The organism is Streptomyces xiaopingdaonensis, assembly GCF_000262345.1.
Classification (GTDB): Bacteria; Actinomycetota; Actinomycetes; order Streptomycetales; family Streptomycetaceae; genus Streptomyces; species Streptomyces xiaopingdaonensis.
In genome coordinates, this window is record NZ_AJTQ01000222.1 from 1 (window position 1) to 54,463 (window position 54,463).

Here is a 54,463-nt window from a genome sequence, read left to right on the forward strand (position 1 = left end):
TGCTGCGCCTGGTGGCGCGGGAGGTCAGCGGGTGGTGCGCGGGAGCCGACGGCGGAGGCCGGCGAAGTGGTGCGCGCGGCAGCAGTCGACGGGCTCGCGCGTCGCCGCGGCGTCGGCTGCGGCGCGGAAGGCGGAGGGCGCGCACCGGTTCCGGAGGGCGCGCGAGGTGTCCGACGGCGCGTGGAGCGGCGCGGTCCGCCGGCGGGGCGCCGGGTGGGGAGCGCGAGTCGGCTCGGGCGGGTACGGCCGGGCGGTTTCGACCATGCGCACGACCGTTCCAAGCCGCCGCGTCCTGGTCAACGGCCGGGCGTTGCAGGCGTATGCCAGTCGTGCGAAGCACACGCGCCGGCCGATCCGCCGGGTTGTGCGGCGGATCGGCCGGCGCGCGCCGCGTACGCCCCCGTCAGCGGAGGTGCGGCAGCGTCGGTTGGGTGAGATCGGGCGCGCCGGGATCGGCTTGCGCGCCGGGACGCCCGGCGGTGCCGAGGTGCGGGCCGTCCAACAGCCTTGCCTGCGCGGACGGTTGGGGTGGGTCGTCGCCCGGGCCCGGGAGGGGCGGGCCGTCGGAGTGCGCCTCGGATGCAGGGGGCTCCATCGGTCCTTCGGCGATGCCCGCGAGCATCATCGGTCGGCGGAAGCCGGCGAGCTCCAGCAAGTGCGTGAGCGCGTCGCGGAGTTCGGGCGTGTAGAGCGCGCGTTCCTCGTCCGTCATGGCGAGGTCGACGGACTGGTCGCGCCTGGCGAACGCCGCGTTGACGCCGCTCAGGATCTTCAACAGCAGGTCGAAGGAGGGCGGGTCGAGCCGCTCGGCGAGCTGCCGCAGATACACCTGGGCGCGGTAGTGCGTGTCGGTGGTGCCACGACTCGTCCGGTCTGCCCGCTGGGTCGGGTCTTCTTCCGGAGGCATGGGCGGAATGATGGCGTATCTGCCGGGTCCCTGTGCACTGAATAGCAAAATATTCAACAATGTGAGGGGTCCTTTGTCCACTCCTCGATCGTGCGTGATCGGTCGTTGTCTCCACTCTTCCCAGGCGAGGGCGTCGGCCCCGCGCCGACGCGGGGCCGCCGCGGTGCGGCAGCCGCGGTGACAACTCCTCGTACCGATGGCGCAGTCGGCCACCCGGCGGCTGCGGTGGGCGCGTACGCACCGCGGCGTCAGCGCCCCGCTAGCGCGGCATGCCGTCCCCCGGCGCGAGCAGGGCGCCGAGCGCCTCGTCCAGCGCCGGTCCGTAGCTCTCGCTGCCGCTCGGCACCGCGCGCAACGTCTCGTCGAGCCACGCGCGCACGGGTGCGGCCGGCGCCTCCATGAGCGCTTCCCCGTCGGGCGAGGCGAGCGAGAGGAAGACGTGCGCACCGCCGCCCGCCGGCCACAGCCGCACGTCGCCGCGGCCGCTCGGGCGCTCGACGCCGTCGATGAGCAGGTCCCGCGCGAACGTCCAGTGGACGGGGGTGCCCGAGCCGATGTGGAAGGCCGCGTGGACCGCGTACGGGTCGTCGGGGTGGTAGGTGAGCCGTGCCGGGACCTGGACACTGCGGTCCTCCGACAGCACCAGACGGAGCTGGAGTTCGCGTTCGATCGGTGCCTTCTGCATGGTGTGCGCCCTTTCCGTTGCCTGCCGTTCTCCTGTCTCGCCACGTCGGCCGGGCGGACGCCGGAACCACCGGATCCCGCGTCCACCGAGCCGCGGCACTGGAGAGAGCGCCCCGGGCGCCGTTGCTTACACGGGTTCGCCGGCTTTTCTTCGTACGGTCTGCCTTCCGCCCGCGCCGTACGGGGTGTCGGAGGGTTCTGGTACATCTGGACGGCGTGGTCCGCGGTTGCGCGAGAATGCCTCTGTGGACGCGCCGGACGCTCCACGCAGACACCACGGACGAACAGATACGGGACTCGGACATCATGAGTGCGCCACCCTCAGGTTCCACGAACGGAAGCCCCAGCCCGGGGTTCTACCCGGACCCGTCGATCCCCGGCTACATCCGCTACTGGGACGGTTCGGCCTGGGTGCCCGGCACCAGCAGGCCCGAGCCGAAGGAGGGCGAGCCCTTCCCCGACCCGCCGTCCGGCGCCCCCGGTCGCCCCGCGGTGCCGGCGCCGCGCGCGTCGTCCCCGCCCGAGGAGCCGCCCGCGGAAGCGGAGCCGGCCCCCGGCTCCCCGGTGATCGACTGGGACGACCCGGCACGGCTGCACGGCAACAGGCCCGGCAGCGGGGCCTCTTGGGGTGCCGAACCGTCCGGCTCCGAGCCGTCAGGCGAGGCGCCGCCCAACTCCCCGGCGCTCGAGGTGGGTTCCTCCACGGGAGCCGCGTCGGACGAGGCGGGCCGACCGGCACCCCCGCCCGAACGCCCCGCCTCCGAACGCGAGTTGCCGGCACCGAGAGGCTCCGAGCCCGCCGACTCGGCCCCGGCCGCCACCGCCCCGGCCGACGCGCGTCCGCCGGAGCCGCAGGACGCCGCCCCGTCCGCTGCGTCGTCGCCGGGTGACGTCGTCCCGGCTGACGCCCCCGTGCCGTCGAGCCACACGCCCGGCGATCGAGCACCCTCCGCCGCGCCCGCGCCCCGCGACGCCACCCCAGTCGACGATCCGGCACCGCGGCGCCACGCTCCCGCCGACCGAGCCCCGACCACCGCACAGGCACCGCGCGACACCACCCCAGCCGACGCACCCCCCACCGACCCCGCCCCCGACCGGGCGACCCCGAACGCCGACCCGAGAGCCGGCTGGGGCGGAACCACGAGCGAACCCGCGCCCCAACGCACCGGCACCGAGGGCACGTCGACGCCCCCGAGCCGCGGCGAGCAGCCCCCGGTGCCGGAGGACCACACCGTCACCCTCGGCCCCGTCGCCCCCGGCAAAGGCGTGGGCAGGAAGCCGGCGGCGGAGAACACCGTCGGCCTCCGCCGCACCCCGGAGCAGCACGCGCCCGCACCGCACCCGGGCGCCCACGCCCCCGAGGGCGCCCTGCCGACCGCACCCGGCGGCGTACCGGTCCGGGCCGCCGCCCCGCACGCGGCCGGCCTGCCCGGCGCCCCCGCCCAGGGCGCTCCGCCCACCTGGGGTGCTCCGTCGAGCGGTCTCCCCGGCGACCCCGGGGAACAGGTGACGCCCTGGCGGCCCCCGGTGGTGAACCCGTTCGAGTCCGCACTCCGGACGACCCGCCCCGCGGGGCTCGGGCGTCGGCTGGCGGCGCGCGTCGTCGACCTGGTGCCGTCGCTCGCCGTCGCGGCCGGCGGTGTCCTCCTCTTCCTCGAACCCGCCCGCGACCACATCCAGGGCAAGATCGACGCCGTCGAGCAGGAGGGCGTCACCAAGCAGGTCTGGCTCCTCGACGCGACGACGGGCCTCTACCTCGCGCTCGTCCTCGCCGCGCTGCTCGTGCTGGGGCTCCTCTGGGAGGTCCTGCCGACGGTCCGCTGGGGACGCACGCCGGGGAAGAAGCTCTTCGGCGTGCGGGTCCTCGACGTGGAGCGGCAGGACCCGCCGCGCTTCGGCGCCGCGCTCGTGCGCTGGTTGGCCTACGGGGCGTCGGGTCTGCTCGTCGTCGGCGTCGTCAACCTGGCGTGGTGCCTCTTCGACCGGCCGTGGCGCCAGTGCTGGCACGACAAGCTCGCCCGCACCTTCGTCGGCAGGCCGTGACGCCGGCGCTCCCTCCGACGGCCCCACGCCGGATGCGCCGCGCCCGCCGCGGCGTTCCACTCGGGGCATGAGCGAGCAGAACCGCCCGGACGACCCGTACCGCCCTCCAGATCCCCCGAGCGGCGGCCACCCGCCGCCCGGCGGCGGCTCCCCGTACGGCAATCCGCCGCCTCCGCCCGACCAGGGCGCCGGAGGGCCACCGCAGTACGGAGCCGGCGGGGGCTACGGCCAAGGGCCGTACTCCGGCGGCCCGTACGAGGCACGGCAGGACCCGCTCGCCGGCATGCCGCCGCTCGCCAACCGCGGCAAGCGCCTGCTGGCGCGGATCATCGACGCGTTCGTCGTGGGCATCCCGGTGGGGATCGTGATGAGCCTCGCGGTCGGGTTCGACCGGGGCGGCAACGATGTCTCGGCGGCGCAGAACGGCCAGGGCTACTGGCAGCAGGGCGTCTACCTGCTCGTCTACCTCGTCTACGAAGGGCTGATGCTCAGCCACGGCGGGCAGACGGTGGGGAAGAAGCTGATGCGCATCCGCGTCGCCATGCTCTCCAACGGCGCGGTGCCGCACGGCACTCCGGCCTGGTTCCGGGCCGGCATCTACTCGCTTCCGGTCGTCGTCCCCTGCCTCGGCTTCCTCTTCTGGCTCCTCAACGTCCTCTTCTGCACCTGGGACAGGCCGTACCACCAGTGCCTCCACGACAAGGGCGCGCGGACCGTGGTGGTGGAGACGGACTGACCGGGGCACCGGCGGAGTCGGGCAGCGTCACACTCGTACGGGCACGTCGGCGGCGGCCATCGCCAATAGCGTCTCGCCGAGGACGTGCTGGAGGCTCGCCATTGTGGCGCGAGCCTGCGGGGTGTCCGCGTAGATGGAGTCGATGTGCAGGCCCTCGGCGTCGCGGACGAACCAGGAGTTGGTGCCGTTGGTCGCCGAGGACCACACGTGCAGTACGGGCTTCCAGCGCGGGTGGTGCTCGCTTCCGGGGCCCTTCCGGGTGTCGATGTAGCTGAAGAAGTTGACGGGGAACGGCCAGGAGCGAGCGGTGAAATGCTGCGGCGCCAGCAGCTCCCACGCCCGTACGAACGGTACTTGGAGGTTCTCCGTCGTCGCCGTGAACGACTCCCTGACGTCGCCGAGGAGCCGTGCGAGGTCGGAGAGGTCGGGCCCGTGCGGGAAGGAGGGGAAACCCGCCACGGGGAACTCGATGGGGAGCGTGTTCACGTACCAGCCCAGCGAGTTGCGGAGGGCACCCCCGCCCCGCTCGCTCACCGGCATCAGCGCGCGGTAGGTCTCCGGCCCTCCGAGGTCCCGCAGCGAGACCGCGACCCCCGCGAGCAGCCCCATGAACATCCGGCCGCCCGCCTCGCGGCAGCGCAGGTCGAGCGCTTCGGTGTCGCGCGCGCCGAGGAGCAGCGCCGACTCGTGGACGGGCGGGTACATCAGCTCCGGGTCGACGCCGAGGTCGAGCGGGAAGCGCGGGAAGAAACCGCCCCCGCGTTCGGCGAAGGACCGCCATCCGTCGAGGCACGGGTCCTCGATGCGCAACGAGGCGAACCTGCGTCGCTGTTCGTGCGCGAACTCCGCGTAGCTGCCGACCTCGGGGAGGTGCGGCTCCTCGCCGCGGTGCAGGGAGGCGTAAACGACCTGGATCTCGTGGACGACGTTGAGCATCGAGATGCCGTCGGCGACGATGTGGTCGAAGGCGAGGTAGACCGTCGTCGGCCCGCCCTCGCGCACCACGGCGCCCATCGTGTACAGCGGCCAGACGAGGGCGTCCGTCTCCTGCCGGAAGCTTTCGGACAGGAAGGCGCGCAGCTCCTCCTGCGAGCCGAACTCACCGACGTCCTCCGCCTCCAGGCGCACCTCGTCCACCGGGTACGTCGCAGCGGAGAGGTCGCCCGCGAGACGCCGGAACTCGCACCGCAGCACCTCGTGCCGCCGGGCCAGGGAGAGGAACGACGACTCCAGTGCGGCGTGGTCGAGTTGTCCCTCGATCTCGAACGTCAAAGCGAGCCAGCTTGCGAACGGCTCCCCTGCGCGGCGCGACTCCTCGATCGTCGAGAAGTGCTTGACCTGGTTGAACGATGCCTGTCTGCGCTCCGCACCGCCCTCGCATGCGTGCTCGGCCGCCGTCGACGCCAGCCGCCAGCGGATCACCCGCCCCGGCTCGACGTCGAGCCTGTCCAACGCGAACTGCCGCATACCGTCCCTCTTCCGCACCTGCTGACCCTGACTTCCCCGGCACAACGAGCGAGCCGCGGGAGGGCAACGTGCGGTGCGGTGGCGGGGTTTGGCCGTACGGAGGCCGCCGCGCCGCCGTTGTCCGTGCGGCGGGGCGGGCCCGCTCGGGGACGGCGGGCCAGGTCAGCCGGTGCCGTTGTGGCGGTAGGTGCGGACGCGTTCGGTGGGGCGGAGGAGGTGGAGGCGTCCGTCGTCGAGGTGGAGGACTCGCCCGTGTCCGGTGGTGCCGGGCGTGTAGAGCTCGACGATGGTGGCCCAGCGTCCGCCGTGCAGGACGCGGTCACCGCGGCGGAGGTCGAACGGGCCGTTCGCATGGGGGAGTTCGTACCAGCCGGTGCGGGTCATGGTGGGGTTCCTAGAGGTAGGTCTTCACGTGGAAGTCGGTGCAACGCTTGCCGTCGGGGAGCGCGGTCCGGTACGGGCAGGCCCCTCTTTGGGTTTCGGCGGCGGATTCGCTTTTCTTGAGCGGAGGATGGCGCCCGCGCCGGGATCGGTGACCCCGGGGGCTGCGATGGTCTCGTGGCTGGTATTTCCGTGTCGGACTCGCGTGCGTGAGCGAGGGGTTCGCGCACGGCGAGGTGCGCGGGCTCGGACGCGGCACCTCGAGGTTTCTTCCGTGCGGAGGTGTCCGCTCGGGCCCGGGACGGGGGCACCGGGGCCGAGCGGGGTCTCATCCGCGGGGTGTGCGGCGGTGGACGCGTACGCGTTCGGGTGGGCGGAGGAGTTGGAGGCGTCCGGTGTCGAGGTGGAGGACTCTGCCGCGGCCTGAACTGCCGGGGGAGTAGAGGTCGACGATGGTGGCCCAACGCTCTCCGTGCAGGACGCGGTCGCCGCGCTTGAGGTCGAACGGGCCGAGACCGCCGGGGAGTTCGTACCAGCCGGTGCGGATCATGGGGGTTCCTAGAGGTAGATCTTGGCATGGCAGTCGGCACACCGCTTGCCGTCGGGGGTGAGGGTGCGGTGTCGGCAGGGCTGCTCCTGCGGCTGCGGTTTCGGTTGCGGCTGTCGTTCTTCGAGCACGTCACGCTCCCGGACGGGTGAGCCAGGCGGCGCACAGCACGAAGCCGATGCCCGCGGTGATCGAGAAGAGGAGGAGGGGGCCTGCCCAGGCTCCGAGTCGGTGACGGGCGGCGTGCGCGGGGCGGGTCACAGCCACCGTCCCGGGATTGCGCGGTAGGGGAGCGTGACGTGCTCGCTGTACGTCAAGTGCCCGGGCTGCGAGTGGAGATGAGCAGCCACCCAGCCGTGCGCCTTCTCGGCGTCGGTGCTCGTCGGGCCGCTCTTGGAGCACACTCCGCACTGCATCGCGTAGACGCGGGGCTCGGCTTCCGGGGCGGTGTCCGGCGTGACGGTGTACTCGCGGAAGCGGAACCGCCGCTTGGTGCGGGGAAGTTGGCAGGCGGTGTTGGGGCTCGGTTCTTCCTTCGGTTGTACAGGCATGGCGCACACCTCCGACTTGGAACAGGGGTTGGTCGCTGCAAACTGATGTGCCGTCAACCACGCCTTATAAGCACGGAGTTGCAGCAAGTCGGGAACTGGCAGCAGTCTGCAACGCTCCCGCGGTGGATCGCAATGCCACTAACGAGTGCAATTGCTCGTGGAGTTGCGATGCCGATGCTGAAGCCGCCAGACTTGCGGATGTGACGACATCGAGCCCTGTAGTGCGACGCCGACGGCTGGGCCAAGAGCTTCGGCGCCTCCGTAATGCGGCCGGCTTCAAGAACGGCAACGAAGCCGCGACCCAACTCAAGTGGTCCACCTCGAAGTTGAGCCGCATCGAGGGCGGTCGCACGGCACCCATACCGGCGGACGTCAGCCGCATGCTCGACCTGTACAGCGTCGAGGAGGGGAGCGAGGAGCGGAAGAGGCTCACGGTCCTGACCAAGGAGGCCCGTAAGAAGGGCTGGTGGCAGCTCTACAGCGATATTCCGTACTCGACGTACATCGGGTTGGAAGCCGAGGCGTCGCAGCTTCTCACCTACGAAGCTGTGGTTCCCGGGCTACTACAGACTCGTCGTTACGCCGAGGAGATCAACCGGGCCACCAACCTCGGCCTTTCCGAGGAGACGCTCGAACAACGCGTTGATGTACGCCTTCAGCGGCAGAAGCTCCTTGTGGAGGGCTCAGAGCCACTCGAAGTGCGTGCTGTCCTCGACGAATCGGCGCTACGTCGCCTCGTCGGCGACCGCGACGTGATGCGGGAGCAGCTCAACCATCTGCTGGAAGTCGCAGAACTGCCGAATGTCCTGCTCCAGGTGATTCCCTTCTCATCCGGGGCTCATCCTGGGACGCTTGAAGGTCCCTTCATCATTCTGCGGTTCGCTGCTCAGGAAGACCCTGACGTGGTCTACGTCGAGGCCAACAGTGACCAGTACCCCGATGATGTGCAACGCTATGAGTTGGCGTTCGACAACCTGAGAGCTGCTGCCGCCAGCGTCCCCGAGACGCTGGCGCTGATCCGGAACATGGTGAATGACCTATGACGATCGACAAGGGCACGGACGTGAACCTTGCCCGTGCCACCTGGCGCAAGTCCAGCTACAGCCAGGCCAACGGGGCGTGCGTGGAGGTCGCTGGCGGTTTGCCATCGGTTGTCCCGGTGCGGGACTCGAAGGACACCGTGCGTGCGGCCTTGGTCTTTTCGTCGGCTTCTTGGTCAGCGTTCGTCGCCGCCACCAAGAGCCAGGACCGCGTGCAGTCCTGAACCGCGAGGAAATCGTCCCGCTCCAGCGCGATGCCGGAGCGGGGCTCTTGTCATGCGGCCATCCGCTACGGGACATGGAAGGCGGGCGTCCGCGCCAAGCGCCCTCTTGCAGTGCTTAGTTGTGAAACACAATGCGCCGCCGGTCCAACCACGTCGAGAACAGCGACCGGTGCCCCGATCGTGTGTCACGCTATGAGTCGGCGTTCCGCACCTTGAGAGCTGCTGCCGCCAGCGCCCCGAGACGCTGGCGCCGACCCGGAATGTGGTGAGTGGCCTATGACGATCGGCAAGGGCACGGACGTGAACCTCGCCCGCACCACCTGGCGCAAGTCCAGCTACAGCAACGCTGAAGGCGGCGCCTGCGTCGAGGTCGCCCCCGGCATCCCCGGCGTCGTCCCGGTACGTGACAGCAAGGTGACCGCAGGCCCCGTCCTGACCCCTTCGGCGAGCGCGTAGGCCGCGCTCGTGTCAGAGCTCCAAAAGGACGAACTCGTCTGACGCTGACCCTAGCTGGGCACGCTTTCCCTGTGCGCGGCACCGAATGGCGAGTGAGGGAGTGCGAGGACTCATGAACCGTCGTCTTGACCTTGCAGGCGCCACCTGGCGCAAGTCCAGCTACAGCAACGGGGAAGGCGGCGCCTGCATCGAGGTCGCCGACGGTGTGCCGTCGCTGGTCCCGGTGCGGGACTCGAAGGACACCGCGCGCGCGGCCTTGGTCTTCCCCTCGGCCGCGTGGTCAGCGTTCGTCACCGCCGCCAAGAACGAAGTCCGCACGCAGCCCTGAGCCACGAGCAACGTGCCCCGCCCCGGTGCGACACCGGAGCGGGGCAGTCGTCGTGCGGTCGCCGTCGTCCGGCAACACCGCGGTGCGAGCGGCTACTTGCAGATGGCCGTCTCCGTGAGGTCCTGGATGTGCTTGTGGGCCTTGGCCATCTCCTCGGGCTCGGCGGCCACCGCCATCGACAGCGCCGTGGTGGCCACCGTGGCCGCGCGGCCGTCGTCCGTGACGCCGCTGAAGCTCTCGTAGCCGTGGATGGAGCCGCCGTGGCCCCACAGGTCTTCACCGCAGGACAGGGGGGTGCGGAAGAGACCGAGGCCGTATTCGGTGTTCGGGGTGGGGGAGCCCTCGTCGGCCGCCACCGTGGTCTTCATCTCCTTCAGCTCGGCGGCGTTCAGCACCTCGCCGCCCAGCAGCGCGGAGAAGAAGCGGTTGAGGTCGCGCGGGGTGGTGACGAGCTGCCCCGCGGCCCATGCCTGGGACGGGTCGAGGCGGGAGATGTCCTTCAACTGGCCGCCGGGAGTCGTGGAGCCGTAGCCCTTGGGGTGGGTGTCCCGGATGCCGCGCTCGCCCACCTTCGGCCAGTAGGTGTCCTTGAGGCCGAGGGGGCGGATGACGCGGTTGGTGAGCACCTCGCCGAAGGGGCGGCCCGTGACCTTCTCGACGAGCAGGCCCGCCACGACGTAATTGGTGTTGCTGTACTGCCACTTGGCGCCGGGCTCGAACGCCGCCTTCTCGCTCAGGGCGAGGTCGAGCGTCTCACGCGGGTTGTAGTACCTGTCGCGGATCTTGAACGGGTTGGTGCCCAACGCCTGGGTGTACTCGGGCAGTCCACTGGTGTGCTGGAGCAGGTTCCGCACGGTGATCCGCTTCCCGTCGATGCCCTCGCCGCGTATCAGGCCCGGCAGGTACGTCTCTATCGGTTCGTCCAGCTTCACCTTGCCGTCCCCGACCAACTGGAGCACGACGGCCGCGGTGAACGACTTGGTGTTGCTGCCTGCCCGGACCTGGCCGTTCTCCGGCACGTCCGCGTCGGTCTTCATGTCACCGGTGCCGGCCGTGTAGTCGCGGACGTTCCCGTGGCGGTCCTCGACGGCGGCGAGTACGGCGGGGAAACCGTCCTTCTGCACCAGCGCCTCCGCGCCCTTGCTCACCGCGTCGCTGTCACCGGCGCCGTCGGAGGAGCCGTAGGCCAGGGAGCCGCCCACGGCGAGGCCGCCGCCCAGCACCGCCAACGCGGCGACCATCGACAACACACGGCCCCGCCGCTTCTTCGGCTCGTTCTCGGCGGAGGTCTGAAGAGAGGGCACGGTGTTTCCTTCCAGCGGGGCTGTTTTCGCGACCTCTTGAGCATGTCCTGGACCGACCGCCCTTTCGATGGCGCCAGCCTGCGGAAACCGGGTACAGCAGGCACTACCGCGGCCGTCAGGGTTTCCGTAGGGGATCGGCCGGTCGCGGGTGGGCGGGGCGGGCGGAAGGTGCGCTCGTCGCCGAAGCGGCGCAGGTAGCTCTGCCGGTGGCGGCCGGGGGCTCGGTTCCCCGTTCGTCTTCGCTGTCTTGCGCTTCGGGCTCGACGCGGACGGGGGCGGCCTGCTGCCTCTGCCGGGAGCCGGGCTGCCGTCCGACGGTCGTGTCCTTCGGACGCCTTTGCCGAGAGGCCGCCTGGCTGTCCGGGACATAGCGTGCTCCCCATGCGCACTGCTCGGACGGCAGGTCTCGCCGATGCCCGACGGATCACCGACGCGGGCCTCGCCGAGGCGGACCGCATCGGCCCGCCCCGCACCATCGCCGTGGCGGGCACGGGCGGGAACCCGGCCGCCGGTCTTCGCGGGCGGTGCGCCGCTCATGGCCGACGGCGAGGGAGCAGGACGGGGCCGCGGCCTCGTAGCCGCATCGGCGCCGGGCCATGGACGTCGGCGATCAGGAAGAACCGGGCAGCAGCAGGGAAGGGCGCGCAAACATGGCGGGACCGATTCTCATCACCGGCGCGGGCAGCGGATTCGGCAAGGAGGTCGCGTTGCGGCTCGCCGCGGCCGGACACGAGGTGATCGCGGGCGTGGAGATCATCGCCCAGGTCAGTACGGTCCGCGCCGAGGCCCGGGAGCGGGGCATCGCGCTGCGCGTCGAGAAGCTGGACGTCACCGACCCCGGCGACCGCGCACGCGCCCGGAGTTGGAACGTGGAGGTCCTGCTGAACAACGCCGGGGTCTCCGAGGGCGGTGCCACCGCCGACATCCCCGAGGAGCGGCTGCGCCGGCAGTTCGAGGTGAACGTCTTCGGGCCCGTTCTGCTCACTCAGGGGATCGCCCGGCAGATGGCGGCCCGCCGCAGCGGCCGCCTCGTCTTCATGTCCTCGGTCGCCGGCCTCACCGTCGACCCGTTCACCGGCGCCTACGCGGGCTCCAAGCACGCGGTGGAGGCGTTCGCGGACGCGCTGGACCAAGAGCTCGCCGAGTTCGGTGTCACGGTGGCGACGATCAACCCGGGCCCCTTCCTCACCGGGTTCAACGACACCATGTTCGAGACGTGGAAGGAATGGCGCGACAACCCGGCCGACCGCCTCTACGACTATTCCCAACTAGCCTTCCCGCACGAGCAGTTCGACCCCGAACCGGTCTACCGGCGGACCGTCGAGGTCCTGCTGGGCGAGGACCGCCGCTACCGGCACCTGCTTCCCGCCGAGATGGCGCCGCAGGCCCGGGAACAGGTCGACGCCCTGTGGGATCGCCGACTCAACGACGGACGCCGCCCCGACCTGGTGCAGAAGGCGTACGACATCAGCCCGGGCACACCGGCCGAATCCTGAGGAAGCTCCCTCGACGGCGAGTCGGCCGACGCCAGACCCTGCCCGTGGGCGCGATGATCGCCCGCAGCGAGGTGAGCGAGACGATCGCCGGCGAAGAGCTGGAGCTACGCCCCCGTGCCGTGCGCCTCCGTTCCGACGGCGCGCTGCAACCGGAGTTGGCCGATCTCGGCGACGTTCTTCATCAGCTCGGCGTTCACCCAGGCGACCATGTGCGCCACGGTGTGCCGGGGGTCGTGCTGCCAGGGGAACGGTGCGACGGCGGCCGACTCCCCGGCGGAGAGGCCGTCCAGGGCCGCGAGCCAGTCGGCCCGCAGGCCGCGCAGCCACTCGACGGCGGGGCTCCCGGGACCAGGCCAGACGATCTCCTCGCGCTCCCGCGGCGCCCTCCCGTGTGCATGATCCGCCGCCACGCTCCACCACCAGCCGATGTGCCAGCTGAGCCAGCCGATCGTCGGGACGGGCACGGGGTCCGGCTCGGTCTCCGCCCAGTCCGCGGTCCAGGTGCCGTCGTCGGTGCGGCGTACCGTCCAGCACTCGGTGGCGGGCTCCCAGAGGAAGTCGCCGGGTTCGAGACGCTCCAGGTGGTACTCGAAGAGCGACCAGACCAGGTCGAACTGCCAGCGGAGCAAGGGGAGCGTGGGCGCGTCGTCGGGCGGGGAGGTCATCGCGCGAGCCTCGCACGGCGTCCGCGCGAGGGAAACCGGTTATCGGTCAGGCGCCGAAGCGGAGGCGGGAGCTCTCGATGTCGCCCAGGTACCGATGGGTCCAGGCACAGATGCCGTCGACGGTCGCCAGCAGGGCGCGGCCCGGTTCGGTGAGGGTGTACTCGACCCGCGGCGGCACGACGGGGTGCACCGTCCGCTCGACGAGGCCGTTCCGCTCCAGCATGCGCAGGTTCTGGGTGAGCATCTTGTGGCTGACGCCCTCGACCTTCCTCCGCAACTCGCTGAAGCGCAGGGTGTGTTCACCGAGCGCCTCGATGATCAGCAGCGCCCACTTGTTGGCGACGTCCGAGAAGATCTCGCGGGCGAGCGTGTCCGCGCGCCGCAGGTCCGCCTCGTCGGGCGAGCCGCTGAACTGCTTGGTCACCATGGGGTTCCCCAGTCACTGAAAAGTGCGTTCTTCCACGTCGACGACAACTCTCTTACGGTTCCCCGGTAACCACAAGAGAGCGGCCCGTGCGGAGGCGCGGGCCCGCGCGAGGAGGCAACCAGCATGGCCGTCACTCTTCTCCACCCCGAAGGTCTGCCGCGGATCGACCTCTACCGGCACGTCTCCGTCGCCACCGGCTCCAAGCTCGTCTCCGTCGCCGGCCAGGTCTCCTGGGACGAGGACGGCGCGACGGTCGGCGCGGGCGACCTCGCCGCCCAGGTCGAGCAGTGCTACGTCAACGCCGCCACGGCCCTCGCGGCGGCCGGCGCCACGTTCGACGACGTCGTCAGGCTGAAGGTCTACGTCGCCGGGGGCTGGACTTCCGACCGGATGCCCCTCTTCGAGGAGGGCGTCGCACGCGCCGCCGCGAGGCTGGGGACCCGCCCGACGCCGCCCATCACGCTGATCGGCGTCGTTTCGCTGGACATCCCCGACCACCTCGTCGAGCTCGAAGTCACCGCGGTCGTGGAGTGAACTCAGCGCCGCACGGCGGAAGTCGAGCAGTGCACGAGGGAACCGCCACTGCCGCCGTCATGAGCGGTTCGCGCGGCCTCGCCGGGCAACTTGTCGCCGGTGGAGCCCAGTTGCGGCGGAAACTGCACCCCGACGCGGGGCGCCTCTGACCAAGCGCCGTACTACGAGGGGTAGTTCAGCGCCGCAGTGAGTACTCGGGGTGCCGGACCCGGTGCGCGTGCGCGAGGTGGCCGCGTACGGGGTCGGCCGGCTTCTCGACGGGCGGCGCGTCGGCGGCGTCCGAGCCGTCGGAGAACGCCGCGGTACGGGCCGGCTCGCGGCCCGTACCGCTCTGTGCGATATCTGCACCGCTGGTGGGTGCGGTGCGCGCGGCGGCGCGGGAGGCGAGTGCCGCACGCACGTAGGGGAGGGCGACGGCGACTGCGAGGCCCAACAGGAGGCCCACGACGGCAATCACCGCGGTCCCTGTGCCCGAGCGGGTCTGTGTCAGCCACAGCATGGCGAGCGTGGTGCAGACGACTGTGGCGGAACCGTAGGCGAGCTGTGCGGGGATCGGACGCGGCATGGCGGATTCCGCTCCTCGGATGTCGGTCTCGGGGGTTGGCAGCCGGTCGGACTGCTCCGGCGGACGGTGCGGGCCTGCGGACGAACTACCGGCTGGGACACCGGCCGTCGGCGGCACGGGCTCCCGCCGGCGGATGCAGGCCCCCGGGTGGAGCGGAGCGCCTGCGAACGACTCTAGGGCCGAGATGCCCGGGCCGATACCGCGGTAAGCGTGACCTGTGGCACGCGCCTGTTGCACGGGGGGCGCACCGGCGCACGGTGTCACCGGTACCCCAAGTCCCTTGGCACGGCGTGCCGTTGCACGTCCGCCCGGCGCGCCGCCCGGTGTTTCCCCACGTGCCGGGGGCGGCGCCGGACCGGGACGCCGGAGGCCCGCGTGCGGATGCGGGTACGCACGACGGCGTAGGGGCGTCCGCTGCGTACGGCCCTGCCGAACCCCGCCGCGAACTCGGCGAGGTTCCATCTCTCGTGCTCGGCACCGGACTTGGGCCCGGCTTCTCTCCCGCCTCGCCCGCCGCTCCGGGAGTCCTCGCCCGCGATGACGCGTGATGTTCGCAGTTGTAATCTGACGACGCGTCGGCCGCCATCGGCGCAGTACGCCGTGTGCCGCGTGGGGCCAGGGGGTCGATGTCGCACCGAAGAGCGCCGCGACGCGGTGTAGTTCCGTGCTCACGGTGTCAACTTCCGGCGCGACGCGCGTAGTTGGCATGCGCACGGCCCGGGTGCCTGCCGTCGGCCGGGAAGCCGAAGGGGCGGGCGGTACGGCCGCGGTTCCCGCTTGAGCGCCGAGAACGGGCGGTCGTCTTCCCGGTGTGCCTCCGCTCCCGTCACGCAACGTAGACAGGTGGGAGCAGAAGAGGACGAGCGGGAGCGTACCGCCGGATGGTGCGGCAGATCGGCGCATTGTGAGCCATCACTGGCGAAGAGTGGTCAACTCGACTATCCCTATACACCTGACAAAGCGTGCCTATTCGACTACGCGCACCTCGGGTTGATCAAGGAGGGCGCCGATGGCGGGTGACGAGCGCAACAAATTGATTTGCATCGTTGCAGGTCAAAACATGATCGGGCGTTACCCCCCTGGCGGTCAGCGCTCAATCGCGTTTAGATGCCTTACTAGGTCCACCGAAGCCGAGTCTCACGGGGGAGATGTTGATCATGTCAGGAGGCGGATTCGTCAGGCTGCCCGACGGCAGCGTGATCGTTGCGCTGACCCTTCCGCGGCCCCGACCGGCGGGCGCCGCACCCAGGAGCGAGTCGATCCCGCGGCTGTCACGCTCCGTGCAGCGAAGGCGACTCGAGATAGTCGAGGAGGCCGGAAGGCGCCGCTGGTCGGCGGCGGCCGACGAGCCGCACACCGTCCGCGCGGCCGCCCCGCGCCGCCGCCACGGCGACGAGCCCCGCGTCCGCGTCCTCGTCCACTCGGGGAACCGCGCACGCGCCCTCACCCGCCTCCGCAACCTCGGCCTGCGCGCCGTCTACCTCAACGGCAACGCGGAGCCGCCCACGACCGACGAGGTCACCGCCGTGCTCCACCACCCCGAGGGCCTCGTCTGGCGCGCCGTCCCCGAGGACGAGGCCGAGCCCTGGCGCCCCATCGCCTCGCTCCTCCGCGTCGGCACCGCCTGACAGGCACGGCCTGACGGGCGCGGCCTCAGGCGCGTACGACGGGGGCGCCGAGCAGCCCGACGCCCGCCTTCCGCAGCTCCTCCAGCGCCTGCTCGGTCGTCTCGGGCGCCACGCCCGCCGTGAGGTCGAGGAGGACCTGCGTGCGGAAGCCCTCGCGCTCCGCGTCGAGCGCGGTGGCCCGTACGCAGTGGTCGGTGGCGATACCGACGATGTCCACCTCGGCGACGTCGCGCTGCCGCAGCCACTCGGCGAGCGGCAGCCCGTTCTCGTCGGCGCCCTCGAACCCGCTGTAAGCGGCGGTGTACTTCCCCTTGTCGAAGACGGCCTCGATCGCCCCGCCGGCGACCGCGGGGGCGAAGTTCGGGTGGAACCCCACCCCTTCGGTGCCCGCGACGCAGTGCACCGGCCAGGAGTCGACGAAGTCCGGGTGGGCCGAGAAGTGGCCGCCGGGGTCGACGTGGTGGTCGCGCGTGGCGACGGTGTGCCGGTAGCCGGCGGAGGCGTCGCCCACCAACTCCGTGATGGCGGCGGCGACGTCGGCCCCGCCTGCGACGCCCATGCTGCCGCCCTCGCAGAAGTCGTTCTGCACGTCGACGACGATCAGTGCCCGGTGCATGGTCCACACCCTTCGGCCGGAGCGGTGGCGCCCGGCCTGGTCCTGGCCGGGCCGCCGGGGACGGCGGCACCGCGGCGGCCGGTCGCATGCGGCCGGCGCGTCCACGGGGTTCGAGCGTAAGACACCCGTACGGAACGCGCAGCGCGCACCCCCTCCCGTCGGCGCGGTCGGCCCGACGGCCACCGGATGCCGGGGCCGATCGCCGCCGGGCGCAAGGGAGTTGGGCGCCGGTGGCTCAGAGGTGCTCGGTCGGCAGCACCGGCTCCCCGCGGGAGAGCTGCATCGCCGACATCGGCAGCCCCGCCACCGCGGACCGGTGCCGCTCCCGCGCCGCCGAGAGCGCCTCGCGGCCCACCGCCTCGCCGCCCCTGAAGAACTCCCGCTGCACCAGGTGCGGCTCCAACTCCTCCGGCACGGACCCCGTTCCGACGACCTCCGCCTCGGCCACACCTGCCCCGTCGGGCCGCCGCGCGGCCCACTTGGCGCCCCCGAGCGACTGCTTGCCGCCCATCGACCGCTTCGCCACCGGCCGCAGCGGCGCCCCCGGCTCGTTCGAGTCGGCCCGCGCCACGAGCTTGTACACCATCGAGCACGTCGGATGCCCGCTTCCCGTGACGAGTTGGGTGCCGACCCCGTACGCGTCGACGGGCGCCGCACCGAGCGAGGCGATGGCGTACTCGTCGAGGTCGCTGGTGACGACGATCTTCGTGTGCTCGGCGCCGAGCTCGTCCAACTGCTGGCGCACGCGGTGCGCGAGGAGGAGCAGGTCCCCCGAGTCGATCCGGACGGCGCCGAGTTCGGGCCCCGCGACCTCGACCGCCGTGCCGACCGCCTCGGCGACGTCGTAGGTGTCTACGAGGAGGGTGGTGCCGCGCCCCAGCGACTCGACCTGCGCGGTGAACGCGCCGCGCTCGGTGTCGTGGAGGAGGGTGAAGGAGTGCGCCGAGGTGCCGACGGTGGGGATGCCGTACCGGTGTCCCGCCGCGAGGTTGGAGGTGGTGTCGAAACCGCCGATGTATGCGGCGCGCGAGGCGGCGACGGCGGCGAGTTCGTGGGTGCGTCTCGCGCCCATCTCCAGCATCGTCCGGCCGTGCGCCGCCAGCGCCATCCGCGACGCGGCGGCGGCGACCGCGGAGTCGTGGTTGAGGATGGAGAGCAGCACCGTCTCCAGCAGCACGCACTCCGCGAAGGTGCCCTCGACGCGGAGCAGGGGCGAACCGGGGAAGTAGACCTCCCCCTCGGGGTAGCCGACGATGTCGCCGCCGAACCGGTAGTCGGCGAGCCACTCCAGCGTCGGCTCGTCGACGACGCGGGCCTCGCGGAGGAACTGGAGCGTCGAGGAGTCGAAGCGGAAGTTCTCGACGGCGTCGATCACGCGCCCGTTCCCCGCCATCACGCCGTACCTGCGGCCGCCGGGGAGGCGCCGGGTGAAGACCTCGAAGGCGGAGCGCCGGTGCGCGGTGCCGTCCGCCAACGCCGCCTGCACCATGGTCAGTTCGTACTGGTCGGTGAAGAGCGCGGTGGAGGGTACGGAGACCGGCAGCCCCGCTGCCGCGTCCGGGCTCGCGGGCGCTGCCTCGCCTGGTCGGTCCACGGGACTCACCTCGTGCGTCGGGTTTGCCGGCCCCTCGTACGGCGGCCGGTGCTGTTGGTGTGCCTCGGTGCGCGTGACGGCGGTGCCCGCCGCCGGCGCCGAGGATACCCTTCATTTCGTCAGCATGACGATATAAGGCGGGGTGCCGCCGCCTCTCTCCGGGGCGGCGGAGAGCCGGCTCTTTGTGCCGCAGGCGGCGGCTGATGGCAGCATGGACCCCGTGAGTGTCGCGCCGACCGAGAAGCCGATGGAGACGGAGAACCCGGAGACCGGTGAGGAGCATGCCGAGGTCCCCGCGGCGAACGTCCCGTGGGTCACCGTGGTCCACAACGACCCGGTGAACCTGATGAGTTACGTGAGCTACGTCTTCCAGGCATACTTCGGCTATTCGAAGGACAAGGCCAAGAAACTGATGATGGACGTGCACCACAAGGGCCGGGCGATCGTCTCCACCGGCAGCCGCGAGGAGATGGAGCGGGACGTGCAGGCGATGCACAGCTACGGCCTCTGGGCCACGCTCCAGCAGGACCGCTGATGGCGGGGTACTTCGAGGCCACCTCGGACGGCGCCGCCGTCGCGCTCGACGAAGTTGAGATCTCCATCCTCCGCAGCCTCACCGTCCAACTCCTGGAGCTGATCGGCCCCGGCGACGCGGACTCCGGCAGCGAGGAGGCCGACCCGCTCGACGCCCTCTTCGCCGAGGGCCCGAGCGAGCCCCCCACCGATCCGGCGCTCGCCCGCCTCTTCCCCGACGCGTACGGCGAAGGACCCGGCGGGACACCGGAGGCGAAGACGCCGGAGGCGCAGGCCGAGGCCGCCGAGGCGCGCTCGGCCTCCGCCGAGTTCCGCCGCTACACCGAGACCGACCTGCGTGCCGGCAAGCGCGACGCCGGCCTCGCCGTCGTCCGCTCCCTCGACGCGCTGCGACCGGCCGAGAGCGGCGCCGTCCTCACGCTGGGCCCCGAGGACTCACGCGTCTGGCTCGGCGTCCTCAACGACCTGCGGCTGGCGCTCGGTGCCCGCCTGGAGATCACCGACGACGAGGACAGCGGCGAGCTCTACCAGCTCCCCGACTCCGATCCGCGCAAGCCGATGGTGATGGCCTTCCTCTGGCTGGGCGGTCTCCAGGAGACGCTCGTCGAGACGCTCCTCCCCTGACCCGACCGCCCCAAGAGCCCCGCACCGCACGCCGGTTGCGGGGCTCCGCCGCTGCACGCGTCGGGCGCCCCGCACCCGCCGTCCGGTGGTCCCGCGGCCGGTCGCCGCTTCGTCCGCGCCCGGCGGTGGTACGGCTGCGTCTGCGAGCCAGGCGCACGCCCGGGGGCGCATCGCGGCCGACGGCCGCTGGGCCGCGCCCCCGGACCGCGAGCCGGCCGGCCGAGCGCCGGCCGAGGGAGAGAGGCGGGGCCACACATGACCTCCGAGCAGGTCGAAGAACCACCGCCGCCGGAGGAGCCGACGGGCCCCGCGCGGCGCGTCACACCGACCGCGTCGGGGGAGGAGGGGTACCGGAGGGGGCTCGGCAGCCGGCAGATCCAGATGATCGCGATCGGCGGCGCCATCGGCACCGGGCTCTTCCTCGGCGCCGGCAAGACGATCCACAGGGCCGGTCCGAGCATCATCCTGGCGTACGCGGTCGCGGGCGTGGTGATCTACTTCATCATGCGGGCGCTCGGCGAACTCCTCATGTACCGCCCGGTGTCCGGCGCCTTCTCCGAGTACGCGCGGGAGTTCCTCGGCCCCTTCTTCGGCTTCGCCACCGGCTGGACGTACTGGCTCTTCTGGGTCGTCACCGGCATGACGGAAGTGACCGCCGCGGCCACCTACGTCCACTACTGGTGGCCAGGGGTGCCGCAGTGGACGTCGGCGCTCGCCTTCACGCTGCTGCTCTACGCGGCGAACCTGATCTCCGTGAAGATCTTCGGGGAGATGGAGTTCTGGTTCTCGATGGTCAAGGTCACCGCGATCATCGGGATGATCCTCGTCGGCCTCGGCGTGATCACCTTCGGCTTCTCCGCCGCCGGCTCCGACGCCTCCTTCGGCCAACTCTGGTCGCACGACGGCTTCTTCCCCAAGGGCGTGGGCGGCACCCTGATGACGCTCCAGCTCGTGATGTTCTCCTTCGTCGCCGTCGAGCTCGTCGGCGTGACCGCCGGTGAGTCGAAGACGCCGGCGAAGGACCTGCCGCGGGCGATCAACACCGTTCCCTGGCGGATCGCCCTCTTCTACGTCGGGGCGCTGACAGTGATCCTCTCCGTCGTCTCCTGGACCGCCTTCGAGCCGGGCACGAGCCCGTTCGTCGCCGCCTTCGCCCGGATCGGGCTCCCCGCGGGCGCGGGGATCGTCAACTTCGTCGTGCTCACCGCGGCGCTCTCCTCCTGCAACTCCGGGATGTACTCCACCGGCCGGATGCTGCGGGACCTGGCGCGCAACGGGCAGGGCCCGGCCTTCCTCACCAGGCTCAGCGGCAACGGCCTCCCGCTGCTGGGGACGACGGTCTCGGTCGCACTGATGCTCGTCGGCGTCTGGATCAACTACCAGTGGCCCTCAAAGGCGTTCGACTACGTGGTCTCCTTCGCCACCATCTCGGGCATGTGGGCCTGGATCATGATCCTGCTCGCGCAGCTCCGCTACCGGCGGCTCTCCGACCGCGGCCTCCTGCCGCGCTCCCCGTTCCGCGCGCCCGGCACGCCGTACACGAGCTGGTTCGCGCTCGGGTTCATCGGGCTGACGCTCGCCGTGATGGCCGTCGACCCGGACGCGCGCGTCTCCCTCTACGGGGCGCCGCTCTGGGCGGCGCTCCTCGTCACCGCCTACCGGGTGATCAAGTCGCGCGCCCCCGAGGTCTTCGACGAGCCCCGCCCCTGAGGCGGGCCGGCTCCGCACCCAAATGCTCGGACATCGGCGGAGAAGACGACTCGATTCCCTTGCACAGTACGGGAGTTGAGCCTTTGTCCGCTCTTTGTCAAGGTCGTGACCTGCGAGTTCTCCTGTGGTAGGAACAGCTGACCGCTCGCCTACGGTTCGCCGCGCCCGTCCGGCCGATGCGGGGAAATCCGTCCGTACGGCCAAGGGAAATGCATGGCGACTGAATCCTGGACCGACCGAGTCGACAGCACGATCAATGATCTCGTCGACCCGGTCTCGACCCTGTTGAACGACCTCGTCTTCTACGAGGTGAACGTCTTCGGCGCGAGCATGCCGCTGATCGTGGCCTGGCTCGTCATAGCCGGCCTCGTCTTCTCCTGCTACTTCGGCTTCGTGCAGGTCCGCCGCATGCCGCTGGCGCTGCGGCTGGTACGGGGCAGATACGACCAGCCGGACGCGGCGGGCGAGCTCACCCACTTCCAGGCGCTCACCTCCGCCGTCTCCGGGACGGTCGGTCTCGGCAACATCGCGGGCGTCGCCATCGCCGTCTCGATCGGCGGCCCCGGCGCGACGTTCTGGATGATCCTCTGCGGATTCCTCGGCATGGCCACCAAGTTCGTCGAATGCACGCTCGGCGTGAGGTACCGGAAGATCAACGAGGACGGGACCGTCTCCGGCGGCCCCATGCGCTACCTCACCCACGGCCTCGCCGAACGCGGACTGCCCGGGCTCGGCAAGGTGCTCGCCTTCTGCAGCGCCGTGATGATCCTCTTCTTCGCCTTCTTCGGCGGCAACCTCTTCCAGGTCAACCAGTCCCTCGAGCAGCTGACCGCGGTGACGGGCAAGGAGGACAGCATCTTCGCCTCCTCGGGCGGCTCGCTCGCCTTCGGCGTCGTCCTCGCGCTGCTCATCGGGCTCGTGCTGCTCGGCGGTGTGAAGGCGATCGGCCGCGTCACCAGCCGCCTCGTGCCCGCGATGGCCCTCGTCTACATCGCCGGCTGCCTCATCGTGATCGGCTTCAACGTCGGCTCCGTCCCGTCCGCGCTCGCCACCATCGTCACCGAGGCGTTCAACCCGCAGGGCGTCGCCGGCGGCCTGATCGGCGCCCTGATCATCGGCTTCCAGCGGGCCGCCTGGTCCAACGAGGCCGGCATCGGCTCGGCGTCGATCGCCCACGCGGCCGTGAAGACGAAGCGCCCCGCGACCGAGGGGCTCGTCGCCTCGCTCGAACCCTTCATCGACACCGTGATCGTCTGCACCATGACCGCCGTCACCATCGTCATCGCCGGCGGGCCGCTCTACGAGGGCCTGCGCGAGAAGGCCGCTGCCGGTGAGGAGGTCAACACCGGCACCGGCGCCGGCATCTCGGTCACCTCCGACGCCTTCGAGACGGCGCTGCCGTGGTTCCCCTACGTCCTCACCGTCGCGGTGCTGCTCTTCGCCTTCTCCACCGCGCTCACCTGGAGTTACTACGGCCTGAAGACCTGGTCGTTCCTCTTCGGCGAGAGCCGCGCCTCGGTCCTCGTCTACAAGGTGGTCTTCAGCCTCGTCACCATCGCGGGCGCGCTGCTCTCCCTCGGCGCCCTCGTCGATCTCTCCGACGCCGTCCTCTTCGGTGCCGCGCTCTTCAACATCGCCGGCCTCTACCTGCTGATGCCGATCGTCAAGCGCGAGCTGCGGAAGGTGCTCGACTACGCCCGGCGCAAGGACGCAGGCGACTCGGACGAGGAGATAGAGCGCGACGAAGCACGCGCGGAGGAGGCGGCGCAGGCCGGCTGACGCCGGCGGACCGCCGCCCGAGCCCCGCGGCGGCGGTCCGCGACCGCCCGCATCCCCGCGAACGGCCGGCGATTAGTCTGGGCCGCATGCTGACCCTCACCCAGGAGTTGCACGACCGCATCGTCGAGCACGCCCGCAAGGACCACCCGGACGAGGCATGCGGCGTGGTCGCCGGGCCGGCCGGCGAAGGACGCGCCGAGCGGTTCATCCCGATGCTCAACGCCGCGCGCTCGCCCACCTTTTACGAGTTCGACTCGAAGGACCTGCTGAAGCTCTACCGCGAGATGGACGACCGGGACGAGGAGCCGGTGGTGATCTACCACTCGCACACGGCCACCGAGGCGTACCCGTCCCGCACCGACATCACCTACGCCAACGAGCCGGGCGCCCACTACGTCCTCGTCTCGACCGCCGAGTGCGGCAACGACGAGGGCCCGTTCTCCTTCCGGTCCTTCCGCATCGTGGAGGGCGAGGTCACCGAGGAGGAGGTGCGGCTCGTCGAGGCGTACGCCTGACCGCGTGCACCGGCGGGCGGGTGTCCATATACGTGTCCGCGCATCGGGACGCGGCTCGGGTGCCGGCACGGGAATCGATACGATGACCCCATGGTTGTCCACCGTGTGAGCGCATTCGAGAACGCCGCGGGCAGCCTGCTCGTAGGCCGCCTGCACGTGGATCTGTGCCGCCTCGCCAGCGCCGTCTGTCCCGCGCGCAGCGCCGCCGTCTGAGCCGCGGAGGGCAGCCCGCCGGCGAGGGGCTGCCGCCGTGTGCCGAGCCGCACCGGGCGCCCGCGCCGCCCGCATCCCCACCTCATTCACAGGAGCACGATCATGGCCATCGAGGTCCGCATCCCGACCATCCTCCGCACCTACACGGACGGCCAGAAGTCCGTCGAGGGCACCGGCGCCTCCGTCGGCGAGCTCTTCCGCGACCTGGAGACCCGGCACACCGGGATCGAGGAGCGCCTCGTCGACGGCGGCGAGCTGCGCCGCTTCGTCAACGTCTACCTCAACGACGAGGACGTCCGCTTCCTCGACGGCATCTCCACCGAGCTCAAGGACGGCGACAACGTCACCATCCTGCCCGCGGTCGCCGGCGGCAGCGCGGAAGCCGAGACGTCCGCCTGATGCGCTACGACTCCCCCTTGGCCGCGGTGGGGAACACCCCGCTCGTGCACCTGCCGCGGCTCTCACCCGCGGAGTCGGTGCGGATCTGGGCGAAGCTGGAGGACCGCAACCCGACCGGCTCGGTGAAGGACCGCCCGGCGCTCCACATGGTCGAGCAGGCCGAGAAGTCCGGCCGGCTCACGCCGGGTTGCACGATCCTGGAGCCGACCTCGGGGAACACCGGCATCTCGCTGGCGATGGCGGCGAAGCTCAAGGGCTACCGGATCGTCTGCGTCATGCCGGAGAACACCAGCGAGGAGCGGCGCCGGCTCCTCGCGATGTGGGGCGCGGAGATCGTCGCCTCGCCGGCGGCCGGCGGCTCCAACACCGCGGTGCGCGTGGCCAAGGAGCTCGCGGCCGAGCACCCGGACTGGGTGATGCTCTACCAGTACGGCAACGAGGACAACGCCGGCGCCCACTACGCGGGCACGGGCCCGGAGATCTACGCCGACCTCCCCTCGATCACGCACTTCGTCGCGGGACTCGGCACCACGGGCACGCTCATGGGCGCGGGCCGCTACCTGCGCGAGCAGAAGCCGGACGTCCGGATCGTCGCCGCCGAACCCCGGTACGACGACCTCGTCTACGGGCTCCGCAACCTCGACGAGGGGTTCGTCCCCGAGCTCTACGACGAGTCCGTGCTCACCACGCGCTTCAGCGTCTCCTCCGAGGACGCCGTCACCCGGACGCGTGAACTCCTCGCGCAGGAGGGCCTCTTCGCCGGCGTCTCGACGGGCGCCGCGCTGCACGCCGCGATCGGCGTCGGCAAGCGGGCGCTCCGCGAGGGGCAGGACGCCGACATCGCCTTCGTCGTCGCCGACGGAGGGTGGAAGTACCTCTCGACGGGCGTCTACACGGCCGAGTCCACCGAGGCGGCCGTCGAGCTGCTCCAGGGACAACTCTGGGCCTGAGCAAGGACGTTGCCCAGGCCGCCCGACCGGCCCCGGCTCCGCCAGGCGCGAGCCGGGGCCGAAGTGCGCCGCGGCGCCGTCCCGTTGGGCGCCGGGTCAGCCCTGCCCGTCCCGGACGCGCCGCCACAGCGCGGCGTCGACGCGGCCCGCGCGGTACCTGAGGTCCTTGAGCTCCACGTCCTCGCCGGGCCCTCCGGCGCGCACGCGCGGAGTCCGCGCGTCCGTTTCCCGGGCGCTCACCGACTCGGGCGGCAGCGGGAGTTCGTCCGCGCCGGGCGCCGACTCGGAGGTCGTGACCCGGGCGACGCGGGCGCGCCCGCCGTGGACGCCGAGGACGAGGCAGAGGCGCATGCCGGGCGGCGTGTGCGGCTCGGGCGGCGGCTCGTCGACGGCCCACCACACCTCGCCGGGCGCCGGCGCCCCCGGCTGCTGCGGCCTGCGGCGCGCACCGAGCCTCCCCCGCCCGTCGACCACGGCCGTGACGAGCGCGAGCGCGACGACCACGCCGAGCGCCACCCACCATGCCTTCTCCACCGCGCCACCTCCCCGGCCCCGCCGGTCCGTTGTGCGCCCAGTCTCGCGCGGACGGGCCGCGATCGGTGCCGCGCCGCCCGTACCCCGCGCTGGTGATTCCGCCCACACCGCCGCACTGCGGAGGAGCGCAGGGGACCCGCGCGGCTTACGCTCGAAAGCCCCTCGTCAGCGTCGTCGTGGGCGACGGCACTGGCAGGGCGCGCCGAAAGTCCGCGCACCGTCGTCCACGGAGGTCCCGCTCGATGAAGCTCACCGTCCTCGGCTGCTCGGGCTCGTTCCCGTCGACCGAATCGGCCTGCTCCAGCTACCTGGTGGAGGCCGACGGCTTTCAGCTCCTCCTCGACCTGGGCAACGGCGCCCTCGGCGAACTCCAGCGCCATACGGGCCTCTACGACCTCGACGCCATCGCGCTCAGTCACCTCCACACCGACCACTGCGTCGACATGTGCGCGTACTTCGTCGCCCGCTACTACCGCCTCGACGGCGGCCGTTGCTCGCCGATGCCGGTCTACGGGCCGCAGGGAACCGAGCACCGGCTCACCACCGCGTACGGCGACACCCCTTCCGACTCCTCGATGAGCGAGGTCTTCGACTTCCGGACCGTCGCCTCGGGAGACGTCTTCGACGCCGGTCCTTTCCGGGTCACGGCGGCGCTCGTCGACCACCCGGTGGAGGCGTACGCGTACCGGGTCGAGCACCGCGCGACGGGGCGCACCCTCACCTACTCGGGGGACACGGGTCCTTCGGAGGCGCTGGACGAACTGGCAAGCGGGAGCCACCTGTTCCTCTGCGAGGCGTCGTTCACCGACGGCAACGAGCACATCCCCGGGCTGCACCTCAACGGCCGCGAGGCCGGCGAGGCCGCGGTCCGCGCCAGTGTCGAGCGCCTGCTGCTCACCCACATCCCGCCGTGGACCGATCCGCAGATCAACGCGCGGGACGCGAAGGCGGTCTTCCGGGGCCCGGTGGAGATCGCGCGGGCCGGCGCCGTCCACGAGGTCTGACGGTCCGGCGCTCACTTGCTGTATCTCTGCCCCTCGTCCTCGGGGGCGGTCTCCTCCGGCTCGCGTCCGGGCGTCTTGAGGTCGAACTTGGTGATGACGAAGCGGAAGACGGTGTAGTAGATCACCGCGAAGCCGAGTCCGATCGGCACGATGAGCCAGGGTTTCGTCGCGAGGCTCCAGTTGATGACGTAGTCGATCAGGCCGGCGGAGAAGCTGAACCCGTCGTGGACGCCGAGCGCCCAGGTGACCGCCATCGAGGCGCCGGTGAGCACCACGTGGATGCAGTAGAGCAGCGGCGCGACGAAGAGGAAGCTGAACTCCAGCGGCTCGGTGACGCCCGTGACGAACGAGGTGAGCGCCACCGAGAGCATCAGCCCTCCGACCTCCTTGCGGCGCTCGGGCCGCGCGGCGTGCGTGATCGCGAGGGCCGCGGCAGGCAGCGCGAACATCATGATCGGGAAGAAGCCGGAGAGGAACTGCCCGGCCGACGGGTCGCCCGCGAGGAACCTGTTGATGTCGCCGTGCACTTCGGTGCCGTCCGGTTTCTCGTAGGAACCGAACTGGAACCACATGAAGGTGTTCAGGAACTGGTGCAGCCCGACCGGGATCAGCGCCCGGTTGGCGAGGCCGAAGAGTCCGGAGCCCCAGGAGCCCATGTTCGTCAGCCACTTGCTGAAGTCGGTGAGCGCGTCTCCGACGGGCGGCCAGACCCACTGGCAGAGCACCGCGAAGCCGAGCGCCACGAACGCCATCACGATCGGCACCAGCCGCCGGCCGTTGAAGAACCCCAGCCAGTCGACGAGCTTGACGCGGTGGAGCCGCTGCCAGAACCAGGCGGTGAGGAGCCCCATGACGATGCCGCCGAAGACGCCCGGGTTCTGGAAGGTCGCCGGCTCGGTCGAGCCGTCCCCCGTGACGCAGGCCCCGTCGGAGAAGCTCATGCCGTCGGGGCACTCGGGGAACTGCTGGAGGATGTTGTAGTAGACGAGGAATCCGGCGACGGCGGCGAGCGCCGTGGAGCCGTCGGACTTCTTCGCCATCCCGATCGCGACGCCGACGCAGAAGAGGAGCGGAAGGCCGAGCGCGGAGTCGAGGAGCGCGCTGCCCGCGCCGAGGAAGACCTTGGCGACGTTGGTCCAGCCGATCCCCTCGTCCCCGAAGAGGTCGGGCTGACCGAGCCGGTTGAGGATGCCGGCGGCCGGGAGCACCGCGATGGGCAGTTGCAGGCTCCGGCCCATCTTCTGGAGCCCCTGGAAGAACTGCGAGCCCACGCTTCCCCACCGGCCCCGTGGCGACGCCGCGCTCTCTGCGCTCACCTGTCACCTCCTCGCCCCGTCCGGCCTCCCGCCGCGTTCTCGGGAGCCGCCAAGTAACCGTCATCATTCGCCACCAAGCAGTCATACGCCCGCGAAGGTGGGCCGAACGTGGGCTAACGTGAACACACCCGGAACGGCACCGGCGTTCGACCCGGCGGCCGACGGAACCGGCGATCGGCGTCGAGGCCAGGAGGAGCAGATGGCGAACAAGGCGGAGAAGATCGTGGCGGCGCTCGGCGGGCTGGAGAACATCGAGGAGGTCGAGGGGTGCATCACCCGGCTGCGGACCGAGGTGAACGACCCGGCCCTCGTCGACGAGGCGGCGCTCAAGGCCGCGGGCGCCCACGGCGTCGTGAAGATGGGCACGGCGGTACAGGTGGTGATCGGCACCGACGCGGACCCGGTCGCCAACGAGATCGAGGACATGCGGTGATCCGCCTGCGGGCAGGGGCAGTCGGGGCTGCTCGGAAGCGTCCGTTCCGTTCGGTGGCCTGATCTCCACGCACGTCCCTCGCCCCGGCGAGGAGACGCTCGAGCGGCGGATAGGGTCGGGGCCATGGATCGTATCGACGGCCGTACGGCCGAACAGCTGCGCGCTGTCACCATCGAACGCGGCTGGAGCAAGCACGCCGAGGGGTCCGTCCTGGTCTCCTTCGGCGACACCAGGGTGCTCTGCACCGCCAGCCTCACCGAGGGCGTGCCCCGCTGGCGCAAGGGCAGCGGCCAGGGCTGGGTCACGGCCGAGTACGCCATGCTGCCCCGCGCCACCAACACCAGGGGCGACCGTGAGTCCGTCCGCGGCCGCATCGGCGGACGCACCCACGAGATCTCCCGGCTCGTCGGCCGCTCGCTGCGCGCCGTGATCGACTTCAAGGCGCTCGGCGAGAACACGGTCGTCCTCGACTGCGACGTGCTCCAGGCCGACGGCGGCACCCGCACCGCCGCCATCACGGGCGCCTACGTCGCGATGGCGGACGCCGTCGCCTGGGCCCAGGAGAAGAAGCTCGTCAAGGCGAAGGCGCAGCCGCTCACCGGTTCGGTCTCCGCCGTCAGCGTCGGCATCGTCGACGGCACCCCGCTCCTCGACCTCAAGTACGAGGAGGACGTCCGCGCCGAGACAGACATGAACGTCGTCTGCACCGGGGACGGGCGCTTCGTCGAGGTGCAGGGGACGGCCGAGGGGCAGCCGTTCTCGCGCGACGAGCTCGACGGCCTGCTCGACCTCGCCGCGGCCGGCTGCGCCCAACTCGACGGCGTCCAGCGGCAGGCACTCGGTAGCTGAACCGGCGCGGGCTGCGCCGGCCGGGCGCAACCTCTTCGCCGAACCGGAAACTTCGCGGACTTCTCAAACGTCATACCTGGTACGGGCCGCGCGGGTCGAACCGTGCGGTCCGTCCAGCTTTCCCGCCGGGGCCCCGGCGGGCGTGGCGGCCCCGGCGGGATAATCGCCGCATGAGCCACACCCTGATCCTCGCCACCTGCAACGCACACAAGGTCGTCGAGCTGCGCGCCATCCTCCAGGACGCGGGGCTCGACGTCGAACTCGTCGGGGCCGACGCCTACCCCGAGGTCCCCGACGTCAAGGAGACGGGCGTCACCTTCGCCGAGAACGCGCTGCTCAAGGCGCATGCGCTCGCCGGGGCCACCGGTCTGCCCGCCGTCGCCGACGACTCGGGGCTCTGCGTCGACGTGCTCGGCGGAGCCCCCGGCATCTTCTCCGCACGCTGGTCGGGCCGGCACGGCGGCGACGCCGTCGACCGCGCCAACCTGGAGCTCCTCCTCGCCCAACTCTCCGACATCGACGAGCCGCACCGCGGCGCCCACTTCGCCTGCGCGGCGGCACTGGCGCTCCCCGACGGCACGGAGCGCGTCGTCGAGGGCCGCCTCACCGGCACCCTGCGGTACGCGCCGGCGGGCGAGGGCGGGTTCGGCTACGACCCGATCCTCCAGCCCGAGGGCGAGACCCGCACCTGCGCCGAGCTGAGCGCCGAGGAGAAGAACGCCCTCAGCCACCGCGGCAAGGCGTTCCGCGCGCTCGTCCCCGTCGTACGGGAGCTCCTCGGCTGAGCCTGCCGCGCTCCGAACGACCGGCGCCTCCCGCCCCGTTCACACCCCTTGCCGATACGAAAACGCATCCGATACGTTCCCGTATCGGGAGGGGCCGATGGACGGGACGACGCGGCTCGGCGGCGGAGCACGGCGCACCACCGCGCGCCGCGCGCAGACCCGGCGCAGGCTGCTCGATGCCGCGCTCCGGGCCTTCGCCGAAGAGGGCTTCGGCCGCACGACGGTCGAGAGCGTCTGCGCACGCGCCGGGTTCACCAGGGGCGCCTTCTACTCCAACTTCTCCTCCCTCGACGAACTCTTCCTCGCCATGTGGGAGGAGCGCTCCGCGCGGATGCTCCACGACCTCCGCGAGGCTCTCGCCCGGGCGCCGGCCGCGGCGCCCGAAGAGGCCCTGCGCGCCGCGCTCGCCGCCGTCGGCGTGGACGACGAGTGGCACAGGGTCACCGCCGAGTTCACCGCGCACGCGCTGCGCACGCCCGGCCTGCGGCGCGTCGTCGCCGCTCGTGAGCAGGCGATCCGGGAGACCCTCGTCCCGGTCCTCACCGCCGCGCTGCGCCGGGCGGGCCGCGCCGTCCCCGACGAGGCGGCGCTCGGCAGCGCGCTCGTCGCCGTCCACGACGGCACCTCCGTACAGGTCCTGCTGGAGCCGGGGAGCGAGGACGCCCTCCGGCACCGCGAGGAGCTCTTCCGCCACGTCCTGTACGCCTACAGCCGACCGACTCCCCGCGACCCAGGGGGACTTGAGCCTCCTGCTCCGGAGGAGACCCCGCATCCCGAGGAGCCGCACCGTGCCTGAGGACGCCGACGTCATCGTGGTGGGGGCCGGCCTCGCCGGCCTCGTCGCCACGTACGAACTCGCCCGCGCCGGGCGCCGGGTGCTCGTCGTCGACCAGGAGAGCCCGGCGAACCTCGGCGGACAGGCGCACTGGTCGCTCGGCGGACTCTTCCTCGTCGACAGCCCCGAGCAGCGGCGCATGGGCATCCGTGACTCCGAGCAACTCGCCCTCGCCGACTGGCTCGGCTCCGCCGCCTTCGACCGCCCGCGCGAGGACCGCTGGCCGCGCCGCTGGGCCGAGGCCTACGTGCACTTCGCGGCGGGCGAGAAGCGCAGCTACCTCCGCGGGCTCGGGCTGCGCCTCACGCCCAACGTCGGCTGGGCCGAGCGCGGCGACGGCACGGCCGCGGGGCACGGGAACTCCGTGCCGCGGTTCCACCTCGCGTGGGGGACCGGGCCCGAAGTGGTGCGCGTCTTCCGGGAACCGGTGCAGGCGGCGGCCGCGCGCGGTCTCGTCCGGTTCGCGCACCGGCACCGCGTGGAGGAGCTGCTCGTCGAGGACGGCGCCGCCGTCGGGGTGCGCGGCAGCGTGCTCGCCGCCGACCCGGCGGCGCGGGGCGTCGCCTCGTCCGACGAGGCGGAGGGCGAGTTCGAAATGCGGGCTCAGGCCGTCGTCGTCACCTCGGGCGGCATCGGCGGCAACTCCGCACTGGTGCGGAAGAACTGGCCGGTCGAGCGGCTCGGCGAGGCACCGCGCTCGATGATCACCGGCGTCCCCGCCTACGTCGACGGGCGGATGCTGGAGACGGCCGAGCGCGCCGGGGCGTCCCTCGTCAACCGCGACCGGATGTGGCACTACACCGAGGGGATAAAGAACTGGGCGCCCGTCTGGCCCGACCACGCGATACGGATCATCCCGGGGCCCTCCTCGCTCTGGCTCGACGCCACGGGGAAGCGGCTCCCCGCGCCGTACTTCCCCGGGCACGACACCCTCGGCACGCTGCGGCACATCCTCGGTACGGGGCACGAGCACACCTGGTTCGTCCTGACGCGCTCGATCGTGGAGAAGGAGTTCGCGCTCTCCGGGTCGGAGCAGAACCCCGATCTCACGGGCAAGGACCTCAAGTTGACGCTCTCCCGCGTGAAGAAGGGCGCACCCGGACCCGTCCAGGCTTTCCTCGACCACGGCGAGGACTTCGTACAGGCCCGCGGCCTCCGCGCGCTCGTCGACGGGATGAACCGCGTCGCCCCGGAACCCGGCCTCGACGCCGCGCAGGTCGAGCGCGAGGTACTCGCCCGGGACCGGGAGGTGGACAACGCGTACTCCAAGGACCTCCAGTTGATGTCGATCCACAACGCCCGCTCCTACCGTGCCGATCGGCTCACCCGCGTCGCCAGGCCGCACCGCCTCCTCGACCCGGCGCACGGGCCGCTCATCGCCGTCCGCCTCCATCTGCTCACCCGCAAGACCCTCGGCGGCCTGGAGACGACCCTCGACTCCCAAGTCGTGCGCCCGGACGGCGAGTTCTTCGACGGCCTCTACGCGGCGGGCGAGGCCGCCGGCTTCGGCGGCGGCGGCGTCCACGGCTACAACGCACTGGAGGGCACCTTCCTCGGCGGCTGCATCTTCTCCGGCCGCGCGGCCGGCCGCGCCCTCGCCAGGAGCCTCGCGTGACGCCGGCGGGCGAGCGCCGTACCGCCCTCGTCACCGGCGCCTCCTCGGGGATCGGCGCCGCGGTCGCCGCCGCGCTCGTCGCGCGCGGGGTGCGCGTTTTCGGGACGAGCCGTGCCCCCGAGAAGGTCGACGAGCCGCTCGAGGGCGTCACCTACCTGCCGCTCGACCTCGGCGAGGATTCCTCGATCGAGGGGTGCGCCGCGGCGGCGGGGGACGTCGACATCCTCGTCAACAACGCGGGCGAGAGCCAGAGCGGTCCGCTGGAGGAGCTGCCGCCCGAGGCGGTGCGGCGCCTCTTCCAGCTCAACGTATTCGGCGCGGTGCGCCTCACCCAGCTCCTGCTCCCCGGCATGCGCCAACGGCGGTACGGGCGGGTGGTGATGGTCGGCTCGATGCTCGCGAGCTTCCCCCTCGCCTACCGCTCCTCGTACGTCGCGTCCAAGGCGGCGCTGCGGGGGTTCGCCAGCGCGGCGAGGCGCGAGGCAGCCCCGTGGGGCGTGGGGGTCACCACCGTCGAGCCGGGCTCGATCAACACGGGGATCAGCGAGCGCCGCACGCAGTACCTCCGCGAGGGGTCGCCGTTCGCGGACGAGTACCACGCCATGCTGCGCGCGCTCAACGCCAACGAGGCCGACGGGATCTCGCCCGAGAAGGTCGCGCGCACCGTCCTCCGCGCGATCGAGGCCCGCAGCACCAAGCCGCTGTACGCGGTGGGAAGTTCGGCCCAGCTCGTCTTCCCGCTGCGGCGGCTCCTGCCGCGCGCGGCCGTGGAGCGCATCGTGCAGCGGCGGCACGGGCTGGGGTGAACCCGGCGCCGGGGACCGGGGATTGACGCGGTGGGGCCCGCCCCGGCGCGCTGAAGCCCACGTCTCAACGATCATGCACCACACGCCCGAGTGTGCGACACCCGCACCGACTGCTCGCCCCGACCCGTCGACGGCGAAGAAGAGCGGAAGGACATCAGTGGAATCGGAGTTTCTCATCGTCCTTGCGGTGGCGTTCGCCTTCGGCCTCCTGTGTGCGCTCGCTCCCCGCTCCGTCCTCAAGGCAGGACATGCGATCTCGGTCAAGGCGGGCGCCGGCAAGCGACGCCTCAGTCGTGGGAAGACGAAGATCCTGCGATTCCTCGGCGCCGTCATTGCGCTCGGAGTTCCCGCTGTCACGTATCCGAGCCGAGGTGCCCGGTAAGCCGGCACTGTGTCTCACCGGCGCGGGTGCGAGTACCAGGAACCCGGCACTGCCCACAGCCGACACCGACCTGACCACCGTGGGCGGGGCCGAGCACTGCCCGGCCCCGCCCACCGTGGTCGCCATGAGACCGCCTCCGCCGGGGAGTTGGTCAGGCGGTGGCGATGGCCGGGTCGCTCACGCCCGGCTCGCCGGTCTCCACGTGCCCGGCCAAGCGGCGCAGGTAGGTGTCGTCGTGGTCGCTGAGGAGCCGCAGGTCGTACCAGCGCTTGGTCGCCCGGAGGTCGACGGTGTGGGTGAGCGTCTCGCCCGCGCGCACGCTGAGGGTCTCGCTCCGGCCGCCGTAGCCGTTGGTCAGGCGCAGGGTCGCCCTGGCCGCACCGGAGTTGGTGACCGTCAGCTCGACGCCGCCGGTGCCGGCCCGGTGCCGCGCGGTGACCTCGGGGCCCGCCTCCGTCGCGCTGCCCCGGAAGGTGCGCAGGAACCCGTTGGGCCCGTGGACCGTGAGGTCGTAGGCGTCCTCGGACGCGTCCGTCGACCACGTGGCCGAGAGCGTCTTTCCGGCCTCGGTCGAGTACACCCAGGGGCCGTCGGTGCGGTTGCCGGAGGTCACGTGGAAGTGCGCGCCGGCCTTCTCGCCGCCGCCGAAGGTCAGCGTCAACCTCCCCCGAGCCGCGTCGAGTTCGCCGTCGACCGCCGGTGCGTACGGCAGCGGCCGGGTGCGGCGGCGGCCCTTTTCCTGCCGGAGCGCCTGCGGGGTGTCGGGGCGTGCGGGGTTGTAGGAGTCGTGCCGCTCGTTGTCGGTCGGCTCGTACTCGTCGACGTCCGGCAGTTCGGGGCGGCCTGTCTCCTTGAGCGAGAAGTCGAAGGCCGAGGTCAGGTCGCCGCAGACGGCCCGGCGCCACGGCGAGATCTTCGGCTCGTGGACGCCGAAGCGCTGCTCCATGAAGCGGATGAGGGAGGTGTGGTCGAAGGTCTCCGAGCACACGTAGCCGCCGGTCGACCACGGCGAGACGACGAGCATCGGCACGCGCGGGCCCAGACCGTAGGGCCCGGCCTGGTTCTCGGCGTCGCCCTCGTAGTGCTCGGCCGCGGTGTCCGTCGTCGCGTCGCCCTGGGCCTCGGTGGCGGGCGCGTAGGGCGGGACCACGTGGTCGAAGTAGCCGTCGTTCTCGTCGTAGGTGATGAACAGGGCCGTCCTGCTCCACACCTCGGGGTTGGAGGTGAGCACGTCCAGGACCTGCGCGATGTACCAGGCGCCGTAGTTCGTGGGCCAGTTGGGGTGCTCGTCGAACGCCTCGGGCGCGGTGATGTAGGAGATCTGCGGCAGCTTGCCCGCGCTGACGTCGGCGCGCAGGTCGTCCAGCAGCTCACCGCTCTTCTTGATCTCGGTGCCGCGCCGCGCCTTCTCGTACAGCGGCTCACCCGGCTTCGCCTTGCGGTAGTTCTCGTTGTAGAGCAGCGTGTTGCACCCGTAGGCGCCGATGTAGGCGTCCTCGGTCCAGCCCCATTCGCCGGCGCCGTTCAGGCCGTTGCCGATGTCCTGGTAGCACTTCCAGGAGATCCCGGCCTCCTCCAGCCGCTCGGGGTACGTGGTGCCGCCGTTGCCCGGATCGTCGCCGGAGACGACCTGCCCCCCGATCCCGTCCTCGTCGCCGCCCTGGTAGCCCGCCCACATGTAGTAGCGGTTGGGTTCGGTGTTGCCGATGTACGAGCAGTGGTAGGCGTCGCACACGGTGAACTTGTCGGCGAGGGCGTAGAAGAACGGGATGTCGTCCCGGTTCATGTAGGCCATCGTCTCTTCGGACTTGGCGGCGATCCACCCGTCGTACGCGCCGTCGTTGAGCGCCTTGTGGCTGCCGTTCCAGCTGTGGTCGAGGCCCGCGAGGAACTTCATGCCGAGGTCCTCGTCCTCGGCCCGGTAGGGCAGCACCTCGGTCCCGGAGCCGGGCTTCGTGGGCTGATGGAAAACCGGCTTGCCGCTCGGCAGCGCGACGGGCCGGGGGTCGCCGAAGCCGCGTACCCCCTTCATGGCGCCGAAGTACTGGTCGAACGAGCGGTTTTCCTGCATCAGGACCACGATGTGCTCGACGTCCTCGAGGGAGCCGGTGCGGCGCGCCGCCGGGATCGCGGCGGCCCGGTCGATGCTGCCGGAAAGCGCCGCAAAGCCCGCAGTTGCTCCCGTTATCTGCAGAAAGCGACGCCGGTCGAGTTGGGGCATGACGAAGAACCTCGCAAAGGTGTGCGTGACAGCAGGGACCAGTGAAGCCTGCCAAGGTCACAGCCATTGCGGAAGACTCATGTCGACTGGATGGTGCTTCACGCCACTTGCCGGGAAAGCACCGGACCCGCCGCTCTTGCCCCGTGCGGAAGTTGACTTGCGTTTCCATGTGCGGATGAGTGAACGGCGGCGCATCAGGCGCGTTGGCGTGGCACGTCTTCCGCCCTGCCGGCCCGCCCCTGGGCGCCTTTCTCCCCGTCAACTCCCACCGGCTTGTCAACCGTTGGACTCATAGGGCGCCGAGCTGCGGAGCTGCCGCTCCGAGCAGAGACGGTGTCGACCGGCTGAGTGCCGTCATGGCTGCTTCGCTCAGGGCTTGATACGCGCCGCAGGGACAGCTCGATCGCCTCGGTGTGCGGCGAAGCCCTCTGACCTGCGAGGGCGCGGGAGGAATCCGTGCAGGTCAGAGGGCTTACCTTCCAGTGCGGCCGGTGGGATTCGAACCCACATGGGATTGCTCCCAAGGGCACCTAAAACCCTCGCTTATACCATTCAGCAACGGCCGCCGGAACGACGGTTATCGTACCCGGTCGCCCCCGCGCGCAGGAGCCCGGACCGCGCGCCGCCGGTGGGCGCGCGGTCCGGGGTTCAGCGCTGGTTGGAGGACTGCTCCCGGACCAGCTCCTTCGCCTCCTCCTCCGTGGAGACCGACGGAGGCGAGCCGTCGAGCGGCTGCTGCGCCGTCTCGCGCATGCAGAGCACCGCGATGATCCCGAGGAGCGCGGCGCCCGAGGCGTAGAAGGCGGGGGCGAGGTTGTTGCCCGTGGAGTCGACTAGGTAGGTCATGACGCCGGGGGCCGTGCCGCCGAAGATCGACGTCGCCACGTTGTAGCCGATCGAGAGGGAGCCGTACCGCACCTTCGTGGGGAAGAGCGCGGGGAGCGTCGCCGACATCGTGCCGAGGAGGCAGACGAGGCAGGCCCCGAGGACGAGCAGCCCGCCGACGGCGGCGAGGAAGCTGCCCAGTCGGAAGAGCTGGAAGGCCGGCACCGTCAGCACGAGGAATCCGAGCATCCCCGCGAGCAGTATCGGCTTCCTGCCCACTCGGTCGCTGAGCCTCCCGATCTGCTGGAGGACCGTCATCATCGCCACCATCGCGATGATCGCCGCGACCAGCTCCATCGCACCCGAGTACCCCATCTCGCTCGTCAGGTACGCCGGCATGTACGAGAGGAGCATGTAGTCGGTGATGTTGTACGCGGCGACGAGGCCGATGCAGAGCAGCAGCCGCTGCCACTGGCCCGCGAAGATCGCCGAGAACTCCCGCTTCGGGGTGTTCTCGGCGGCCTTGGGTGCGCTGCGTGCCTCGGCTGCCGCGTTGGCCGAGTGGGAGAGCTCCTCGACCTGCTTGCGGAACGCGGGCGTCTCCTCCAGCTTCAGCCGCAGGTAGAGCCCGACGACGCCGATCGGTCCGCCGACGAGGAACGGGATGCGCCAGCCCCAGTCGAGCATCGTCTGCTCGCCGAGCGTCGTGTTGAGGAGCAGGACGAGCGCCGCCGCGCCGGTGTAGCCGGTGAGCGTGCCCAACTCGAGGAAGCTGCCGAAGAAACCGCGCCGCTTGTCCGGTGCGTACTCCGCGATGAAGGTCGCGGCGCCGCCGTACTCACCGCCCGTCGAGAACCCCTGCACCATGCGGCAGACGAGCAGCAGGAGGGGGGAGGCGACCCCGATCGCGGCGTAGGAGGGGATGAGCCCGATGGCGAAGGTGCCGGCCGCCATGAGGATCATGGTCAGCGCGAGCACCTGCTTGCGGCCGATGCGGTCGCCGAGCGGGCCGAAGAACAGCCCGCCGAGCGGCCGCACCAGGAACGAGGCGGCGAACGCGGTGAACGAGGCGAGGAGTTGGGTCGCCCCCGCGCCGGGGAAGAAGACCTTGCCGATGATGACGGCGAGGTAGGAGTAGATCCCGAAGTCGAACCACTCCATCGCGTTGCCGACGGCTGCGGCCTTCGTCGCCCTGCGCACCGTGGGCTCGTCGGTCACCGTGATGTCGCTGCGGCGCACACGCGGGTTGAGCCGGCGCGCGATGGCGCGGTACAGGGGTCGATGGCGTTTGAGCGCCGCCTCGTCGGGCGGCGCGGCCTCGGGGTCCATAGCAGATCTGTACCGCGCCTGCGCCCGCGCCGCTCGCCTGGTCGGCGTACGGGTTACGTTCTTCGTGCTGTCGACTGCGGGGTCGCCGCCCGACGAACTGCGGGCGTTGACGTGCCGCGGAGTCAATATCAGCCCTCCAGACCGAGATCCCGGATCAGCTTGGCGACGTGCCCTGTCGCCTTGACGTTGTAGAGCGCGCGCTCGACCTTCCCCTCCTCGTCGACGACGACGGTGGAGCGGATGACGCCCGTGACGGTCTTCCCGTACAGCTTCTTCTCGCCGAACGCGCCGTACTCCTCCATGACCTCCTTCGACGGATCGCCGACGAGCGTGACGCGGAGGTCCTCCTTCTCCCGGAACTTCGCCAGCTTCTCGGGCTTGTCGGGCGAGACGCCGATGACGTCGTAGCCGGCGCCGGCGAGCAGGTCGAGGTTGTCGGTGAAGTCGCACGCCTGCTTCGTGCACCCCGGCGTCATGGCGGCGGGGTAGAAGTAGACGACGACCTTGCGTCCGCGGTGGTCAGCGAGCGAGACCTGCTTGCCGTCCGCGTCGGCGAGGGAGAAGGCAGGCGCGGTGTCGCCCGGCTGAAGTCGCTCGCTCACGTGTCCTCCTCGGTCGTACGGCGGGCGCGGGTTTCGCCCGTCTTCCGTGCCCGAGGGTAGCGCCGACACCACAGTGGGGGTGCCGTGGGGCGAAGGATGCGGCAAGCTGACAGACTGTCCGGTAACAGACGGTGTCGCGGGGGCACTGCCGTGTCGCGCGAGCCCCCGAGGCGCCGAGCAGACCGGGCGTGCAAGCCCGTACCCCACAGCGACGGAGGCAACGCGGTGCCGGAACCCAGAACCCCCGCGGACATCGAGGCGGACATCGTCCGCAGGCGGCATCAGCTCGCCGAGGCGCTGGACGAACTCGCGGTACGGGTGCATCCGCAGACTCTCGTCGGCGACGCCAAGGCGCGTGCCTCGGCGGCCGCCGACCGTACGGCCGGCCGTGCCTACGTCGCCGTCAACCGCGCCGTCTCGCAGGCGCGGGGACAGTTCGTCGACGAGCAGGGCTCGCCCCGGCTGGAGCGCGTGGTCCCTGCTGCCCTCGCCGCCACGGCCGTCGTCGGGCTGTGCGTCCTCTCGGCTCGGCGCAAGCGCCGCTGAGGCCCTGCGTTACGGTTTCTGGCGTGACCTCCGAGACCACTGCACCCGACACCGCTGCCCGCACCGAAGGCTCCGCCGAGATGGACAAGTTGCCCATCCGGATGCTCCACGACCGCGTTCTCGTCCGCTCCGACCGGGGCGAGGGGGAGCGGCGCTCCTCGGGGGGCATCGTCATCCCGGCGACGGCCGCCGTCGGCCGACGGCTCGAATGGGCCGAAGTCGTCGCTGTCGGCCAGAACGTGCGCACCGTCGAGCCGGGGGACCGCGTGCTCTACGACCCCGAGGACCGCGCGGAGGTCGAGGTCCGCGCCGTCGCCTACTACCTCATGCGCGAGCGCGACCTGCACGCGGTGGCGGCCCAGCGCCTCGAGGGCGCGGGCGACTCCACCGGCCTCTACCTCTGAGCCCACCGGGCGAGGAGCCAGCGCCTCTCGCCCGGCGAACCCGTCGACGTCCGGCAGACCCGGCGGAGTTGCGCTCAGTGCCCCGACGTCATCTTGAGGCCGATGACGGAGGCGAGGAGCAGCGCGATGAAGAACAGCCGCGCCACGGTGGCCGGTTCGCCGAGGAGGACGATGCCGAGGATCGCGGCGCCTGCCGCGCCGATGCCGACCCAGACGCCGTAGGCGGTTCCGATCGGCAGCGTCCTGGCGGCCTGGGAGAGGAGGAACATGCTCGCGGCGAAGCCGAGCACCGTCCAGACGCTCGGCCAGAACCGGGTGAACCCCTCCGTGAACTTCAGCCCGATCGACCAGCCGACCTCCAGGACGCCGGCGAAGACCAGCAGAACCCATGCCATGGGGGCACCTCCGTAGTCATCGTGCTTGCGGGGGTGCGTCGTCTTTGCCGGCCCGGTACGGCGCGTCTCGTCGGGGCCGGCGGCTGCCGGCGCCCCTGAAGGTAGCAAGCCGTGCGGCGGCCGCGGCGGCCCAGGTCGCCGGGCCACCGCGGCCGTGGTCAGTACCTCCGGAGGCCCCCGGGGGCCAGGCTCGGGGAGCCGGATGCCGAGGCGGACGCGGGCGAGGCGGTGGGGCGGTAGGTGGCGAGCGCCGAATAGGGGCCCTCGACGCCGCCGTTGTCCCAGCCGCCGTCGATGCCGCCGCCCGGGTCCTCGCCGCCGCCGTCCCCGCCGTCCTCGCCGCCGTTGTCGCCGCCGTCGATGCCGCCGCTCTCCGGGATGCTCGGCGGGGGCGGCTCCTCGCTCGGCGGGTCGTCGGTGGGCGGGCCCGGGTCGGACGGGGGCGGGGGCGGCTCCGACGTGGGCGGCTGCTCCGTGGGCTGCTCGCTCGGGGGCTCGCTGCCCGGGGCCGACGAGGAGGGCGGTGCGGTGGAGGGGATGCCGGGGTCGGCGCCGTCGGTCTTCAGGTCGAAGCGGCGGACCTTCTCGCCCTTCAGCGCGGACTTGGTGTAGTCGCCCCAGATGCGCGCGGGGAAGCCGCCGCCGTTGACGCGCTTCTCGCCCGCCGCGCCGTAGAGCGGCTTCTGCGTGCCGTCCTTGGAGTCGATGCCCAACACGTTGACGACGGTGGCGAGTTCGGGCGTGTAGCCGGCGAACCAGGCAGCCTTGTCCTCCTCGGCCGTGCCGGTCTTGCCGGCGGCCGGCCGGCCCGCCGACTGCGCCGCCGTGCCGGTGCCGCCCTTGACGACGTTCTGGAGGATCGCCGTCGTGGAGTCGGCCGCGGTACGGGAGACCTTCTGCTTCGGATCGTGGTCGGGGAGGTCGAAGACCTCCTCGCCGCGGGTCATCTTCTCGACCATGCGGTACGCGCCGTGCTCGCCGTGGTTGGCGAGGGTGGCGTACGCCTCGGCCATGTCGAGCGGGGAGGCGGTGGCGACGCCGAGCGCGATCGAGCCGTCCTCGGGCATGTTCGGCGTCTTCTCCGGGAGGCCGAGGTCGATCGCGGTCTGCTTCACCTTCTTCGGGCCGACGTCGACGCCCATCTGCGCGAACACGGAGTTGACCGACTTGTCCATGGCGGTGGTGACCGGGATGCGCCCGTAGGACTTCTCGTCCTCGTTCTCCGGCGCGTAGTCGGTGCCGTGGCCGTCGTTGACGACCTCGCGCTTGTTGGTGCCGTCGTAGACGGTCTGCGCGTCGATCGCCTGACCGTCCTGGGTGCGCGCGTCGTTCTCCAGTGCCGAGGTGAAGATGAACGGCTTGAAGGTGGAGCCGACCTGGTAGGCCCTGAGCGTCGCGGTGTTGGTGTACTGCTCCGTATAGTCGGTGCCGCCGTACATCGCGAGAACCTTGCCCGTCTTCGGGTCGATGGAGGCGGCGCCCGCGCGTACGTAGTCGTCGACCTTCCGTGCCTCCGGGTCGAGCTTGGAGAGCAGCTCGTCCTCGACCGTCTCGCGCATCGCCTCCTGCTTGGGGCGGTCGAGCGTGGTGGTGATGCGGAAGCCGCCGCCTGCGAGCTTGTTCTCGTCGACGATGTCGTTCTCTATCAAGTGGTTCTTGACGGCCTCGACGAGGTAACCCTTCTGCCCGGAGAGGCTGTTCGGCGGCTTCGTCTGCTTCGGCTCGGGGAACTCCATGCCGGCGCGCGCCTTCTTGGTGAGCCATCCCTCCTCGACCATGCCGTCGAGGACGTACTGCCAACGGGCGACGGCGCGCTTGCGGTTCTCCGGGTGCTGCCTGATGTCGTACGCGTTCGGGGAGTTGACGAGCGCGGCGAGGTAGGCGCCCTCGGCGGTGGTGAGGTCCTCCGCGTCCTTCTCGAAGTACGCCTGGGCCGCCGACTGGACGCCGTAGGCGTTGCGGCCGAAGTAGCTGGTGTTCAGGTAGCCCTTGAGGATCTCGCTCTTGCTCACCTCGCGGTCGAGCTTGAGCGAGATGAAGAACTCCTTCGCCTTCCGGGTGAGCGTCTGGTCCTGGTCGAGGTAGTAGTTCTTCACGTACTGCTGCGTGATCGTCGAGCCGGACTGCTTGCCGCCGCCGGTGACGGTGTTCCAGGCGGCGCGCACCATCGCCTTCAGGTCGACGGCCGACTCGCTGTAGAAGCCGCGGTCCTCGGCGGCGAGCACCGCGTGCTGGGTGGACTTCGGCACCTTGGAGAGGCCGATGTTCTCCCGGTTGACGTCGCCTTCGCGGGCGATGGTGGTGCCGTCCGAGTAGAGGTAGACGTTGGTCTGCGCGGCCGCTGCCTTGTTCGGTGCGGGGATGTCCACGAGGAGGTACCCCGCGACGAGGCCCCCCGTGATCAACAGCAGCACCAGCAGCCCCGCGCCGAGGACCATCCGCCACGTGGGCACCAGTCGCCTCCAGCCGGTGCGGCGCGGTGCGCCCTCGGCCGGCTGCTCCTCGTCGCCGGCCTCGTGGCCCTCGGACCCGCCGTTCGGCTCGTCACTCATTACCCGTACTCCTCGTCAAGGCCCCGCCGGCGCGGATCACCCGTACACACTGTCGCACCCTCCGCCTTCTGCGGCCGAGTGCGCGCCCCCGCTGAAGAGGTCGGCCTCCTTTCGGCTCCGGGGCGCTCACCCTGAGGGGTGAGAAAACTCCGTGGCGACGCCGGGGAACGCTGAGCTAGAGTCCGTCGCTTCGGTTCACCGCGCCCGTTGTCGCCGGCCGCGACGGCTCACGTCCGTGCTCCCCGCACGTCGCTGCGGACACCACTGCGCCGTCGTCCGCACCGGTCGACGCCGAGGTCGTGCCTACTGGGAAGACGGCGGAGGGAAGCAAAAGGATGCGCCTGCTTCTCCTCTATTCCACCGTGCTGCGCGGGGGCTTCCGACGATATGCGACATACCGGGTCGCAACGGTGGCCGGAGTCTTCACCAACACCGTCTTCGGGTTCATCCTCGCGTACACCTTCCAGGCCCTCTGGAGCGAGCGCCCCCGACTCGGCGGCTACGACGAGGCGCAGGCGCTCACCTTCGTCTGGATCGGGCAGGCGATGCTCGCCACCGTCGCGCTCATGGGCGGCGGCTTCGAGGAGGAGTTCCAGCAGCGCATCCGTACCGGCGATGTCGCCGTCGACCTCTACAGGCCGATCGATCTCCAGCTCTGGTGGCTCGCGAGCGACCTGGGGCGCGCCGGCTTCCACCTCCTCGGCAGGGGCGTCGCACCGATGGCGGTCGGCGCCTTCGCCTTCGACCTCGCGCTGCCCTCCGAGCCGTCGGTGTGGGCCGCGTTCGCCGTCTCGGTCCTCCTCGCCGTCCTCGTCAGCTTCGCCGTGCGCTACCTCTTCGCGCTCTGCGCCTTCTGGCTCCTCGACTCGCACGGCGTCAGCACCCTCAGCACGCTGCTCGGGGTCTTCTTCTCCGGGATGCTGCTGCCGCTCACCGTCTTCCCCGGCTCCTTCGGCGAGGCGGTGCAGCAGCTCCCCTGGGCCGCGATGCTCCAGGTCCCCGCCGACGTGCTGCTCGGCGCGCGCGAGGGCGGCGACGTGGTGGCGGGGTGGGGCTTCCAACTCGGCTGGGCCGCCGTGTTGTTCGCCGTGGGCCGGGCGGTGCAGGCGCTCGCGGTGCGGCGCGTGGTGGTGCAGGGTGGTTGAGGCGATACGCCGGCGGGCGGCGGTCTTCCTGTGGGGCGTGCGCGCATACGGGTTCATCGCCGGGATGTGGGTGCGCTCGACGCTGGCGTACCGCACCTCGTTCCTGATCATGGCGACGGGGAACCTCCTCACCACCTTCCTCGACTTCGTCGGGATCATGATCATGTTCTCCCACGTGGAGACGCTCGGCGGCTTCACCCTCGCCGAGGTCGCCTTCCTCTACGGGACGTCGAGCACCGCTTTCGGCCTCGCCGACCTCTTCCTCGGCACCTTCGACCGGATCGGCACCCGCATCCGCGACGGCACCCTCGACACCCTCCTCGTCCGCCCGGTCCCGGTGCTCGCGCAGGTCGCCGCCGACCGGTTCGCGCTCCGTCGGCTCGGGCGGGTGGCGCAGGGCGGTGCGGTGCTCGTCTGGTCGCTCCTCCGGCTCGACATCGAGTGGACGGCCGGACGCGTGCTCCTCACCGCGGCGATGCTGGTGAGCGGCGGCGTCATCTTCGGCTGCGTCTTCGTCCTCGGCGGGGCCTTCCAGTTCTGGGCGCAGGACGCGTCGGAGGTGCAGAACGCCTTCACCTACGGCGGGACGACGCTCCTCCAGTACCCGCCGACCCTCTTCGCCAGGGAGCTGGTGCGCGGCGTCGTCTTCGTGGTGCCGCTCGCCTTCGTCAACTGGCTGCCCGCGCTACGGGTGTTGGGGCGCGAGGACCCGCTCGGCCTGCCGGGCTGGGTCGACCTCGCGTCGCCCGCCGTCGCGCTCGTCTGCTGCGCGCTCGCCGGGCTGGCCTGGCGGCGGGGGCTGCGCGCCTATCGGAGCACCGGGAGTTGAGCATGGGAGCAGCGGCCGAACCGTTCCTCGAGGTCGAGGGGTTGGAGAAGGTCTTCCGCATACGTCGCCGGGCGGGGCGGCTGCGGCGGGAGCGCGTCGAGGTGCGCGCCGTCGACGGGCTCTCCTTCACCGTGCCGCGCGGCGAGATGGTCGGCTTCATCGGGCCCAACGGTGCGGGGAAGTCCACCACGGTCAAGATGCTCACCGGCATCCTGGCGCCGAGCGGGGGCCGGTTGCGCGTCGCCGGGCTCGATCCGTCGCGGGAGCGCGTGGAATTGACGCGGCGGATCGGCGTCGTCTTCGGGCAGCGTACGACGCTCTGGTGGGACCTGCCGCTGCGCGACTCCTACCGCCTCATGCGGCGCATGTACCGCATCCCCGCGGCCCGTTACCGGGAGAACCTCGACCGCTGCACCGAACTCCTCGACCTGGGCCCGCTCTTGACCGTCCCCGTCCGGCAGCTCTCGCTCGGCCAGCGGATGCGGGCCGACATCGCCGCGGCGCTCCTCCACGACCCGGAGGTCCTCTACCTCGACGAGCCGACGATCGGCCTCGACGTCGTGAGCAAGTCCGCCGTCCGCCGCTTCCTCGCCGACCTCAACTCCGAACGCTCCACGACGGTCCTGCTCACCACGCACGACCTCGGCGACATCGAGCAGCTCTGCGAGCGGGTCCTCGTCATCGACCACGGACGGCTCATGTACGACGGCGCCCTCGCCGGGCTCCACGAGGTCGGCGAGAGCGAACGCGTCCTCGTCGTCGACCTGGCGCGTGAACTCCCGCCGATCAGCGGGCTCGACGGGGCGCGGACGCTGCGGACCGAGGGCCCGCGGCAGTGGCTCGCCTTCCCGGCCTCGGCGAGCGCCGCGCCGCTCGTGGGGCGGGTGGCCGCGGAGTACCCGCTCGTCGACCTGTCGGTGCAGGAGCCGGCGATCGAGGACGTGATCGCGCGGATGTACGCGGGGCGTACCGGCTGAGGGCTCAGAGCTTCGCGGGGCCCGAGCGCTTGAGGAGCTTGAGGTCGAGCGCCTCCGCCATGGCGCGGTAGCCGTTGTCGCTCGGGTGGAGGTGGTCGCCCGAGTCGTAGGCGGCGCGCAGGCGTTCGGGGTGCGCGGGGTCGCGGAGGGCCGCGTCGAAGTCGACGACGGCGTCGAAGACCTTGCCCTCGCGGATCTGCTCGTTGACCTGCTGGCGCACCTGGTCGAGGTGGGACCGGAAGCCGCGGTGGCCGCCGAAGGGCGTGAGGGTGGCGCCGACGACGCGGAGTCCGCGCGCGTGGGCCTGCCCGACGATCTGGCGCAGGCCCTCCACGATCCGGTCGGGGTCGCGCTGCCGCGGCGGCTTGATGATGTCGTTGAGCCCCATCTCCACGACGACGGTACGGACGCCGGTGCGCGAGAGGACGTCGCGGTTCATGCGCTCCAGGGCGCTCGGGCCGTTGTTCGGCGAGTACTTGCTGCCGTTGATGAGGACGCGGTTCCCGCTGACGCCGGCGTTGAGGACGCTGTAGCGCGGTGCGCCGCGCTCGGTCCGCAGCCGCTCGGCGAGGAAGTCGGTCCAGCGGCGGTTGGCGCCGGGGCTGGAGGTGATGCCGTCGGTGATGGAGTCGCCGAGGACGGCCACGGCGCCCTCGGTCTCCGCCGACCAGACGTCGACGCCCGTGAGGTAGCGCCAGTACGGGCTCTGCTGGGTGAACGCGGTCCCCGAGGTCTCGTCGGCGCGGTCGCCCTGGGCGACGTAGCTGGTCTGGCGCGCGTACGGATGGTAGGAGACGGGGCCCGAGGGCTCGGGCGAGTAGGTGGTGACGAGGAGGTCGGCGGCGTGCGGGACGTTGAGGCGTACGGCGTCGCTGGTGACCTCCTGCCCGGCGGGGATCGTCACCGACTCGCGGTCGCCGAAGCTGAGCCGGCGCATGGTGCCGGCGGCGGCCGTCGGGTTGCTGGGGGCCGCGGCGAGCGCGAGCGTCGCGTGCGAGATCACCAACGGGCGGTTGCCGTAGGTGTTGGAGAGCCGGATGCGTGCGCCGGTGCCGCCGACGGACGTGTGGACGACGTTGCGTATGGACATGTCCATGAACCCGTCCTGGGTGCCGGGCTCGGCGGCGACGGGCGACGCCGACCAGGAACCGACCCAGTTGCCGGAGGAGGCGGGGGCGGCGGAGTTGCGCGCCTGCGGGGAACCCGAGTCCAGCCCTGCGTCGGTGTTGCCGACGCCGATGAAGATGGCGGTCGACACGAGGACCACGATCGCCGCTAGGCCGGCGAGCAGGGCATAACCCATGTTCCTGGTCACGCGCGGGGACTCTCCTCAACTGGCGGGGCCCGCAGGGGCCTCCGGAATGATCAGCGGTGTCATGATCCCACGATCCGGTACGGAGTTCGCACGGGGCGCGAGAGGATACAGCCGATGGCGGGCCCTCCTTCCGGCACCCTGCGATGCCTTGCCGCGTGCGTACGCCGGGTGCCCGCGCCTGGTTGCGCGCGGGGCGGGACGCGTCCATGTCGTTCCGCCGTCACAGACGCAGGAGTCACCTGTGCCGTTCCCTCGCCGGGCGGCGGACTTCCGGGATCCGCCTCGGGTGGAGGGAGAATGGGCCGGGTCGCCCGGCCCGGTCCAGGACCCGCGAGGATCGTCGCACGGGCGGCCGAGACGGCGTCCGAATCCGGACGCCACCGGGGCGGACCTGCACGAACGCCCCGGCCGGCGGTCGGAAGGGCGGCCGGTTCGAGAGGAGCGCGGTCGCGCGACCGCGGCGAGGGCGGAGTCGATGGAACCGAGGAGCGCGAGCGAGGACACCGGTCGTGACAATGCTCACGCGGGTGCACCCTCCGGAGCCGGAGTGGCCGGAAACGGTGCCCCGCGCAAGGGAGTTGCCGAGAGCGCCGACGCGACGGCCGGACTCGCGCCGCGAGGCCCGAGCGCGCCCGCCTCCCGCGGCAGCGCCGAGGCGGAGGCCGAGCGGCGCCGCGGGGTGCGTCGGATGAAGACGATCGCCACGGGGGCGCTCCTGCTGATGGCCGTCGTCTTCGTGCTCGCCAAGTGGGCGGGCCACGCGGGAGCGGGCGGCTGGACGGGATACGTCGCCGCGGCGGCCGAGGCCGGGATGGTGGGGGCGTTCGCCGACTGGTTCGCTGTCACGGCGCTCTTCCGCCGGCCGCTGGGGCTGCCGATCCCGCACACCGCCATCATCCCGACGAAGAAGGACCAACTGGGCACGAGCCTCGGCGAGTTCGTCGGCGAGAACTTCCTCTCCCAGGAGGTCGTGCGGACGCGCCTCAGTGCCGTCGGCATCGGGGACCGGCTCGGCGCGTGGCTCGCCGAACCGGGGAACGCCGAGCGCGTCACGGCGGAGTTGGCGACGGCGCTCCGCGGCACGCTGACCGTCCTGCGCGACTCGGACGTGCGGGTCGTCGTCAGCGAGGCGATCACCCGCAGGGCGCGGAGCCAGGAGATCGCCCCCGGGCTGGGGACGCTCCTTGCGCGGATCGTCGCCGACGGGGGGCACCGCCGCGTCGTCGACCTCGTCTGCGCCAGGGCCGCCGAGTGGCTGGAGGTGCACAGCGACTCGGTGCTCCAGGCCGTCGAGTCGGGGGCTCCCGGGTGGACGCCGCGGTTCGTCGACCGGCGGGTCGGCGAGCGGGTGTACCGCGAACTCCTGCGCTTCGTCACCGAGATGAGGGACTCGCCCGAGCACCCGGCGCGCGACGCGCTCGACCGCTTCCTCGCCGACTTCGCGCGCGAGCTGCGCGAGGACCCAGCCACCCGGGCGCGCGTAGAGCGGCTCAAGAGCGACCTCCTCGGCCGGCCCGAGGTGCAGGAGCTCATCGACTCGGCGTGGAGCGCGGTGCGCGGGATGCTCGTCGCCGCCGCCGAGGACGAGCGGAGCCAACTCCGGATGCGTGCGCGGGACGGGCTCCTCTCGCTCGGTGGACGCATGTCGGCCGACGAGCAGCTCCGACGCAAGATCGACGGGTGGGTCGAGGGCGTCGCCGTCCACCTCGTCACCACGTACCGCGACGAGATCACCTCGCTCATCTCGGAGACCGTCGCCGGATGGGACGCCGAGCAGACGACCCGGAAGATCGAGAACCAGGTCGGCAGGGACCTCCAGTTCATCCGCATCAACGGCACCGTCGTCGGCGCGCTCGCGGGGCTCGGCCTCTACACCGTCGCGGGGTTCTTCGGCGTGTGACCGCGGGCGCCGCCTAGGATCGCCTGCCGTGCGTACCCGTCCGCAGCTCCTCTGGCTGCTCGCCCCCCACGTGCTGTACCTCGCCGCCGTTCCGCTGGTGAACCGGGTGCAGCCGACGCTCTTCGGCGTCCCCTTCCTCGTCTGCTGGCTGCTCTTCGCGACGCTGGCGACGCCGCCGCTCGTCCACCTCGCCCACCGCGCCGACCGGCGCCGCGTGCGCGAGGCGCGTCGGCGTGCGGGCTCCGACTCCGCGCCGGGGGAGGGAAGTTGAGCACCGACGCGCTCGTCTCCACCGCCGTCCTCGCCGGGTTCCTCGTCCTCACCGTCGTACTCGGGCTCCTCTCGACGCGCGGACGCGCGAAGGGCGGCGGACTCGCCGACTGGTCGGTGGGCGGGCGGAGCCTCGGCACCGTCTTCATCTGGGTGCTGATGGCGGGCGAGGGGTACACCAGCTTCAGCTATCTCGGGGCCGCCGGGTGGGGTTACGACTTCGGGGCGCCCGTGCTCTACGTCGTCGCCTACATGTCGCTCGGATACGCGCTCGGGTACGTCGTCGGGCCGATGCTCTGGTCCTACGCGAGGCGGCACGGGCTCGTCGGGATCACCGACATCGTGGCGCACCGGTACGGGAGGCGGTGGCTCGGCGGCGGGGTCGCGGTGCTCGCCACCGTCTTCCTGCTGCCGTACATCCAGCTCCAGATCACGGGGATGGGCGTCGTCGTCTCGACGGTCTCCTACGGGGCGATCAGCCTCGACTGGGCCTATTTTCTGGCGTTCGCGGTGACGACGGGGTTCGTCGTGCTCAGCGGGTTGCGGGGGAGCGCCTGGGTGTCGGTGCTCAAGGACGTGCTCGTGGTGCTGACGCTCGGTTTCCTCGTCGTCTTCGTGCCGCTGCACTACTTCGGCGGATACGGCGAGCTGCTCTCGCGGCTCGTCGAGGAGAAGGGGGAGTGGCTCACCTTCCCCGGGCACGACTCGGGGGGCCTGGGGGAGGGGTGGTTCATCTCCACGAGCCTCCTCAACTCCCTCACGGTGGTGATCTTTCCGACGACCGTCGCCGGCTACCTCGGCGCACGCAACGCCGAGGCGCTCCGGCGGAACGCGGTCTGGCTGCCCTTCTACAACGTGCTGCTCTTCGTGCCGATGCTGCTCGGCCTCGCCGCGCTCTTCGTCGTGCCCGAGCTCTCGGGGGCCGACTCCAACCTGGCGCTCTTCAAGCTCGTGATCGACTCGCTGCCCGGGTGGCTCGTGGGCATCGTGGGGGTGGCGGCTGCGCTCTCGTCGATCGTTCCGATGGCCGTCTTCATGCTGGTGATCGGGACGATGTGGGGGCGCAGCGTACTGGGCGCCGTGCCGCGGCTCGCCTCGCGGCAGAAGCTCTGGTCCCAAGTCGTGGTCGTCGTCTCGGGGTTGCTCGCGCTGATGCTCACCTACACGGCGCCCAACACGCTGGTGCGGCTCTCCCTCATCAGCTACGAGGGGATGGCGCAGCTCGTCCCGCTGATCCTGCTGGGGCTGGTGTGGCGCCGGTTCACGCTGCCGGGGGCGCTGAGCGGGCTCGCGGTCGGCGTCGGCGTCGTCTGCGGCCTCGTCTTCACGGGGCACGATCCGCTCTGGGGCGTCAACGCCGGTCTCCTCGCGCTGGGTTGCAACCTCGCGGTCGCGCTCGTCGTCACGTGGGTGGGTCCGCGGGGGCGGGAGGACCGTCGGCCGGACGCGGAGGTGCTCGCGTCCGATCTGGGGGGCGGGGAGCCGGAGGATGCGGGGGTGTTGGCGGCGGTGGGCCGGAAATCGCTGTAGGGAAGGACGGGGTGCGGCCTTTCCGGCTTTCCGTGCGCGCGCTGCCGCGGGTCCGTCTCTCATTCTGTTGTGCACCGGAGGGGGCTATTGCGGTCTGAGGGTGCCAGGGCGTGAGTCTCGACGGCATTCTCCCCCGCCTTCCCGGTCTTCGGAGCGCTGCATTCCGTATCCCGGCTGTTTCGTCGGCGTACCTGCTTCCGCGCGAACAGGGAGGCCCAACCACCCGCCCCAGCCGACTAGTTCACGCCAACCGACTGCCCTGCTCGGGTCGGAAAAGCTCGGGGTGACGCGCTGTAGGGTGCGGAACACCCAAGCTCGTTTTCGATACGTCCGAGGATGCCCATGAAGCTTCTGTTCAGTGCGACCCCTGCCTTCGGCCACATACTTCCGGTGGTTCCGCTCATGCAGGCGGCGGTCGGTGACGGCCACTCCGTGGGGCTGCTGTCGTGCGGGGAATTCCGGGCCGCGGTCGGTGAGGAACTGCCGCCGGAGGTGGAGTTCCTCGATGCGGGGGTCATGCCGGACGTGTTCTCCGAGGAGGCGGGCCGCCGCACCGGCGCCGACGTCTTCCATCCGACGCCCTCGACCATCGGCGAGATCTTCGGTGGGGCCCGGGTGGACCTCGCTGTGGAGGAGAGCATCGACCGGGCCACCGCATGGGCTCCGGATCTGATCGTCGCCGAGCCGTTCGACGCGGTCGGCCCGCTCGTCGCCGCCCGGCTCGGTATCCGGTGGCACCAAGCCGGTATCGGCCCCGCACTGCCCGCCGTGATCACCGATGAGATCGCGCGCGTGGCCTCGGCCCGGTACGACCGGCTGAACCTCCGCCCGGTCGCCGCCTCCAGCTACATCGACCCGTGCCCGCAGCAGCTCCAGGACCCGGACTGGTCCCCCGTCGTGCCGGTGCGGCCGGTCCGGCCCCAGGCCCACCGGCGACCGAAGGACGTCGCGCTCGACCTGCCGGAGCCCGGCGGGCGTGACCGTCCGACGGTGCTCGTCACCCTGGGCACGATCTTCTCGGACCCGGACACTCTCTCCGCGGCCGTGGCGGCGGTCGCGGAGACCGGAGCCGACGTGGTCGCCACGCTCGGGTCGTCTTTGAGGCATCCCACCGCGGGCCAGGCGGCCCGGACCGACTCGGCGAACGTGCGGTACGTGCCGTTCGTTCCGCTGGACCAGTTGCTGGAGAAGGTCGACCTGGTGGTGGGTGCGGGAGGCATCGGCACGGTGGTCGGCACCTTCGCGCACGGCCTCCCGATGGTGCTGTGGCCCCAAGGCGCCGACCAGCCCCTCAACGCCGCACGCGCCGCCGCCTCCGGAGCGTCGATCACGGTGGACTCGACGGCCGACATTCCTCGGGCCGTGACGGCGGTGCTCGGGGAGGGCGCGTACCGGGACCGCGCCCGGGAACTCGCGGCCGAGATCGCCCAACTTCCCCCGGCGGACACGGTGATCGCGGCGATCACGCGTCCGTAGGGGGAGTCGTCTCCCGTCGCACGGCTGTCTGCCTTCTCCGCCTTGCGAGGAGGAGAAGGCAGACGTTCTCGGCGCGACGCCGCGAGATCAGGGGCTGGTGTGCGGGAGGAAGGCGGCCCAGGCGTCGGCGGGGAAGGCGAGCCCGGTGACGGTGCGGTCCTTCGAGTCGCGGACGTGGACGGTGTGGGGACAGGCGGCTACCTCGACGCAGTTGCCGCCCTCGCTGTTGCTGTGGCTCGACTTGTGCCAGGAGAGGGCGACTTCGATGCAGGCGCCGCCGTCGGTGTTGCTGTGGCTGGACTTGAACCAGGAGAGGGCGACTTCGACGCAGTTGCCGCCGTCGTCGTTGCTGTGGCTGGACTTGAACCACGTCAACTCGGTTCTCATAGCTCCTCCGCCAACTTGCCGATGTATCGCGCCGACTCCTCGGGGCTGAGGGCCTGCCGCAGGATCATTTCATGGCGCTGGATAAAGTTGCCCACCTTCTCCGACTCGACGTACAGCACACCCATCTCCTGACCCTCCTCGTAGGCCAGATACTCGTGGTCGGGAGTCTTGAGGACGACGAACGGGCCTCGCAGTCCGGCGTGCGCGCCTCGGTCGGTAGGTAGGACCTGTACGTTCACGTGCCGTGGCTTGCCTGCCTCAATGAGGTGGAACAACTGGGTCGCCCAGACGTCAGCCTCGCCGACCTTGCGCCGGAGGGCGGCCTCCTCGATCACGAAGCTGAACGCCTTCGTCTGCTTGGCCAGCAGACTCTGACGTTCCAACCGTCCCCTGGCCCGTTCGTCGATCGTCTCGTCGTCCAAGGGCGGGCAGTGGGCACCGAGGAGGGCGCGTGCGTAGCCCTCGCATTGCAGCAGCCCCGGGATGAACTGAGTCTCGTACCAGCAGAGGGCCACCGCCGCGCTCTCCGCCTCCATGAAGTCCTGCGAGTACGAAGGAAACCGCTCCGGCCGCAGGAACTCCTCGGCCGCCGCCAACTTCCCGTGCGCGCCGCAGAGTTCGTCGGCGATGCGCAGCACGTGGGCCTGTGGCTTGCGGACGCCGCGCTCCATGCCCTTGATCGAGTCGATGCCGTACTTGGCCTCGTCGGCGAGCTGCTGGCGCGTGAGGCCGGCGGCCTCGCGCCAGCGTTTCATCTGGTCTCCGGCGTACCGCCACGCCATCGGGCGCTCGTCGCCGTTCCTGCCGACCGGCATCGGCCACCTCCCCGCCCGGGCAGGGGGAGGTGCCCGGGGGTACAACCACCGTGCGTACCCGCGCTGTTACTCAGAAGCATACGCCCGAGACGGCACGCTTCCGGCATGAACAGCGAGATCCCCCCGGTCGGTGCGTACGCGGTCGACACCCGGACCAACCGCATCGGCAGGGTGATGGACGCGGGTGGCCCGTACGTACAACTGCGGCCGCCGACGGGCGGCTACGAGTGGGACGTCCCGCCGGAGGCGGTCCGCGCCGCGGGCACGCTCGAGGAACTGCGTGCCCGCGTCCGGGAGCGCAACTGGCACAGCGGGCTTCCGTGAGGCGGTCAACGAACCGCGCACACAACCCCGTTGGTCAGCCCCGTGCCTCGCCGATCAGCACCCGGCAGCCGTTCGCCGCCGAGGTGCGGGCCGCCTGGAGGACCTCCAGGGTGGCGGCGGCGTCCCAGGCGGTGACCGGTGGCGGGGCGCCCTCGCGCAGGGAGCGGACGATGCCGCGGTAGTACGCCGGGTAGTCGCCGTCGAGGCTCGGCACGGGGTGGGCCTCGTCGACGGTGCCGAGCACGCCCCACGCCGGGTCGGGCTCGACGCCCCACGGCATGTCGGGCGCCGGGCGGGCGCCCGCGCGGAGCGCCGCCTCCTGCGGGTCGAGCCCGTACTTGACGTAGGCGGCCGCGCTCCCCGACGCGCGGAAGCGCGCCCCGTGTTGGGCGGCCGTCGAGCTCGCCCACAGGTGGCTGCGGACGCCGGAGGCGTGGGTGAGCGCGAGGAAGACGTCGTCGTCGGCTCCGGCGCCCGCGCGGCGGGTGTCCACCTCGGCGTAGACGGCGGCGACGGGGCCGAAGAGCACGAGCGCCTGGTCGACGAGGTGGCTGCCGAGGTCGTAGAGCAGGCCGCCGAACTCTTCCGGGTCGCCCGACTCCCGCCAGCCGCCCTTGGGTTGCGGGCGCCAGCGCTCGAACCGCGACTCGAAGCGGTGGACGTCGCCGAGCGCCCCGCGCTCCAGCAGCGCGGCGAGGGTGCGGAAGTCGTTGTCCCAGCGGCGGTTCTGGAAGGCGGAGAGGAGCAGCCCCTTGCCCTCGGCCAACTCGCCGAGCGCCACCGCCTCCCGGGCCGTCGGCGCGAGCGGCTTGTCGACGACGACGGGGAGCCCGGCCTCCAACGCGCGCCGGGCGAGCGGCACATGGGTGCGGTTCGGCGAGGCGATGACCACGAGGTCCAACTCCTCGGTACGGGCGAGGAGTTCGTCCGCGGTGCCGAAGACGCGCAACTGCGGGCCGAGTTCCTCGACCGCCTGCGCCGCGCGCCCGGCGTCCGAGGTGACGACGGCGGAGACGCCGATGCCGTCGACGGAGGCGAGGAGCGGGGCGTGGAAGTAGCGGCCCGCTGTGCCGTAGCCGATGAGGCCGGCGCGGAGCTCTCCTGGGGGCGGTGCGTTCATGTGCCGAGTCTCCCAGCGTCCGCCG

At 71.5% G+C, this 54,463-nt stretch carries 59 protein-coding genes, 1 tRNA gene and 1 riboswitch; of the genes, 34 read left to right on the top strand and 26 right to left on the bottom strand.

The genetic code is table 11. From position 1 onward, the window contains the following. Positions 1-24: 24 nt before the first annotated feature. From UWG_RS0117205 to UWG_RS0117215, 3 genes are all read right to left on the bottom strand, one after another. Positions 25-264 carry a hypothetical protein gene (locus tag UWG_RS0117205; protein WP_016908457.1) on the bottom strand — a complete coding sequence of 80 codons (240 nt, stop codon included), beginning with the start codon at positions 262-264 and terminating at the stop codon, positions 25-27. Positions 265-403: 139 nt separating this feature from the next. Next, the gene (locus UWG_RS0117210; RefSeq protein WP_237720128.1) at positions 404-907 is read right to left on the bottom strand and encodes a hypothetical protein; all 504 of its coding nucleotides are present in this window, start codon (positions 905-907) and stop codon (positions 404-406) included. 259 nt (positions 908-1,166) lie between these two features. Beyond that, entirely contained in the window at positions 1,167-1,592 is a 426-nt protein-coding gene (locus UWG_RS0117215; protein WP_016908459.1) for an SsgA family sporulation/cell division regulator, read from the bottom strand. A 305-nt stretch (positions 1,593-1,897) separates the two neighbouring features. Between UWG_RS0117215 and UWG_RS0117220 the strand changes: the two genes are divergently transcribed. Together UWG_RS0117220 and UWG_RS0117225 are read left to right on the top strand one after the other, a co-directional pair. Then, positions 1,898-3,634, top strand: coding sequence for an RDD family protein (locus tag UWG_RS0117220; protein WP_237720130.1), 1,737 nt, complete (start codon positions 1,898-1,900; stop codon positions 3,632-3,634). 67 nt (positions 3,635-3,701) lie between these two features. After that, positions 3,702-4,370 (top strand): RDD family protein, encoded by a 669-nt coding sequence (locus tag UWG_RS0117225; RefSeq protein WP_016908461.1) that lies wholly within the window; start codon positions 3,702-3,704, stop codon positions 4,368-4,370. Positions 4,371-4,397: 27 nt separating this feature from the next. Here UWG_RS0117225 and UWG_RS0117230 read toward each other — a convergent pair whose 3' ends face one another. From UWG_RS0117230 to UWG_RS0117255, 5 genes are all read right to left on the bottom strand, one after another. Then, positions 4,398-5,837 (bottom strand): condensation domain-containing protein, encoded by a 1,440-nt coding sequence (locus tag UWG_RS0117230; RefSeq protein WP_016908462.1) that lies wholly within the window; start codon positions 5,835-5,837, stop codon positions 4,398-4,400. A gap of 162 nt (positions 5,838-5,999) precedes the next feature. Continuing rightward, positions 6,000-6,221: a hypothetical protein gene (locus UWG_RS0117235; protein WP_016908463.1), complete on the bottom strand. Its 222-nt coding sequence runs from the start codon at positions 6,219-6,221 to the stop codon at positions 6,000-6,002. A 325-nt stretch (positions 6,222-6,546) separates the two neighbouring features. After that, positions 6,547-6,768: a hypothetical protein gene (locus UWG_RS0117240; protein ID WP_016908464.1), complete on the bottom strand. Its 222-nt coding sequence runs from the start codon at positions 6,766-6,768 to the stop codon at positions 6,547-6,549. Between the two features lie 129 nt (positions 6,769-6,897). Then, positions 6,898-7,032 carry a hypothetical protein gene (locus UWG_RS33985; RefSeq protein WP_272943206.1) on the bottom strand — a complete coding sequence of 45 codons (135 nt, stop codon included), beginning with the start codon at positions 7,030-7,032 and terminating at the stop codon, positions 6,898-6,900. Beyond that, positions 7,023-7,316 (bottom strand): DUF7848 domain-containing protein, encoded by a 294-nt coding sequence (locus UWG_RS0117255; RefSeq protein WP_016908467.1) that lies wholly within the window; start codon positions 7,314-7,316, stop codon positions 7,023-7,025. The genes UWG_RS33985 and UWG_RS0117255 overlap by 10 nt, the downstream gene beginning before the upstream one ends. Positions 7,317-7,516: 200 nt before the next feature. On the opposite strand from UWG_RS0117255, the gene UWG_RS0117260 reads away from it, so the two are divergent. The 4 genes from UWG_RS0117260 (at position 7,517) to UWG_RS0117275 (ending at position 9,364) form a co-directional block, all read left to right on the top strand. Further along, on the top strand, positions 7,517-8,359 hold the full coding sequence (locus tag UWG_RS0117260; RefSeq protein WP_033196215.1) for a helix-turn-helix domain-containing protein: 843 nt from the start codon (positions 7,517-7,519) through the stop codon (positions 8,357-8,359). Next, positions 8,356-8,580, top strand: a complete 225-nt coding sequence (locus UWG_RS0117265) for a DUF397 domain-containing protein (RefSeq protein ID WP_016908469.1) — start codon at positions 8,356-8,358, stop codon at positions 8,578-8,580. The genes UWG_RS0117260 and UWG_RS0117265 overlap by 4 nt, the downstream gene beginning before the upstream one ends. A 276-nt stretch (positions 8,581-8,856) precedes the next feature. After that, positions 8,857-9,036 carry a DUF397 domain-containing protein gene (locus tag UWG_RS0117270; RefSeq protein ID WP_016908470.1) on the top strand — a complete coding sequence of 60 codons (180 nt, stop codon included), beginning with the start codon at positions 8,857-8,859 and terminating at the stop codon, positions 9,034-9,036. A gap of 112 nt (positions 9,037-9,148) precedes the next feature. Next, positions 9,149-9,364 (top strand): DUF397 domain-containing protein, encoded by a 216-nt coding sequence (locus UWG_RS0117275; RefSeq protein WP_016908471.1) that lies wholly within the window; start codon positions 9,149-9,151, stop codon positions 9,362-9,364. A gap of 92 nt (positions 9,365-9,456) precedes the next feature. On the opposite strand, the gene UWG_RS0117280 is transcribed toward UWG_RS0117275, so the two are convergent. Then, positions 9,457-10,668, bottom strand: a complete 1,212-nt coding sequence (locus UWG_RS0117280) for a serine hydrolase domain-containing protein (protein WP_016908472.1) — start codon at positions 10,666-10,668, stop codon at positions 9,457-9,459. 650 nt (positions 10,669-11,318) lie between these two features. On the opposite strand from UWG_RS0117280, the gene UWG_RS0117285 reads away from it, so the two are divergent. Further along, positions 11,319-12,164, top strand: a complete 846-nt coding sequence (locus UWG_RS0117285) for an SDR family oxidoreductase (RefSeq protein WP_016908473.1) — start codon at positions 11,319-11,321, stop codon at positions 12,162-12,164. A gap of 104 nt (positions 12,165-12,268) precedes the next feature. Here UWG_RS0117285 and UWG_RS0117290 read toward each other — a convergent pair whose 3' ends face one another. Further along, entirely contained in the window at positions 12,269-12,829 is a 561-nt protein-coding gene (locus UWG_RS0117290) for a DinB family protein (protein ID WP_016908474.1), read from the bottom strand. A 46-nt stretch (positions 12,830-12,875) separates the two neighbouring features. Then, on the bottom strand, positions 12,876-13,256 hold the full coding sequence (locus UWG_RS0117295; protein WP_016908475.1) for a winged helix-turn-helix transcriptional regulator: 381 nt from the start codon (positions 13,254-13,256) through the stop codon (positions 12,876-12,878). 123 nt (positions 13,257-13,379) lie between these two features. On the opposite strand from UWG_RS0117295, the gene UWG_RS0117300 reads away from it, so the two are divergent. Continuing rightward, entirely contained in the window at positions 13,380-13,790 is a 411-nt protein-coding gene (locus tag UWG_RS0117300) for a RidA family protein (RefSeq protein WP_016908476.1), read from the top strand. A gap of 175 nt (positions 13,791-13,965) precedes the next feature. Here the strand turns inward: UWG_RS0117300 and UWG_RS0117305 are convergent, their stop codons facing one another. Continuing rightward, on the bottom strand, positions 13,966-14,355 hold the full coding sequence (locus UWG_RS0117305; protein WP_016908477.1) for a hypothetical protein: 390 nt from the start codon (positions 14,353-14,355) through the stop codon (positions 13,966-13,968). A 1,280-nt stretch (positions 14,356-15,635) separates the two neighbouring features. On the opposite strand from UWG_RS0117305, the gene UWG_RS0117310 reads away from it, so the two are divergent. After that, positions 15,636-15,983, top strand: a complete 348-nt coding sequence (locus UWG_RS0117310; protein ID WP_016908478.1) for a hypothetical protein — start codon at positions 15,636-15,638, stop codon at positions 15,981-15,983. A gap of 25 nt (positions 15,984-16,008) precedes the next feature. Here UWG_RS0117310 and UWG_RS0117315 read toward each other — a convergent pair whose 3' ends face one another. After that, positions 16,009-16,599: an isochorismatase family protein gene (locus tag UWG_RS0117315; protein WP_016908479.1), complete on the bottom strand. Its 591-nt coding sequence runs from the start codon at positions 16,597-16,599 to the stop codon at positions 16,009-16,011. Positions 16,600-16,834: 235 nt separating this feature from the next. After that, positions 16,835-18,193, bottom strand: coding sequence for a nicotinate phosphoribosyltransferase (locus UWG_RS0117320; protein WP_016908480.1), 1,359 nt, complete (start codon positions 18,191-18,193; stop codon positions 16,835-16,837). 211 nt (positions 18,194-18,404) lie between these two features. Here UWG_RS0117320 and clpS point away from each other — a divergent pair, with 211 nt between their 5' ends. The 8 genes from clpS (at position 18,405) to UWG_RS0117355 (ending at position 24,917) form a co-directional block, all read left to right on the top strand. Beyond that, positions 18,405-18,728, top strand: coding sequence for an ATP-dependent Clp protease adapter ClpS (gene clpS / locus UWG_RS0117325; protein ID WP_026328747.1), 324 nt, complete (start codon positions 18,405-18,407; stop codon positions 18,726-18,728). Next, positions 18,728-19,351, top strand: coding sequence for a DUF2017 domain-containing protein (locus UWG_RS0117330; protein ID WP_016908482.1), 624 nt, complete (start codon positions 18,728-18,730; stop codon positions 19,349-19,351). The genes clpS and UWG_RS0117330 overlap by 1 nt, the downstream gene beginning before the upstream one ends. 255 nt (positions 19,352-19,606) lie before the next feature. Continuing rightward, complete coding sequence (locus UWG_RS0117335; protein WP_016908483.1) at positions 19,607-21,061, top strand: amino acid permease; 1,455 nt, start codon at positions 19,607-19,609, stop codon at positions 21,059-21,061. A 213-nt stretch (positions 21,062-21,274) separates the two neighbouring features. Then, on the top strand, positions 21,275-22,840 hold the full coding sequence (locus UWG_RS0117340) for an alanine/glycine:cation symporter family protein (RefSeq protein ID WP_016908484.1): 1,566 nt from the start codon (positions 21,275-21,277) through the stop codon (positions 22,838-22,840). An 86-nt stretch (positions 22,841-22,926) separates the two neighbouring features. Then, on the top strand, positions 22,927-23,355 hold the full coding sequence (locus tag UWG_RS0117345; RefSeq protein WP_016908485.1) for a M67 family metallopeptidase: 429 nt from the start codon (positions 22,927-22,929) through the stop codon (positions 23,353-23,355). Positions 23,356-23,445: 90 nt separating this feature from the next. Continuing rightward, positions 23,446-23,568 carry a putative leader peptide gene (locus UWG_RS33990; RefSeq protein WP_272943204.1) on the top strand — a complete coding sequence of 41 codons (123 nt, stop codon included), beginning with the start codon at positions 23,446-23,448 and terminating at the stop codon, positions 23,566-23,568. A 102-nt stretch (positions 23,569-23,670) separates the two neighbouring features. Next, entirely contained in the window at positions 23,671-23,967 is a 297-nt protein-coding gene (locus tag UWG_RS0117350) for a MoaD/ThiS family protein (protein ID WP_016908486.1), read from the top strand. Next, positions 23,967-24,917, top strand: a complete 951-nt coding sequence (locus UWG_RS0117355; protein WP_016908487.1) for a PLP-dependent cysteine synthase family protein — start codon at positions 23,967-23,969, stop codon at positions 24,915-24,917. Before UWG_RS0117350 ends, UWG_RS0117355 begins: the two co-directional genes overlap by 1 nt. 96 nt (positions 24,918-25,013) lie before the next feature. Here the strand turns inward: UWG_RS0117355 and UWG_RS0117360 are convergent, their stop codons facing one another. Then, positions 25,014-25,451, bottom strand: coding sequence for a hypothetical protein (locus UWG_RS0117360; RefSeq protein ID WP_016908488.1), 438 nt, complete (start codon positions 25,449-25,451; stop codon positions 25,014-25,016). Positions 25,452-25,693: 242 nt separating this feature from the next. On the opposite strand from UWG_RS0117360, the gene UWG_RS0117365 reads away from it, so the two are divergent. Then, a complete protein-coding gene (locus UWG_RS0117365) occupies positions 25,694-26,455 on the top strand; it encodes an MBL fold metallo-hydrolase (RefSeq protein WP_016908489.1) in 762 nt (253 codons plus the stop codon). 11 nt (positions 26,456-26,466) lie between these two features. On the opposite strand, the gene UWG_RS0117370 is transcribed toward UWG_RS0117365, so the two are convergent. Further along, positions 26,467-27,771 (bottom strand): PTS transporter subunit EIIC, encoded by a 1,305-nt coding sequence (locus UWG_RS0117370; RefSeq protein WP_029391531.1) that lies wholly within the window; start codon positions 27,769-27,771, stop codon positions 26,467-26,469. On the opposite strand from UWG_RS0117370, the gene UWG_RS33995 reads away from it, so the two are divergent. From UWG_RS33995 to UWG_RS0117400, 6 genes are all read left to right on the top strand, one after another. After that, positions 27,668-28,204, top strand: a complete 537-nt coding sequence (locus UWG_RS33995) for a PTS sugar transporter subunit IIB (RefSeq protein WP_272943205.1) — start codon at positions 27,668-27,670, stop codon at positions 28,202-28,204. The two genes, UWG_RS0117370 and UWG_RS33995, sit on opposite strands and share 104 nt — an antisense overlap. A gap of 123 nt (positions 28,205-28,327) precedes the next feature. Next, positions 28,328-29,053 (top strand): ribonuclease PH, encoded by a 726-nt coding sequence (gene rph / locus UWG_RS0117380; RefSeq protein WP_016908492.1) that lies wholly within the window; start codon positions 28,328-28,330, stop codon positions 29,051-29,053. A gap of 170 nt (positions 29,054-29,223) precedes the next feature. Then, positions 29,224-29,838 carry an RdgB/HAM1 family non-canonical purine NTP pyrophosphatase gene (gene rdgB, locus UWG_RS0117385; RefSeq protein WP_016908493.1) on the top strand — a complete coding sequence of 205 codons (615 nt, stop codon included), beginning with the start codon at positions 29,224-29,226 and terminating at the stop codon, positions 29,836-29,838. 97 nt (positions 29,839-29,935) lie between these two features. Continuing rightward, on the top strand, positions 29,936-30,634 hold the full coding sequence (locus tag UWG_RS0117390) for a TetR/AcrR family transcriptional regulator (RefSeq protein WP_016908494.1): 699 nt from the start codon (positions 29,936-29,938) through the stop codon (positions 30,632-30,634). After that, the gene (locus UWG_RS0117395) at positions 30,627-32,288 is read left to right on the top strand and encodes an FAD-binding dehydrogenase (RefSeq protein ID WP_016908495.1); all 1,662 of its coding nucleotides are present in this window, start codon (positions 30,627-30,629) and stop codon (positions 32,286-32,288) included. The genes UWG_RS0117390 and UWG_RS0117395 overlap by 8 nt, the downstream gene beginning before the upstream one ends. Then, positions 32,285-33,094, top strand: coding sequence for an SDR family oxidoreductase (locus tag UWG_RS0117400; RefSeq protein WP_016908496.1), 810 nt, complete (start codon positions 32,285-32,287; stop codon positions 33,092-33,094). The genes UWG_RS0117395 and UWG_RS0117400 overlap by 4 nt, the downstream gene beginning before the upstream one ends. Before the next feature lie 533 nt (positions 33,095-33,627). Here the strand turns inward: UWG_RS0117400 and UWG_RS0117410 are convergent. The 4 genes from UWG_RS0117410 to bcp all read right to left on the bottom strand — a co-directional run bounded on the left by UWG_RS0117410 (position 33,628) and on the right by bcp (position 38,453). Continuing rightward, entirely contained in the window at positions 33,628-35,697 is a 2,070-nt protein-coding gene (locus UWG_RS0117410) for a phosphocholine-specific phospholipase C (RefSeq protein WP_016908498.1), read from the bottom strand. A gap of 483 nt (positions 35,698-36,180) precedes the next feature. After that, a tRNA-Leu gene (locus UWG_RS0117415) sits at positions 36,181-36,263 on the bottom strand. An 82-nt stretch (positions 36,264-36,345) separates the two neighbouring features. Next, positions 36,346-37,851 (bottom strand): MFS transporter, encoded by a 1,506-nt coding sequence (locus tag UWG_RS0117420; protein ID WP_016908499.1) that lies wholly within the window; start codon positions 37,849-37,851, stop codon positions 36,346-36,348. A 128-nt stretch (positions 37,852-37,979) separates the two neighbouring features. Beyond that, positions 37,980-38,453, bottom strand: coding sequence for a thioredoxin-dependent thiol peroxidase (bcp, locus tag UWG_RS0117425; RefSeq protein ID WP_016908500.1), 474 nt, complete (start codon positions 38,451-38,453; stop codon positions 37,980-37,982). Between the two features lie 225 nt (positions 38,454-38,678). On the opposite strand from bcp, the gene UWG_RS0117430 reads away from it, so the two are divergent. Beyond that, positions 38,679-38,999 carry a DUF3618 domain-containing protein gene (locus tag UWG_RS0117430; RefSeq protein ID WP_016908501.1) on the top strand — a complete coding sequence of 107 codons (321 nt, stop codon included), beginning with the start codon at positions 38,679-38,681 and terminating at the stop codon, positions 38,997-38,999. Between the two features lie 80 nt (positions 39,000-39,079). Beyond that, positions 39,080-39,403 (top strand): GroES family chaperonin, encoded by a 324-nt coding sequence (locus tag UWG_RS0117435; protein ID WP_026328750.1) that lies wholly within the window; start codon positions 39,080-39,082, stop codon positions 39,401-39,403. Between the two features lie 74 nt (positions 39,404-39,477). On the opposite strand, the gene UWG_RS0117440 is transcribed toward UWG_RS0117435, so the two are convergent. Both UWG_RS0117440 and UWG_RS0117445 read right to left on the bottom strand, forming a co-directional pair. Next, positions 39,478-39,798 carry a DMT family transporter gene (locus UWG_RS0117440; RefSeq protein WP_016908503.1) on the bottom strand — a complete coding sequence of 107 codons (321 nt, stop codon included), beginning with the start codon at positions 39,796-39,798 and terminating at the stop codon, positions 39,478-39,480. 32 nt (positions 39,799-39,830) lie between these two features. After that, positions 39,831-39,894, bottom strand: a riboswitch (guanidine-III (ykkC-III) riboswitch). A gap of 62 nt (positions 39,895-39,956) precedes the next feature. Then, entirely contained in the window at positions 39,957-42,350 is a 2,394-nt protein-coding gene (locus tag UWG_RS0117445; RefSeq protein WP_016908504.1) for a transglycosylase domain-containing protein, read from the bottom strand. Between the two features lie 335 nt (positions 42,351-42,685). Here UWG_RS0117445 and UWG_RS0117450 point away from each other — a divergent pair, with 335 nt between their 5' ends. From UWG_RS0117450 to UWG_RS0117460, 3 genes are read left to right on the top strand one after another with little or no spacing between them, the layout of a single operon-like run. Then, the gene (locus UWG_RS0117450; protein WP_016908505.1) at positions 42,686-43,495 is read left to right on the top strand and encodes an ABC transporter permease; all 810 of its coding nucleotides are present in this window, start codon (positions 42,686-42,688) and stop codon (positions 43,493-43,495) included. Further along, complete coding sequence (locus UWG_RS0117455; RefSeq protein ID WP_016908506.1) at positions 43,488-44,324, top strand: ABC transporter permease; 837 nt, start codon at positions 43,488-43,490, stop codon at positions 44,322-44,324. Before UWG_RS0117450 ends, UWG_RS0117455 begins: the two co-directional genes overlap by 8 nt. Positions 44,325-44,326: 2 nt before the next feature. Further along, positions 44,327-45,301, top strand: a complete 975-nt coding sequence (locus UWG_RS0117460; RefSeq protein WP_016908507.1) for an ABC transporter ATP-binding protein — start codon at positions 44,327-44,329, stop codon at positions 45,299-45,301. A 4-nt stretch (positions 45,302-45,305) separates the two neighbouring features. Here UWG_RS0117460 and UWG_RS0117465 read toward each other — a convergent pair whose 3' ends face one another. After that, complete coding sequence (locus tag UWG_RS0117465) at positions 45,306-46,604, bottom strand: SGNH/GDSL hydrolase family protein (RefSeq protein ID WP_016908508.1); 1,299 nt, start codon at positions 46,602-46,604, stop codon at positions 45,306-45,308. Between the two features lie 559 nt (positions 46,605-47,163). Here UWG_RS0117465 and UWG_RS0117470 point away from each other — a divergent pair. The 4 genes from UWG_RS0117470 to UWG_RS0117485 all read left to right on the top strand — a co-directional run bounded on the left by UWG_RS0117470 (position 47,164) and on the right by UWG_RS0117485 (position 51,792). Next, positions 47,164-48,516: a DUF445 domain-containing protein gene (locus UWG_RS0117470; protein WP_016908509.1), complete on the top strand. Its 1,353-nt coding sequence runs from the start codon at positions 47,164-47,166 to the stop codon at positions 48,514-48,516. A 28-nt stretch (positions 48,517-48,544) separates the two neighbouring features. Beyond that, complete coding sequence (locus UWG_RS0117475; protein WP_016908510.1) at positions 48,545-48,787, top strand: DUF3311 domain-containing protein; 243 nt, start codon at positions 48,545-48,547, stop codon at positions 48,785-48,787. Then, positions 48,784-50,316, top strand: a complete 1,533-nt coding sequence (locus UWG_RS0117480) for a sodium:solute symporter family protein (protein WP_016908511.1) — start codon at positions 48,784-48,786, stop codon at positions 50,314-50,316. Before UWG_RS0117475 ends, UWG_RS0117480 begins: the two co-directional genes overlap by 4 nt. A 342-nt stretch (positions 50,317-50,658) precedes the next feature. Further along, complete coding sequence (locus tag UWG_RS0117485; RefSeq protein WP_016908512.1) at positions 50,659-51,792, top strand: glycosyltransferase; 1,134 nt, start codon at positions 50,659-50,661, stop codon at positions 51,790-51,792. Positions 51,793-51,879: 87 nt separating this feature from the next. Here the strand turns inward: UWG_RS0117485 and UWG_RS0117490 are convergent, their stop codons facing one another. Both UWG_RS0117490 and UWG_RS0117495 read right to left on the bottom strand, forming a co-directional pair. After that, positions 51,880-52,179, bottom strand: a complete 300-nt coding sequence (locus UWG_RS0117490) for a DUF397 domain-containing protein (RefSeq protein ID WP_016908513.1) — start codon at positions 52,177-52,179, stop codon at positions 51,880-51,882. Next, complete coding sequence (locus tag UWG_RS0117495) at positions 52,176-52,994, bottom strand: helix-turn-helix domain-containing protein (RefSeq protein WP_016908514.1); 819 nt, start codon at positions 52,992-52,994, stop codon at positions 52,176-52,178. The genes UWG_RS0117490 and UWG_RS0117495 overlap by 4 nt, the downstream gene beginning before the upstream one ends. A gap of 105 nt (positions 52,995-53,099) precedes the next feature. On the opposite strand from UWG_RS0117495, the gene UWG_RS0117500 reads away from it, so the two are divergent. Beyond that, positions 53,100-53,318, top strand: coding sequence for a hypothetical protein (locus UWG_RS0117500; protein WP_016908515.1), 219 nt, complete (start codon positions 53,100-53,102; stop codon positions 53,316-53,318). Between the two features lie 34 nt (positions 53,319-53,352). Here the strand turns inward: UWG_RS0117500 and UWG_RS0117505 are convergent, their stop codons facing one another. Beyond that, positions 53,353-54,438, bottom strand: coding sequence for a Gfo/Idh/MocA family protein (locus tag UWG_RS0117505; protein WP_016908516.1), 1,086 nt, complete (start codon positions 54,436-54,438; stop codon positions 53,353-53,355). Positions 54,439-54,463 lie beyond the last annotated feature (25 nt).

Coding starts and splice junctions, on each gene's coding strand:
- UWG_RS0117205 (WP_016908457.1), bottom strand. CDS start 264: ATGGTCGAAACCGCCCGGCCGTACCCGCCCGAGCCGACTCGCGCTCCC.
- UWG_RS0117210 (WP_237720128.1), bottom strand. CDS start 907: ATGCCTCCGGAAGAAGACCCGACCCAGCGGGCAGACCGGACGAGTCGT.
- UWG_RS0117215 (WP_016908459.1), bottom strand. CDS start 1,592: ATGCAGAAGGCACCGATCGAACGCGAACTCCAGCTCCGTCTGGTGCTG.
- UWG_RS0117220 (WP_237720130.1), top strand. CDS start 1,898: ATGAGTGCGCCACCCTCAGGTTCCACGAACGGAAGCCCCAGCCCGGGG.
- UWG_RS0117225 (WP_016908461.1), top strand. CDS start 3,702: ATGAGCGAGCAGAACCGCCCGGACGACCCGTACCGCCCTCCAGATCCC.
- UWG_RS0117230 (WP_016908462.1), bottom strand. CDS start 5,837: ATGCGGCAGTTCGCGTTGGACAGGCTCGACGTCGAGCCGGGGCGGGTG.
- UWG_RS0117235 (WP_016908463.1), bottom strand. CDS start 6,221: ATGACCCGCACCGGCTGGTACGAACTCCCCCATGCGAACGGCCCGTTC.
- UWG_RS0117240 (WP_016908464.1), bottom strand. CDS start 6,768: ATGATCCGCACCGGCTGGTACGAACTCCCCGGCGGTCTCGGCCCGTTC.
- UWG_RS0117255 (WP_016908467.1), bottom strand. CDS start 7,316: ATGCCTGTACAACCGAAGGAAGAACCGAGCCCCAACACCGCCTGCCAA.
- UWG_RS0117265 (WP_016908469.1), top strand. CDS start 8,356: ATGACGATCGACAAGGGCACGGACGTGAACCTTGCCCGTGCCACCTGG.
- UWG_RS0117270 (WP_016908470.1), top strand. CDS start 8,857: ATGACGATCGGCAAGGGCACGGACGTGAACCTCGCCCGCACCACCTGG.
- UWG_RS0117275 (WP_016908471.1), top strand. CDS start 9,149: ATGAACCGTCGTCTTGACCTTGCAGGCGCCACCTGGCGCAAGTCCAGC.
- UWG_RS0117285 (WP_016908473.1), top strand. CDS start 11,319: ATGGCGGGACCGATTCTCATCACCGGCGCGGGCAGCGGATTCGGCAAG.
- UWG_RS0117290 (WP_016908474.1), bottom strand. CDS start 12,829: ATGACCTCCCCGCCCGACGACGCGCCCACGCTCCCCTTGCTCCGCTGG.
- UWG_RS0117295 (WP_016908475.1), bottom strand. CDS start 13,256: ATGGTGACCAAGCAGTTCAGCGGCTCGCCCGACGAGGCGGACCTGCGG.
- UWG_RS0117300 (WP_016908476.1), top strand. CDS start 13,380: ATGGCCGTCACTCTTCTCCACCCCGAAGGTCTGCCGCGGATCGACCTC.
- UWG_RS0117305 (WP_016908477.1), bottom strand. CDS start 14,355: ATGCCGCGTCCGATCCCCGCACAGCTCGCCTACGGTTCCGCCACAGTC.
- UWG_RS0117315 (WP_016908479.1), bottom strand. CDS start 16,599: ATGCACCGGGCACTGATCGTCGTCGACGTGCAGAACGACTTCTGCGAG.
- clpS (WP_026328747.1), top strand. CDS start 18,405: ATGGACCCCGTGAGTGTCGCGCCGACCGAGAAGCCGATGGAGACGGAG.
- UWG_RS0117330 (WP_016908482.1), top strand. CDS start 18,728: ATGGCGGGGTACTTCGAGGCCACCTCGGACGGCGCCGCCGTCGCGCTC.
- UWG_RS0117335 (WP_016908483.1), top strand. CDS start 19,607: ATGACCTCCGAGCAGGTCGAAGAACCACCGCCGCCGGAGGAGCCGACG.
- UWG_RS0117340 (WP_016908484.1), top strand. CDS start 21,275: ATGGCGACTGAATCCTGGACCGACCGAGTCGACAGCACGATCAATGAT.
- UWG_RS0117345 (WP_016908485.1), top strand. CDS start 22,927: ATGCTGACCCTCACCCAGGAGTTGCACGACCGCATCGTCGAGCACGCC.
- UWG_RS33990 (WP_272943204.1), top strand. CDS start 23,446: ATGGTTGTCCACCGTGTGAGCGCATTCGAGAACGCCGCGGGCAGCCTG.
- UWG_RS0117350 (WP_016908486.1), top strand. CDS start 23,671: ATGGCCATCGAGGTCCGCATCCCGACCATCCTCCGCACCTACACGGAC.
- UWG_RS0117355 (WP_016908487.1), top strand. CDS start 23,967: ATGCGCTACGACTCCCCCTTGGCCGCGGTGGGGAACACCCCGCTCGTG.
- UWG_RS0117365 (WP_016908489.1), top strand. CDS start 25,694: ATGAAGCTCACCGTCCTCGGCTGCTCGGGCTCGTTCCCGTCGACCGAA.
- UWG_RS33995 (WP_272943205.1), top strand. CDS start 27,668: ATGGGCAGTTGCAGGCTCCGGCCCATCTTCTGGAGCCCCTGGAAGAAC.
- rph (WP_016908492.1), top strand. CDS start 28,328: ATGGATCGTATCGACGGCCGTACGGCCGAACAGCTGCGCGCTGTCACC.
- rdgB (WP_016908493.1), top strand. CDS start 29,224: ATGAGCCACACCCTGATCCTCGCCACCTGCAACGCACACAAGGTCGTC.
- UWG_RS0117390 (WP_016908494.1), top strand. CDS start 29,936: ATGGACGGGACGACGCGGCTCGGCGGCGGAGCACGGCGCACCACCGCG.
- UWG_RS0117410 (WP_016908498.1), bottom strand. CDS start 35,697: ATGCCCCAACTCGACCGGCGTCGCTTTCTGCAGATAACGGGAGCAACT.
- UWG_RS0117420 (WP_016908499.1), bottom strand. CDS start 37,851: ATGGACCCCGAGGCCGCGCCGCCCGACGAGGCGGCGCTCAAACGCCAT.
- UWG_RS0117435 (WP_026328750.1), top strand. CDS start 39,080: ATGGACAAGTTGCCCATCCGGATGCTCCACGACCGCGTTCTCGTCCGC.
- UWG_RS0117440 (WP_016908503.1), bottom strand. CDS start 39,798: ATGGCATGGGTTCTGCTGGTCTTCGCCGGCGTCCTGGAGGTCGGCTGG.
- UWG_RS0117445 (WP_016908504.1), bottom strand. CDS start 42,350: ATGAGTGACGAGCCGAACGGCGGGTCCGAGGGCCACGAGGCCGGCGAC.
- UWG_RS0117450 (WP_016908505.1), top strand. CDS start 42,686: ATGCGCCTGCTTCTCCTCTATTCCACCGTGCTGCGCGGGGGCTTCCGA.
- UWG_RS0117460 (WP_016908507.1), top strand. CDS start 44,327: ATGGGAGCAGCGGCCGAACCGTTCCTCGAGGTCGAGGGGTTGGAGAAG.
- UWG_RS0117465 (WP_016908508.1), bottom strand. CDS start 46,604: ATGGGTTATGCCCTGCTCGCCGGCCTAGCGGCGATCGTGGTCCTCGTG.
- UWG_RS0117485 (WP_016908512.1), top strand. CDS start 50,659: ATGAAGCTTCTGTTCAGTGCGACCCCTGCCTTCGGCCACATACTTCCG.
- UWG_RS0117490 (WP_016908513.1), bottom strand. CDS start 52,179: ATGAGAACCGAGTTGACGTGGTTCAAGTCCAGCCACAGCAACGACGAC.
- UWG_RS0117495 (WP_016908514.1), bottom strand. CDS start 52,994: ATGCCGGTCGGCAGGAACGGCGACGAGCGCCCGATGGCGTGGCGGTAC.
- UWG_RS0117500 (WP_016908515.1), top strand. CDS start 53,100: ATGAACAGCGAGATCCCCCCGGTCGGTGCGTACGCGGTCGACACCCGG.
- UWG_RS0117505 (WP_016908516.1), bottom strand. CDS start 54,438: ATGAACGCACCGCCCCCAGGAGAGCTCCGCGCCGGCCTCATCGGCTAC.